The 56305-nt window shown below is 55.1% G+C and carries 58 protein-coding genes and 1 tRNA gene (1 of these 59 cut by a window edge); 18 read left to right on the top strand and 41 right to left on the bottom strand.

Annotated features, from left to right (window positions below):
* Positions 1-667: 667 nt before the first annotated feature.
* From HUO07_RS06205 to HUO07_RS06070, 29 genes are all read right to left on the bottom strand, one after another.
* A complete protein-coding gene (locus HUO07_RS06205; protein WP_176302837.1) occupies positions 668-1591 on the bottom strand; it encodes a hypothetical protein in 924 nt (307 codons plus the stop codon).
* A 52-nt stretch (positions 1592-1643) separates the two neighbouring features.
* Positions 1644-2303: a type VI secretion system-associated protein TagO gene (locus tag HUO07_RS06200; protein ID WP_176302836.1), complete on the bottom strand. Its 660-nt coding sequence runs from the start codon at positions 2301-2303 to the stop codon at positions 1644-1646.
* Positions 2304-2685: 382 nt separating this feature from the next.
* Positions 2686-3012, bottom strand: coding sequence for an HGGxSTG domain-containing protein (locus tag HUO07_RS22185; protein WP_422822682.1), 327 nt, complete (start codon positions 3010-3012; stop codon positions 2686-2688).
* Between the two features lie 78 nt (positions 3013-3090).
* Complete coding sequence (locus HUO07_RS06195) at positions 3091-3267, bottom strand: ribbon-helix-helix domain-containing protein (RefSeq protein ID WP_176302835.1); 177 nt, start codon at positions 3265-3267, stop codon at positions 3091-3093.
* Between the two features lie 20 nt (positions 3268-3287).
* Positions 3288-3758, bottom strand: a complete 471-nt coding sequence (locus HUO07_RS06190) for a hypothetical protein (protein ID WP_176302834.1) — start codon at positions 3756-3758, stop codon at positions 3288-3290.
* Positions 3759-3767: 9 nt separating this feature from the next.
* Positions 3768-4040 (bottom strand): hypothetical protein, encoded by a 273-nt coding sequence (locus HUO07_RS06185; protein ID WP_176302833.1) that lies wholly within the window; start codon positions 4038-4040, stop codon positions 3768-3770.
* Positions 4030-4752 carry a hypothetical protein gene (locus HUO07_RS06180; protein WP_176302832.1) on the bottom strand — a complete coding sequence of 241 codons (723 nt, stop codon included), beginning with the start codon at positions 4750-4752 and terminating at the stop codon, positions 4030-4032. The genes HUO07_RS06185 and HUO07_RS06180 overlap by 11 nt, the downstream gene beginning before the upstream one ends.
* Positions 4749-6776 (bottom strand): DUF927 domain-containing protein, encoded by a 2028-nt coding sequence (locus tag HUO07_RS06175; RefSeq protein ID WP_176302831.1) that lies wholly within the window; start codon positions 6774-6776, stop codon positions 4749-4751. Before HUO07_RS06175 ends, HUO07_RS06180 begins: the two co-directional genes overlap by 4 nt.
* A complete protein-coding gene (locus HUO07_RS06170; protein WP_176302830.1) occupies positions 6773-7711 on the bottom strand; it encodes a toprim domain-containing protein in 939 nt (312 codons plus the stop codon). Before HUO07_RS06170 ends, HUO07_RS06175 begins: the two co-directional genes overlap by 4 nt.
* A complete protein-coding gene (locus tag HUO07_RS21680; RefSeq protein ID WP_246286486.1) occupies positions 7696-7923 on the bottom strand; it encodes a hypothetical protein in 228 nt (75 codons plus the stop codon). The genes HUO07_RS06170 and HUO07_RS21680 overlap by 16 nt, the downstream gene beginning before the upstream one ends.
* Positions 7920-8186 (bottom strand): hypothetical protein, encoded by a 267-nt coding sequence (locus tag HUO07_RS06160; RefSeq protein WP_176302828.1) that lies wholly within the window; start codon positions 8184-8186, stop codon positions 7920-7922. The genes HUO07_RS21680 and HUO07_RS06160 overlap by 4 nt, the downstream gene beginning before the upstream one ends.
* On the bottom strand, positions 8183-8437 hold the full coding sequence (locus HUO07_RS06155; RefSeq protein ID WP_176302827.1) for a hypothetical protein: 255 nt from the start codon (positions 8435-8437) through the stop codon (positions 8183-8185). Before HUO07_RS06155 ends, HUO07_RS06160 begins: the two co-directional genes overlap by 4 nt.
* Positions 8434-8619: a hypothetical protein gene (locus tag HUO07_RS06150; RefSeq protein ID WP_176302826.1), complete on the bottom strand. Its 186-nt coding sequence runs from the start codon at positions 8617-8619 to the stop codon at positions 8434-8436. The genes HUO07_RS06155 and HUO07_RS06150 overlap by 4 nt, the downstream gene beginning before the upstream one ends.
* Before the next feature lie 281 nt (positions 8620-8900).
* Positions 8901-9161 (bottom strand): helix-turn-helix domain-containing protein, encoded by a 261-nt coding sequence (locus HUO07_RS06145; protein WP_176302825.1) that lies wholly within the window; start codon positions 9159-9161, stop codon positions 8901-8903.
* A complete protein-coding gene (locus tag HUO07_RS06140; RefSeq protein ID WP_176302824.1) occupies positions 9158-9817 on the bottom strand; it encodes a KilA-N domain-containing protein in 660 nt (219 codons plus the stop codon). Before HUO07_RS06140 ends, HUO07_RS06145 begins: the two co-directional genes overlap by 4 nt.
* The gene (locus HUO07_RS06135) at positions 9818-10087 is read right to left on the bottom strand and encodes a hypothetical protein (RefSeq protein WP_176302823.1); all 270 of its coding nucleotides are present in this window, start codon (positions 10085-10087) and stop codon (positions 9818-9820) included.
* A complete protein-coding gene (locus HUO07_RS06130; RefSeq protein ID WP_176302822.1) occupies positions 10087-10293 on the bottom strand; it encodes a helix-turn-helix transcriptional regulator in 207 nt (68 codons plus the stop codon). The genes HUO07_RS06135 and HUO07_RS06130 overlap by 1 nt, the downstream gene beginning before the upstream one ends.
* Before the next feature lie 95 nt (positions 10294-10388).
* The gene (locus HUO07_RS06125) at positions 10389-11486 is read right to left on the bottom strand and encodes a hypothetical protein (RefSeq protein ID WP_176302821.1); all 1098 of its coding nucleotides are present in this window, start codon (positions 11484-11486) and stop codon (positions 10389-10391) included.
* A gap of 5 nt (positions 11487-11491) precedes the next feature.
* Complete coding sequence (locus HUO07_RS06120) at positions 11492-12727, bottom strand: tyrosine-type recombinase/integrase (RefSeq protein WP_176302820.1); 1236 nt, start codon at positions 12725-12727, stop codon at positions 11492-11494.
* A gap of 172 nt (positions 12728-12899) precedes the next feature.
* Positions 12900-12976: transfer RNA gene (locus HUO07_RS06115), tRNA-Arg, on the bottom strand.
* 86 nt (positions 12977-13062) lie between these two features.
* Positions 13063-14010 carry an AEC family transporter gene (locus HUO07_RS06110; protein WP_176302819.1) on the bottom strand — a complete coding sequence of 316 codons (948 nt, stop codon included), beginning with the start codon at positions 14008-14010 and terminating at the stop codon, positions 13063-13065.
* Between the two features lie 116 nt (positions 14011-14126).
* Complete coding sequence (locus HUO07_RS06105; protein WP_246286504.1) at positions 14127-16046, bottom strand: sensor domain-containing diguanylate cyclase; 1920 nt, start codon at positions 16044-16046, stop codon at positions 14127-14129.
* Between the two features lie 320 nt (positions 16047-16366).
* Complete coding sequence (gene pgm / locus HUO07_RS06100) at positions 16367-17953, bottom strand: phosphoglucomutase (alpha-D-glucose-1,6-bisphosphate-dependent) (protein ID WP_176302818.1); 1587 nt, start codon at positions 17951-17953, stop codon at positions 16367-16369.
* A gap of 338 nt (positions 17954-18291) precedes the next feature.
* Positions 18292-19383 carry a porin gene (locus HUO07_RS06095; RefSeq protein WP_176302817.1) on the bottom strand — a complete coding sequence of 364 codons (1092 nt, stop codon included), beginning with the start codon at positions 19381-19383 and terminating at the stop codon, positions 18292-18294.
* A gap of 260 nt (positions 19384-19643) precedes the next feature.
* Positions 19644-20432 carry a ProQ/FINO family protein gene (locus HUO07_RS06090; RefSeq protein WP_176302816.1) on the bottom strand — a complete coding sequence of 263 codons (789 nt, stop codon included), beginning with the start codon at positions 20430-20432 and terminating at the stop codon, positions 19644-19646.
* A gap of 20 nt (positions 20433-20452) precedes the next feature.
* Positions 20453-20992, bottom strand: coding sequence for a dihydrofolate reductase (locus HUO07_RS06085; RefSeq protein WP_176302815.1), 540 nt, complete (start codon positions 20990-20992; stop codon positions 20453-20455).
* Positions 20989-21762 carry a thymidylate synthase gene (locus tag HUO07_RS06080; RefSeq protein ID WP_217908805.1) on the bottom strand — a complete coding sequence of 258 codons (774 nt, stop codon included), beginning with the start codon at positions 21760-21762 and terminating at the stop codon, positions 20989-20991. The genes HUO07_RS06085 and HUO07_RS06080 overlap by 4 nt, the downstream gene beginning before the upstream one ends.
* 164 nt (positions 21763-21926) lie before the next feature.
* Entirely contained in the window at positions 21927-22715 is a 789-nt protein-coding gene (lgt, locus tag HUO07_RS06075; protein ID WP_176302813.1) for a prolipoprotein diacylglyceryl transferase, read from the bottom strand.
* A 224-nt stretch (positions 22716-22939) separates the two neighbouring features.
* Positions 22940-24106 carry a response regulator gene (locus tag HUO07_RS06070; RefSeq protein WP_176302812.1) on the bottom strand — a complete coding sequence of 389 codons (1167 nt, stop codon included), beginning with the start codon at positions 24104-24106 and terminating at the stop codon, positions 22940-22942.
* Between the two features lie 209 nt (positions 24107-24315).
* Between HUO07_RS06070 and HUO07_RS06065 the strand changes: the two genes are divergently transcribed.
* On the top strand, positions 24316-25116 hold the full coding sequence (locus HUO07_RS06065; RefSeq protein ID WP_176302811.1) for an NRDE family protein: 801 nt from the start codon (positions 24316-24318) through the stop codon (positions 25114-25116).
* Here HUO07_RS06065 and ptsP read toward each other — a convergent pair.
* Both ptsP and rppH read right to left on the bottom strand, forming a co-directional pair.
* A complete protein-coding gene (gene ptsP / locus HUO07_RS06060) occupies positions 25113-27374 on the bottom strand; it encodes a phosphoenolpyruvate--protein phosphotransferase (protein WP_176302866.1) in 2262 nt (753 codons plus the stop codon). The genes HUO07_RS06065 and ptsP overlap by 4 nt on opposite strands.
* Positions 27375-27462: 88 nt before the next feature.
* Positions 27463-27954, bottom strand: a complete 492-nt coding sequence (gene rppH / locus HUO07_RS06055; protein ID WP_101145336.1) for an RNA pyrophosphohydrolase — start codon at positions 27952-27954, stop codon at positions 27463-27465.
* A gap of 214 nt (positions 27955-28168) precedes the next feature.
* Here rppH and HUO07_RS06050 point away from each other — a divergent pair, with 214 nt between their 5' ends.
* Positions 28169-28825, top strand: coding sequence for a histidinol-phosphatase (locus tag HUO07_RS06050; RefSeq protein ID WP_176302810.1), 657 nt, complete (start codon positions 28169-28171; stop codon positions 28823-28825).
* A gap of 12 nt (positions 28826-28837) precedes the next feature.
* Here HUO07_RS06050 and HUO07_RS06045 read toward each other — a convergent pair whose 3' ends face one another.
* The 3 genes from HUO07_RS06045 to HUO07_RS06035 form a co-directional block, all read right to left on the bottom strand.
* Entirely contained in the window at positions 28838-29206 is a 369-nt protein-coding gene (locus HUO07_RS06045; protein ID WP_176302809.1) for a type II toxin-antitoxin system VapC family toxin, read from the bottom strand.
* Complete coding sequence (locus HUO07_RS06040; protein ID WP_176302808.1) at positions 29196-29426, bottom strand: hypothetical protein; 231 nt, start codon at positions 29424-29426, stop codon at positions 29196-29198. The genes HUO07_RS06045 and HUO07_RS06040 overlap by 11 nt, the downstream gene beginning before the upstream one ends.
* Positions 29427-29599: 173 nt before the next feature.
* Positions 29600-30574 (bottom strand): malate dehydrogenase, encoded by a 975-nt coding sequence (locus HUO07_RS06035; protein WP_101145309.1) that lies wholly within the window; start codon positions 30572-30574, stop codon positions 29600-29602.
* Between the two features lie 243 nt (positions 30575-30817).
* On the opposite strand from HUO07_RS06035, the gene HUO07_RS06030 reads away from it, so the two are divergent.
* Both HUO07_RS06030 and HUO07_RS06025 read left to right on the top strand, forming a co-directional pair.
* Complete coding sequence (locus tag HUO07_RS06030; protein WP_176302806.1) at positions 30818-31936, top strand: efflux RND transporter periplasmic adaptor subunit; 1119 nt, start codon at positions 30818-30820, stop codon at positions 31934-31936.
* Complete coding sequence (locus tag HUO07_RS06025) at positions 31920-35000, top strand: efflux RND transporter permease subunit (RefSeq protein WP_176302805.1); 3081 nt, start codon at positions 31920-31922, stop codon at positions 34998-35000. The genes HUO07_RS06030 and HUO07_RS06025 overlap by 17 nt, the downstream gene beginning before the upstream one ends.
* Before the next feature lie 29 nt (positions 35001-35029).
* Here the strand turns inward: HUO07_RS06025 and rsd are convergent, their stop codons facing one another.
* A complete protein-coding gene (rsd, locus tag HUO07_RS06020; RefSeq protein WP_176302804.1) occupies positions 35030-35518 on the bottom strand; it encodes a sigma D regulator in 489 nt (162 codons plus the stop codon).
* 363 nt (positions 35519-35881) lie between these two features.
* On the opposite strand from rsd, the gene HUO07_RS06015 reads away from it, so the two are divergent.
* The 13 genes from HUO07_RS06015 (at position 35882) to HUO07_RS05955 (ending at position 48658) form a co-directional block, all read left to right on the top strand.
* Positions 35882-38167: a bifunctional salicylyl-CoA 5-hydroxylase/oxidoreductase gene (locus HUO07_RS06015; RefSeq protein WP_176302803.1), complete on the top strand. Its 2286-nt coding sequence runs from the start codon at positions 35882-35884 to the stop codon at positions 38165-38167.
* A complete protein-coding gene (locus tag HUO07_RS06010) occupies positions 38164-38934 on the top strand; it encodes an SDR family NAD(P)-dependent oxidoreductase (protein WP_176302802.1) in 771 nt (256 codons plus the stop codon). The genes HUO07_RS06015 and HUO07_RS06010 overlap by 4 nt, the downstream gene beginning before the upstream one ends.
* Positions 38931-39383, top strand: coding sequence for a MarR family winged helix-turn-helix transcriptional regulator (locus HUO07_RS06005; protein ID WP_176302801.1), 453 nt, complete (start codon positions 38931-38933; stop codon positions 39381-39383). The genes HUO07_RS06010 and HUO07_RS06005 overlap by 4 nt, the downstream gene beginning before the upstream one ends.
* 24 nt (positions 39384-39407) lie before the next feature.
* Positions 39408-40220 carry an enoyl-CoA hydratase family protein gene (locus HUO07_RS06000; RefSeq protein ID WP_176302800.1) on the top strand — a complete coding sequence of 271 codons (813 nt, stop codon included), beginning with the start codon at positions 39408-39410 and terminating at the stop codon, positions 40218-40220.
* Positions 40220-41353, top strand: a complete 1134-nt coding sequence (locus HUO07_RS05995; RefSeq protein WP_176302799.1) for an acyl-CoA dehydrogenase family protein — start codon at positions 40220-40222, stop codon at positions 41351-41353. The genes HUO07_RS06000 and HUO07_RS05995 overlap by 1 nt, the downstream gene beginning before the upstream one ends.
* Positions 41354-41481: 128 nt before the next feature.
* Positions 41482-43155 (top strand): benzoate-CoA ligase family protein, encoded by a 1674-nt coding sequence (locus HUO07_RS05990; protein WP_176302798.1) that lies wholly within the window; start codon positions 41482-41484, stop codon positions 43153-43155.
* Between the two features lie 40 nt (positions 43156-43195).
* Entirely contained in the window at positions 43196-44338 is a 1143-nt protein-coding gene (locus HUO07_RS05985; RefSeq protein WP_176302797.1) for an ABC transporter substrate-binding protein, read from the top strand.
* 63 nt (positions 44339-44401) lie between these two features.
* Positions 44402-45322: an ABC transporter permease subunit gene (locus tag HUO07_RS05980; RefSeq protein WP_176302796.1), complete on the top strand. Its 921-nt coding sequence runs from the start codon at positions 44402-44404 to the stop codon at positions 45320-45322.
* Positions 45315-46370, top strand: coding sequence for a branched-chain amino acid ABC transporter permease (locus tag HUO07_RS05975; protein ID WP_176302795.1), 1056 nt, complete (start codon positions 45315-45317; stop codon positions 46368-46370). The genes HUO07_RS05980 and HUO07_RS05975 overlap by 8 nt, the downstream gene beginning before the upstream one ends.
* Positions 46363-47115, top strand: coding sequence for an ABC transporter ATP-binding protein (locus HUO07_RS05970; protein WP_176302794.1), 753 nt, complete (start codon positions 46363-46365; stop codon positions 47113-47115). Before HUO07_RS05975 ends, HUO07_RS05970 begins: the two co-directional genes overlap by 8 nt.
* Positions 47108-47788, top strand: a complete 681-nt coding sequence (locus tag HUO07_RS05965; protein ID WP_176302793.1) for an ABC transporter ATP-binding protein — start codon at positions 47108-47110, stop codon at positions 47786-47788. Before HUO07_RS05970 ends, HUO07_RS05965 begins: the two co-directional genes overlap by 8 nt.
* Before the next feature lie 37 nt (positions 47789-47825).
* Positions 47826-48233 carry an acyl-CoA thioesterase gene (locus tag HUO07_RS05960; protein WP_176302792.1) on the top strand — a complete coding sequence of 136 codons (408 nt, stop codon included), beginning with the start codon at positions 47826-47828 and terminating at the stop codon, positions 48231-48233.
* An 11-nt stretch (positions 48234-48244) separates the two neighbouring features.
* Entirely contained in the window at positions 48245-48658 is a 414-nt protein-coding gene (locus tag HUO07_RS05955; protein ID WP_176302791.1) for a RidA family protein, read from the top strand.
* A gap of 34 nt (positions 48659-48692) precedes the next feature.
* Here the strand turns inward: HUO07_RS05955 and HUO07_RS05950 are convergent, their stop codons facing one another.
* From HUO07_RS05950 to HUO07_RS05930, 5 genes are all read right to left on the bottom strand, one after another.
* Positions 48693-49571, bottom strand: a complete 879-nt coding sequence (locus HUO07_RS05950; RefSeq protein ID WP_176302790.1) for an alpha/beta hydrolase — start codon at positions 49569-49571, stop codon at positions 48693-48695.
* Positions 49572-49614: 43 nt separating this feature from the next.
* Positions 49615-50115: a disulfide bond formation protein B gene (locus HUO07_RS05945; protein WP_176302789.1), complete on the bottom strand. Its 501-nt coding sequence runs from the start codon at positions 50113-50115 to the stop codon at positions 49615-49617.
* Positions 50112-51752, bottom strand: a complete 1641-nt coding sequence (gshA, locus tag HUO07_RS05940; RefSeq protein WP_176302788.1) for a glutamate--cysteine ligase — start codon at positions 51750-51752, stop codon at positions 50112-50114. Before gshA ends, HUO07_RS05945 begins: the two co-directional genes overlap by 4 nt.
* 180 nt (positions 51753-51932) lie before the next feature.
* Complete coding sequence (locus HUO07_RS05935) at positions 51933-54281, bottom strand: Tex family protein (RefSeq protein WP_176302787.1); 2349 nt, start codon at positions 54279-54281, stop codon at positions 51933-51935.
* 80 nt (positions 54282-54361) lie between these two features.
* Positions 54362-54613 carry a DUF1127 domain-containing protein gene (locus HUO07_RS05930; RefSeq protein ID WP_176302786.1) on the bottom strand — a complete coding sequence of 84 codons (252 nt, stop codon included), beginning with the start codon at positions 54611-54613 and terminating at the stop codon, positions 54362-54364.
* 121 nt (positions 54614-54734) lie between these two features.
* On the opposite strand from HUO07_RS05930, the gene HUO07_RS05925 reads away from it, so the two are divergent.
* Entirely contained in the window at positions 54735-55595 is an 861-nt protein-coding gene (locus HUO07_RS05925) for a LysR substrate-binding domain-containing protein (RefSeq protein WP_176302785.1), read from the top strand.
* Here HUO07_RS05925 and HUO07_RS05920 read toward each other — a convergent pair.
* Positions 55585-56305: the 3' portion of an alpha-hydroxy-acid oxidizing protein gene (locus HUO07_RS05920; RefSeq protein ID WP_176302784.1), read on the bottom strand. Its footprint extends 494 nt past the window's final position; only the last 721 of its 1215 coding nucleotides appear in the window; its start codon lies off the right edge, out of view — the gene reads right to left on this strand; its stop codon occupies positions 55585-55587. The genes HUO07_RS05925 and HUO07_RS05920 overlap by 11 nt on opposite strands.

Genomic DNA, 56305 nt, shown 5'->3' with positions numbered 1-56305 from the left:
TTTCGCTACCAGCAGTAGTCTTATAAATTAATCTTTTCGCAGCTTAGGTGTATCTCTTTCCCAGTTTCCCAGTAATTCATCTAACTCTTTACTCGCTTGAATTGCTGTTCTCTGGAGGCCTGGACAGCTAGAACTGCCCTTTTATGTGGTGACGCACACCTCTCTCCTGATTCTGTAAGCTCATCGCGGCGCGGCCATCTGCTTCAAGAGCTGCGCTGTCAAGCTTCCCAATATATAGAATGCTACCCATTGTCACGCGCCGGCCTTTTCCTTCACCGGTCGCGTTAATCCTTCCTTCGTGCACCATCTGCCTGACAGTCTAGTGCGAAACGCTTAGTAGTTCAGCGGCTTCATGATATGTCACAAGCACTTTCATTTTGCTCTCCTGGAATAAAATAAACGCCTCGCGGGTGGGTGTCAGAAAACACTTGGAAATAGGATGGACTAAGCACTAACATGAACTAAATTCATGTTAACGGCGTAGAGCATGCTTGATTTTAAATTAGAGTGGCGACCAATGACCGAAGCGCCTAGCGATGACGGCGATGACTATCTGCTACTCAACCCTTGTGATGGGTACCATGTAGTCATAGCCTATGATGGGGAATTCTATCCGTTCGCCAGCGATGACCCCTGCCGCAAAGATTACTTTCTATGCTGGGCTAAGCTACCAGAGCTTGATTCTAGCGCCTGGCCCAAGGTGGCGGTTTAGGTGCTCATCATCAGGTGCGTACCGACCTGGGAGGTATTGAAACTTGAGGACATTGGCAGGGGCGGTAAGCTTCCCCATCTCAATAATCATATCTTCTGCTTTAGAAATCCTTACTGATACTTGCTGTATATGCTTGCGCCACTTATCAAGCGATGCGTCGCTCATATCATTAATAGCAGCATCCGTTAAAGCCATGAGGTCGCCTAGGGGCATCTGAAGGCCCACAACAAGCTCTTCATGGAAGTCATAGTTGATCGCAGATAGACCTTCTAAGCGTATCTTTAGATCGGAAACGGTAGGCTTTTCACGATTCAGCCATTTTGAAAAACCCAACTGAACATTTAGCTCCTTATGCAGGGCGCGGGCATCTTCAAGCTTTAGCCTTTCCTCGTTATCGATATAATTCACTCGCCGCTTTGATAGTTTTTTTGCTTCTGACCAAGAGGATGGATATTCACGCATAAGCTGTTTTTTTCTTTTCTGGATAGGCTTTGCGCGCTCAATCACCGAGTCTAGTAGGGCGCGACTCTGTGTAATATCTTCCCTAAATTCAGATATAGCTAAGCGGTTTTTGATCCTGCGCTGCTCTGCTTTAAAGCGATTCCGCTCATAGTCAAAGTCAGCGCCTAGGTGTTTCTTGCCACACCTATTCCCTATATTTGTTTCCAAGCCATCACTGGTAAGAACCAAAAAACCTCTTCCATGCTGTGTCCGGCAAGAGCTAATACCGCAGGCTATTTGCTTATCTTCAGGGAACTGATAGGCCTGCAATATAAGCTTCAGCTTACGACCACTTTGAGAGGAAAAATCGACTTCCTCTTGGAATTTAGAACGGCTATAAAGATCTTCTGGGCTCTCGATTCTTATCTGTTCCTGCATCTTCGCTCCCATTTCTACCCCGCCCTAGGCGTCCTCAGCCACGTAAAAGCTATCACCAGTGACAGGCTTCGCGTAGCGGTTCAATTTGCTCCCGCAAACTATGCGCAGGAAAAGTCACTGTTATTGGGCCCTGGTTATATGGCGTCGCTCTAACGGTAATTTGATCATGGTCAAACATTCGCTTTATTACAGGAATTGATAACCCGCCAGACCATAGGCCGAGCATCTGGTTGTCGGTTGATTCTCTTAAGCTTCGCGTAAAAGCCTGTTCAGAGTCGAGCCTAAAAGTCACATCGCCATAGCTCTGAATATCAGCCATATGGTTATCATTCATATTCAGTATCAAAGAGGTCGTATTTTCCATACAGCGCAATGTGAGAGTCGCGTGTCTACTTGGCTTGCCGAGCCAGTGCGAAATGCGCTCTCTAGATCGGACGGTTAGCCACACGTTCCTACTATCGTCGATCGCGGAAGTCCGTTCGGTAACCTGCCACGAACGAAGCGGTGCACGAGCCACAGGCTGCTTGGGCTCCTCCTCTAAGGGATCTTCCTCTTCCACCTCATCTACAGTAGCTTCCGACTTAGGAGCGCTCTCAGCGCTAGCTGAGGCCGAAGATGCACCTCCATCCTCACCTGCATCTGGATCATCGGCCAGCCACCCAATAATAAAAATACCTGCCACCAAGGCCGCTATAAACTTCCAGCTCCCCATTGCTGTCTCCCTACTAATTATGCGCCGCTTATTTTGCCGACTTTTCGTTAGCGATGGTGCAGATGAAGCTTCCCTCCCCGCTTCGCCTTTTTCGTCTCTGTTTGAATTGCACAAAAAACATGATTCAAGTAATACTTTGTCTTAAACTTACCATAGCCGCCCCACATGACACCACATACCGCCCGACACTAAACAGTCCCAACCTATAGCCAGAGTCTCTTGCTACAGCTGTTTTCTGCTTCGGGGATTGATCGCCCTTGCGCACGTTACTGCTCCGAAAACCTATTTTTATCGCGCGTAATGACAGGAAGAAAATCTTCTCCTGCTCATCAGTAAACACTCTCTCAACCTCTACATTTATCAGCCCTTCATGGGGTTTAGATCAGCCTATCTTAATTCCTACCCTTTTTAGGTGCCTATTCATGACCTCTCTCATCTGGGGATCTTTAGCAGGATCGTAAGGCTCTTCTGGCAGCTCAGGCACTGGCTTCTTTGCCCTTTGCCCTGACTGGGGGCCAGTGGACATTCCGCCATGAAGCTTGCACCGCCCGCTATCCCATAAATCACGACGTTTACAGGGCGTGCCCGCTCGCGTCTTTGCCCCGCAGCGCAGGTCTTGAAAAGCCGGGTCGATTTCTGGCCGTCTGCCTTCTCTTTGCGCCTTGCTCCACGCTTTATAGCGCCTTCTTAGCTCTGCTTGCTCGTCCATCACGTCACCTAATAAAAGGGAGCCTCTTTAAGGCCCCCTGAAATCATCAACGCCCCTTTTTAGGGACTGTAAAAATCATCAATGTTTACACCGCGCCAGCTCTCGCTCGATAGCCTGGCGCACAAACTCGGCTCGGTTTCGGTGCTGGTGGTGCTGGTGCCTTTCCATCAAATCGTCGATCCGCTTCACCGTCTCCTGCTCTACGCTGACGATTAGCCGCACCGGCTGTGTGAATAGACGAGGATTCTTGCTCATGATCGTTCTCCACCGGTGGGTCAGTGCAGGATATGAATCGGCTTGGTTTGAAGCCGACCCTCCATGCCCTTCTCTTTAGCCAGCGCCAGCAGCTCTTCCTCGCTCGCCCCTAGTGCCTTGGCGAGGTTGTCCAGGCGGTATACCGCGTTGCCGTCATCATCCACTGCCGTTGCTTTGAGATCGGGAAAGAATGTCTCCATGCCTTCCTGTAGCGTTTCGAGGATAGGCCCACGCAGGAACATAGGGTGCCGATCGTCATAAGCACGATAAATCATTTCATCCGTGTCACCGTGCTCTACGCCACTAAAGAATGCCTGCCTTGCTTTCTGCTCCACGCTCGCCAGTAGCAATATCATGGAGTGCCGCATCGGCTGGCGCAGGTGCTTGGGCTTAACGCTGGCCTCATGCGCTGCCCATGCTTGCCCGGGTGTGAGGTGATCCAGACCAGTGCCTCTTTCAGCGGCTTGTTTAATCGTGTCGTGGTTAATCATAGTGTTCTCCTATGCCGCTGGCGGTGGGGTGTCAGTATCAATCAGCACGTTCACTATTCCCTGCAAGCGAGCCAGGCGAATGCGTATAAGCCCTGCCAGCGTTCCAGCAGGGAGTGCATCGTTTATCGCTTCCAGAGTTGCAGCGCAGGCCAGCAAGGCGTCGTCATCAGGCGATGATTGCAGCGTATTTCGTACCGCCTCAGCGCTGTGGCTGGCGCTTTGATCGATTGAGCGCAGGCTGGATGCTAGACGCGTGGCTTCCTGAATGGCGTTATCCAGCATAACGACCTCCTGCTAGCTCCCGGTTGGCAGCACGGCGGCCCGCGTTATCCCTCTTATGGCTGACAGGCTCCTGTTCGGCAGCGTGTTGCCACGTGGTGATATACTGCTGGGCGATCTGTAGGGCTTGCTGAGGTGTCCGGCTGTTTGCCACATTGCTGATCAGTCGCTCATCCTCCGGCAGTACGGCGCAGTGCTCACGGACAAGCCGCAACCAGCGTGGCGCATGCTCAACGACAGGGGCGCTTACAGGCGCTTCTAAGGCTGGCGCATGAGGTAGGTTAGGCCAAACCGCTTTAGCGGCTGATAGCGCCTTGGGATCTTTCAACAAGCGACGGCATTGCTTAAGGGCTGTGTAGGTATCGGGCGCTACTTCAAAGGCGTCATCCAACACCACCGCCAGTTCAGCAGCCGATTGCCAGGTGAGGATCGCCATCACCTCACGCACCTCAGTTTCGATAGGCTCCAGCGGCCTACCAACGGCATACAGATTGCCAATGATGGTGTTTATGTCGTGGGCAGTGGCCTGTGTTGATTCCTCTTGCACCGTCTCTTGTTTCACCGCGTCACTAGTATTGGCGCGGGAACAGTGGGAACGGTGGGAACCCCTTTGTTCTTCAAGGTTTTTTTCTGTTCCCACAGCTTGCTCATCTGCGGGAACAGCGGGAACACTCGCCGCTAAGCGTCGTTGCCGTAGAAGATCGCGATAACTCATTGGTCGCCCTCCTTTGGCAAGACGGCATAAAGGCGTTGAAGTCCGTTAGGTGTGCGCTTGTTAAGTGCGAACCTTCCCGACTCCTTTTCATAGAGCCAACCAACCTTATCCAATACGCTGGCTATCATTTTGGGGTCATATCCGCTGGCCGCTTCTTCCAGTGCTGATCGATGGAAGTAAAAGACTCGCCCTTCTGCCATGTCTGCCCAATAGCCAGCGCGGTCCCTGACTCCGGGCTTGTTCTCGCCACTTGGTGCGCCCATCTCGCTAAACCGGCTATCACCGTGGCGCTGAATGAAGTTCGCGATGCCATCCATAATGGCTTGCTCTTCTGGTGGCAGGCTCCCCCTTTCGGATTGCCATAACTGGAAGCACGTACCAATAGCCTCGATAGACGAGCCTGGCGCCCATCCTGTTAACCCTGCATCTGTCGCCAACTCTCCCGCCATGGCAAGTAGTCCAAAGGCACCGGCTGCACGGCTGGAAACGCCATCCTTCGCACCGGTAAAGGCGGGATCTTCCATGGTGTCGCGGTAGAGGGCAGGTAAGTCAGATTGCTTTATCAAGTGCTGGATAAAGGCACTGCCTGCATGCCCGTAATGCTCCGCCGTTGCCGTCTTGATAGCGTTAGCAAAATCACTAGGGGTCATGCCTTGGGTATCGTCGAACGCGCCATAGCGGCGACTGGTGGCGGGTATATCCAGCAAGCGGGCATCTTGCCCGGCCTTGGCCTTCTTGCCAGCTTCGCTCATATGGGAGGCCAGACTACGCTCGCCACTCGAAAGCAGCATCAGGCGCCAGCGCTGAGCCTCACGAATACCACCGGTTCTAGCCGCCCGCTGCTTGCCCACGCCGTTAGCCACCAGATAAACCATGTTGCCTGCTTCATACGGGCTTGCCTGGCTGATCTCATCCAGCACCATGCAGGTATCGTTCTGAGACGCTGCCAGGGCCTCGATACCATTGCCGGTGCCAGACCACTGGCGCATAAATTGAGGGCTTCCCCAGACGCTACTCGCCATTTGCAAGCAGGTGGTCTTGCCCTTGCTGGAGCCTCCGCGCAAGTTGAAACCCAGCCCACCGGACGGCTGCTGCTTGGCGGGCCAAATAAGAGGACCTGCAAGCGCAACGCATATACCCAACATCAAGATAGGGTTATTCATTGCTCGCCCAGCAACGTGCTGCTTCCAGCCTTCAGGGGTGCCGCGGGCATCGAAGTAGCTGGATCGTGAAGAATCAGCGCTAAAGCAGTAGTCCTGATTGCCAATGGTGCGCTCAGGCAGAACAAAAGCACGCGAGTTGTCGTGCCAGCCAGTCGTAGTAGCCGCCACCAATCGTGCCTCAGGCTGGCTTTCCATGATGTAGTCAGCAAGCCGATTGCGATGCTTGAGGCTGTGGGTATGCCCCATATCCAGCAGCTCACGCCTCAGCTCCGCCCCACCTTCGCTAAGCAGGCGCATAGGCAAAACGCGACGACACCATTTACCCTCCGTGTTCATGAAACGAACCTGCCGACCAAAGTTACCACCATGCTCATCGCGGCTAATGGCGATTACTTCAATAGGTCCAGCAATGTATATGTCATCGTTGGCCGCGCCGTCCTGACCATGCCGAATACCGTGCCACCACAGCCCCGGGGGTAGGCGTTTCGACCCGATATAAAACCAATCAGCATGGCTTGTGAAGCTAGGACGCTTAATACTGCCGTCTAATGGTTCGCTCTCTCCAGGTGACGCTTCTTTGCCTAAAGGAGCCTCGACATCAAGCGATGCTAACTCCTTCGCGCTCACTGACTCCTGCTTGCTCTGATCAATAGCGTCTTGGCTGTCTGTTCCCGGCGTTCCCGCACTGTTCTCGCTAGTGGGAACGCCGGTATCATTTCCTAAGCTACTGTTTTTAGGTTTTTTATAACCTCCTGTTCCCGCTGTTCCCACTGTTCCCGCCGCTTTTGTAGTCAGGCGGCTTTGATCTTCTTCTAGTGAGGTATCAAACAGCTCATGATTATCAGTGTGGTTCCAGCTCATGCGGCCCCCTTGCGGCATAGGGCCACGTCGGCAAAGTCGGTGCATAACTCGCAGCGGCCGCAAAAGGTAGGCGTGAGCAGTTTGCCCCCGATAGCCAGCGAGGCTATACGCGCTTTGTTCATGCCGGGATTACCCTCGGTGAAACGATCATCATCCGCTGCTATCGTGAGCGTCACGTCTTCGGGTAATCGCTGGCGCAAGCGTCGAGCAACCGGCTCTAGGTTGGCGGCATTACGCGCAATCACTACAGGGCAGCCAGTAGACGCATAGAGCGCAGCACCCGTTGCCCAGCCTTCAGCCACTAGTACCCTTTCTGCGCCAGCAATACGCCCAACCAGACTAGCGGCACCCTTCACACGGCCACCCGGCAGTGGGCGCTTAGCTCCATCCGGAAAGATGCGCTCAAGGTTAATCAGTTCACCGTCCACAAACAGTGGGACCAGCAGAGCGTTCCCGCGCTGGCGCAACCCATAGGGTCGAAGCTGCTTTTTAACTAGATATGGGTGCAAAGGATCGGCAGGTTTGGCGGACGCCCACCATTGGTGGGCCTGTCTAGCTGTCTCGGCCTGTTTGGCAAGGCGCTCAGCTTCCCATTTGTCACGCTGGCGCTGAGCCTCCATGCGCGCCTGTTGGCGCTTCTCTGAGCGAGTAATGTCATCATCGTCACTATCGACTAGCACAACAAGGCGCTGAGTCTCGCGCCAATCACCGACTACAGCCGTAGAATCGCCCAACAGGCCAATATAACCACTCTGACTGCTGGCGCCTTCTGGTGTGAATCGCCGCCATTGTCCTTTGCCGGTGTAGCGGGAGGCGCCATACAACTCGCGTGCAGCCTGCTCGGCGGCCGCCTCTATGCTAAAGTGGCTCGGCATCTCGATAATGCTTTCGTACTCCGCCTGGCTTCGGTTGGGCGTTTTTATTGTGTTGTACATAGCCCCTCCTCACTCAACCAAGCGGCGCGTTCATCCAATACTTCAGCGGTTAGGCGCAAGGTTTCAATTAGCGCTTCGCGGCGTATGCCGTCGATGGTCGGATCTATTAGAAGCTCGGCCACGCCATCAAGAATGGTTGCGCACCGGGTCATGTGCCGCGCATCACCGCTTAACGCAGCGCGAGCAAGGTAGTTTTGATCGGTAGGAGTCATGGCTGCTTACCCCCTTTCGCCTCAGAGGTTTTGTAGGCGTGCTTAGCTAGCTCGGTGACAATATGAAGCTGAGTCTCAACGTTCCACAAAACACCAGCCAATATGCCTGGATTGAAGTCTGTTCCTTCCCCATTGGCGGCTTCGCAGAGAGCGATCTCTACCATCTTCACGGCGTCTTTGGCCTTTTCGAGCGCTGCATCAATGTCGTCAATCAGAACGCCGTGGGGAGCCTCAGGAGATAGTTTGAAATGCTCCATGCTCATTGCACGCCCTCCTGGCTAAGCTGGGCGTCCAGCACCTCAGCTTGATCCTCAAAATCCAACCTAGCGTTCATCGCTACAGCTCCGGCTAGTCTGGCCAGACTTCTGGCATGATCTGGATGACCGGTTCGTGAGCCATCTGTACTGCCTTCGAGGAGTGTGGAGATAGCAAAGGAAAGAGCTTCCAAATGCTCCAGGTGCTCACAGGTAAGCTGTAAGTTGTCGTAGTGGTCGTTTATGCGAAGGGAGCTCATGACCGCACCTCCTGGCCAACAACAGCGGCTTCCAGGCGGCAAGCTTTCTCAATATGGTGGTTGTAACGCTTAAGACGGGCGCTGGCGCTGGCATTAGCAAACAAGGCAGCTTTAGCCATTGCTCGATGGGCAGCAGCACGTTTAGAAGGGATTAGGGTAAGGAATAGGCGTGACTTAGCCATGGGTCTGACTCCGCGTATTGAAGATGGAGCCGTCAACCACTGTCGCCAAACAGATTGGAGGACGGACTGAGCAGGGTTGGCGAACCGGCATACACGGAAACCGGCAGACACGAAGGTCTCCCCACACAGCCCGTCCATAACATACCGTATGGACGCAAAAAAAGCGCCTATTCGGTATCGGAGGGCGCCTGTGCGCCGCGTATAATACAGGTCGCCAAACCTGGCTGACGATTTTGCGCCAGCAAGATCAGCATAGCGGTTAGGCATTAGAATGGTCAACATCAAACACCACCCTTAGTACTATTGGCACCAGTAGGCAGGTAGTAGAGCGCTACACGACTATGCTTGCGGCCCCATGGGTCAATCACATCCTGGAGGTGGGTTCGTATATCGTGGCCTTTCTCACGCAGCTCACAGATACGGGCGCCGGGGCGAAGGATGTTCTCGTCTAGTATTAGCTCAAGGGTGGTAACCGGACCACGCTTTAAACGGGCCAGAATGCGTACGCGTTGGCTAGCGGAGTCAGTAGCATTGATAGTCACGCAGCACCGCCTTGCAGCTTGGGTAGTAGCTGCTCCTGTGCGTAGCGTGTCAGCTCTTGCTTGCGCTGCTGATAATTTAGGCCGCGTCCTAATAGGAAGGTGTCGCGCTGCTCGATAAGCGCCAGCAGGCGAAGCTCGGCAGGGCTTAGGCTGTCACGATCTACGCCCTTGGCTTGGCCAAAGACAGCGATGTTGATCAACCGAGCTTCATTGATGAAGTGATGGCGGGCGGCTGGCTTACCTTGGGCTTCGCGGGTGAGCTGAAGAGCATCGCACATGCCGCGGTATCCGATAGCGGCTGAGTCGCGTAGCTGCTTCCAGTCTTCAGCGCCGCCATGAATTAATCGATCAATCTGCTCGTCACACCAGATTTCAAAGTCAATTGATAGCCAACGGGCGAACGGTACGGCTAGCTTCGGATGCAACCAAGTACCACCGCCACGATCCATTCGTGCACGACTTGTTTTTACATATGTGATTTTCCCATATCTACGCTCAAGACCAAGCAAGTAAGCCTTAGTCTCGGGTAGCCGTAGCCACTGCGCAGGCTCTTTACCAAAGCGTTTTGCTGCCTCAGTAGCATTGATCCAGCCAGCAGAGTTAAAGCTATAAGCTTGACCTTCGTACTGCAGAGGGAGGACATTGGTAGCAGACATTTAAGCCACCTCCCCATCATTGCGGTAATCAGCAATAAGACGCGCGGAATACTCGTAGATTTCAGCCAAAACAAACCTTAGCGGCGCGTTCTTGCTGGTGCCTTGTTGAATAGGCTTGGGAAAACGAGCGTCCTCTTTACGGGCACGATCAAAAGAAGTGGAAGGCATCCCCAGGATGGCGCATGCCTGCCGCTTATCTATCTGAACAAACTGAGGGTCAAAGTTGTCGAGCGGGATTTTGCCTTTGGCTTTTTCGCGATTAGTTTGCATCAGGCAACTCCTTCTTGCAGGCGGCTAGCCTCAATGCGCTGCTCAATCCAAGTTTCAACCTCATTTTCTAACCACGCTACGGCGCGACCATTTGGGTTAAGCTGAATTGGGCGAGGGAATTCACCGTTTTCAATCAGTCGATAAAGCGAGCTATCGCTTAGCGTGGTACGTTTGCGTACTTCAGGACGTTTGAGAAGAATAGCCATATCATTAGCACTCATGGTTGCTTATGGGACATGGCTAATGGTGAAAGGAGGTCTTATAGAAGTAATTGTCAATTTTCGTCGTTTTTTGACAATTTTTAAGATTGTCTTTTCAAAATCTCCCGAAATTCTGGATCAGAGTCATAAAGTTCTCGCAAGGATTTTTCAAAATCCTCAGGTGTAATACTTAATTGCTCAACGAAAGGCTGCCTTATTTCATCTAAAGTTAAACCGAGCTCACCTAAAGCCTTGCTTGTTTCATTCATGAACTCATCTAAAGACACACCATGCCTATCAAAAAGTTCTGATAGCTTCTTTTTTCTTCTCTCATCATCCAAGATAGGGTCAGAAGCTATAGCGACCATTTCCTCTTTAATATCAGCCGCATACTCTAATAGACCAAGGTTATTTAAAACCTTAGAATCAATATTTTCAAAAGAATCTTGTGAAAGATTCAAGTCATCAAAAGCATTCTTTAAAATTCTTTCAGCTTCACTTTCATCAAGGAGCATATGGCCGCTAACTTTAGAATATATTTCACGACACTCTTTAAACTCTTTCGAATAATAAAATCTTTTTACTACTGATGAAGACATCCCATACGGCTTACCGGAAATTTCGAACAAATTTTCGTCAACAGGATATTTTTTAGGATCAGCCAGATGAAGATTTACAGCATCCCATGCAGCCTTAGTACGATCAGTTATTTTTCTATCTATATTCCGTTTAGGTGTTAGTTGAAGCCCTTCATTTTCACCAATAAATTGACCTTCTTTATCAGACCAAGCAGAAATCACTTTATACAAAACTTGCATATGAGCCCTTTCTAAAGGCCAATACATCCCCTCTCCCCAGTCATAAATTGCTCTTAATGCACTCATTAACCCAATTAAAGAAGGAGAGGCACCCTCGGGCAATCTCTCGCAAAGCCTTGAGCCATCTGGGTATTGGCCCGAGTAAAGGGTTAACATATCAATTCTCATACTATGAGCTGCTTCAATACATTCAAATAACTCAGAAGCATCGTGGGATGTTTTCGACTCGGCATACATCAATATAACTCTTGCCGCATCTTCTACAAAGCACTCTCGGGGATGGCCAACTTGAGATGTTGTTTCATCGCTATTCATATATTCTGTTAATCTATCAATCACAGAATTCAAATCATTGGTAATAGCAGTAAGGTTGTCATCCATATTAATTACGCCTCCTTCTGAATTGAAAGAATGTTATTTGCAGCACCAATCATCCCATATATTTCATCTGCCCACGTTTGCACCATGGCTCGCCGCGGTTCCAAATATAGGGCCTTGTTATAGGTGCTACGAATATTGCCTGTTACATGAGCTAACTGCGCCTCTATGTGATCAGCGTTATAGCCACGTTCATTCAATGCAGTGGAAAGAATATGGCGAAAACCATGCCCGGTTTGGCGACCGGCATAACCGATATGCTCCAGCGCCTTACTCACGGCCATATTGCTCATGGGTTTACGTGGATCGTTGCGATTGGGGAAGACCAGACTGAATGAACCACTACGCTGATACTGATCTCTGAGTAATGCCACGCTTTGAGGAGCTAGAGGCATTAAAATAGCTCGCCGCTTCTTAGTCCGCTCTGCTGGCAGATCCCATAGCCCGTTTTCAAGATCAAACTCTGACCATGCTGCTTGTCGCAACTCTCCAGGCCGACAGCCATTCAGCGCCAGCAGGAGCATAACAACTCTGACTTGGGGGCTGCGTGGATACTGGTCAATAGCACGCATGAGTGCAGGCACTTCTTGCTGCGTGACGTGAGCGTAGTTACTCCCCTTCCCTGATTCGATGAAACGTTCAACACCTCGTACAGGGTTGGAAGATACCCGCCCAGCAAAAGCCGCCATATCAAACGCCTCGGCTAGAGCGCGCCTGATTTTGGCACTAGTAGCGTGAATCCCCAACGCTTCCAACTTGCGGAAGAACTCAAGAATGTATGCGGGCTGTATGCGAGAGATGGGCTCATGCCCCATGGCAGGAATCAAGTGGCGTTGTATAGAGAGCCACACCTTGCGCAAAGAGTTTGCATCAACGCTCTTGGCCTTCATGCCGTGCCACTCATCCATAAGTGCAGCCACTGTTTCACGGCTGGCAGTTTGAGCTTGCTGCTCCTGAGCCTTCTTATGCTGGCGCGGCGTAGTTCCCTTGGCTATTAGCTCCTTAGTATCAGTAGCGCGCTGACGGGCTTCTTTGGGCTTAACGTCGGGATAGCTACCCAGCCCCAGCCAACTGTACTTACCATCAGGCTTGCGATAGCGCAGTTCCCAGCTTTTAGTTGCATCCGCTCTGACATACAGATACAGGCCAGCGCCATCACTAACACGGTACGCCTTATCTTCAGGCTCCAGTGCAGCTACCACCCTTTCGGCCATCGGTTTGCTGCGTATATCGGAACGTTTCATGTCCGCCTCGATGTATGCGAAGAAAGTTATTACCTAGCAGCATACACCCTCGCATACATAAAAGCATGGTGTAAGAGGGGTTAACGTGGAGTGGCTATGGGCAAGAAAAAAGCTTAACACGGCATGGTTGCTGGTTTTATGGGGTTAAGTGGGGAGACTAGAAGAAGTGATATGGCGTCCCTGGCAGGAGTCGAACCTGCGACCTGCCGCTTAGGAGGCGGCTGCTCTATCCTACTGAGCTACAGGGACTTAAGCGGAGTACAAACTTGAGGGCGCGTAGTATAACGCGTCCGGTTAGGCAGGGCCAACCGAGTTGGCCCGCTTCAACCTAATTGCTAAATCCAACCAAGCAAACGCAGGGCAAACACGCCCAGCGTGACGGTAATGCTCGCCATCAGTGTGGTAATGGCGATGATATTGGCCGCTAATGCTACATTCCCACCGATCGCTTTTACCATCACAAAGCTTGCCGCGGCCGAAGGGCTGGCAAAAAACAGGAACAGCAAACCCAGCTGTGCTCCAGAAAAGCCCACTAGCCAAGCGGCTGCCGTTGAAACAATGGGCAATATCACCATTTTCATCCAGCTAGCGCTTAGCGCCACCTGACTACTGTCACGCATGCTTGATACAGAGAGCGTAGCGCCGATACAAATCAGCGCCAACGGCAGGGTTAAGGAAGCAAAGTAATCCCCTGAAGTAATCAACCAACTGGGCAGAGGGATAGAGAGCGCTGTAAATGGCAATGCGGCAAAGACTGAAATAATCAGCGGGTTAGTAACAACATGCTTTAGCAAACTGCGCCAGTCAGTGGACTGCCCAGGCTGATAGAACGCCAGCACCACCACCGAAAGCGCGTTGTACAACACAATAACCACGCCTAATAGCAGGCTACCTGCTGAAAGGCCGTAGTTACCGTACATACCCGCTGCCAGTGCTAGCCCCACTACACCGCAATTGCCACGAAAAGCACCTTGCACGTATATACCCCGATCTTCACGCGCGACACGGTAATGCGCCCATACCCAGCTCAGCAGAAACTGCCCCAGAGTCGCCACTGCAAAAAACACCATCAGCGAAACATCTAGCGCAACGCTTAGGTCGGCTTTTATCAAGCTAAGAAAAATCAGGGTGGGCAGCGTCGCTTTAAAAACTAAGGCTGAGGCAGTTGAGACGAAAGCACTGTCGATCCATTTCAATCGCTTAAGACCCAGGCCTATAAACACCATTGCAAAAACAGGCAGCGTGATATCCAGCGTGCGAGCAAACAGTTCAATTAGGTTCACAACAGTATCTCGATCAGCCTTGATTTTAAAAACTGGCTTTTAGAATAAGTTCAGTACTTACTTATATTCTACTGTTTGGCAAGTTTTGTCGACTGGCAAGCACGTCACGGGCATAACTATTCAAACTGATCGAAAAGCTCCGTGACTTCATCATCATGACTTTGGGGCATATTGACGACCACCCCATCTCGGCCCTGATCTTTAGCCTTGTAACTCCCGGCATCGGCTCTCTCTAAAACGCTGCTTACACTGGCGTCAACTTCATCAAAGGTGGTGACGCCAATACTGAGCGTCACCATGTACTCTTTCCCTTGGTGAGTCACGGATATCTCCCCCACTGCTTGCCGCAAAGATTCCGCCACCGTCTTCGCCCGAGAAAGGGTACAACTAGGTAGCAGTACGCCAAACTCGTCACCGCCCTGACGCGCGACATGGTCGCTACGACGTACTTCCCAGGCGACCACCTGAGCAATACGACGCAGCATTTCATCGCCCAGAGCATGCCCGCCTTCATCGTTGATAGGCTTAAAATGATCTAAATCGAACAGCAACAGGGCCGAAGGCGTGCTGGTTTTTTGAAAATCGGCAAAGGCTTCTTCAAGGCGGCGCTCAAAACCTCGACGATTCAGCAAACCTGTTAGCGGGTCATGCTCCGCCTCCCAACGCTGAATAGCTTCCTGCTCCCGGCGCTCAGTTATATCTTTTACAACTCCCACCAAACCAAGGGTATGGCCATCTTGGGAAAGCATAACCACGCGAGCATGAATATCCAGCCACAGCAGCTCTTGATCGCTGCGTAAAAAGCGTAACTGACGCACAAAGTCACTGCCGGTACGTAGGCTATGGACCCACATATCCTTGGTACCGGTGATATCGTCAACGTGAATTTGAGTGAGCCATGACTCCATAGCCAGGTCAGGAGAAATATTCAGCATCTCCAGCAATGCTGGATTCATGTAAGTGATGTCACCTTTAATATTGGCGACAAACATGCCCTGCGGTGCGGCATTGAGCACTGAGTCAAGAAAGGCCTCACGCTCCTGAAGATTGCCGAGCAGCAGTTGTCGTTCCTCTTCCACCCGGTTAAAGGTGGATGCGACTTGCTGCAACTCCTGCATATTAGTGGCCAGGCTGACGTGTTCTCGGTGGCCTAGCCCTACCTCGCCGATCTGCTTTTCCAGGTGCTTAAGCGGCGAAAGCTCGCGACCTAACATCCACCACAACAGGGGCAACATCAATACTGCTAGCGACAGCCATAGCCACCAAAGTTTCTGGATGAAATTAGCCAGCGGCAATTGCGCTTGCTCAATCGGCAAATAGAAGCCAACGACCCAACCGGCAGGCCACACTTGAGCATAAGACTGTAGCGCTGTTTGGCCATCTAATAATTCGTCAACAACATCACCTTCCCAGCCATCCAAAGCAAGATCCAGTCCAGGATTAAATTCCCTGTCAGGTACGCTGGCAGTAATCAAGCTGCTATTAGGGTGATACAAAATTTTCCCGGATGCAGTAGCAACAGCCGCGTAGCCACTCTCGCCCAAGCGAACCTTGGCCAAGCGACCGAACATACCGCCTGAATCCAGGCTAAGAATGCCGCCCACGAAACCATCGAACTCACCCTGTTCAGTAAGGCGTGGGACACTGACTAACACCATAGGCATACCACTAGCTCGCCCTTGAAATGGCTCGCTAACGTAAGGCCGAAGAGTACCGCGCAGCATACGGAAGTATTCAAGCTCGGCCGTGTGGAGTCCTACTCGGCCCACAATAGCTGGCCAGTCAGCCACGACCTCTCCTTCACGATTAGCAACCACAATTCCCTCAAACCAAGCCAACAGACCATCATTCTGACGCAGCTGGTAGCTGATCCAACTCGCATCATCGGTGGCACCAATCATGTCGCTTAAGCGTTCTAATGCCTGAAAACGTTGTTCAATCTGCTGGGTCACTTCGTCGGCAAGCAGCGTAGCTTCATAACGCAGATGAGACATATTGGCCTCATGCACCATGGTTTTACCCAACTGCCACGACATGCCGAGCACCAGTGATACCACCAAAAACCAAGTAAGCGCGAGCCCCAGCAGAAGCCGGCTTTTTAATGAGCGAGAGGTGAGTGTTAGTTTCAGTGGGTTAGCCAGAGGCACTGGATAGCCTTAAATTATAAAATAACGGCAGCATTTATACCCATTTGCGGTGGTAAGTGGAGCAGTATCGCTCAATCCAATTCAACCACCAACTTAACAAAATCCCGACCCGCGCATACGTTGATACGTATCAACTATAAGCCACTTTTAAAATTAATTTAATTGTGGAGCCCTCTATTTCATGGGTAATAAAACTGGTTTCACATTAGCTACTGCAACACACCTGCTAGTAGTGCGGAGGCATTTTCGACTAGCTCGTCCAGATGCTGCTCTCCTTTGAAGCTTTCGGCATATACCTTGTAAAGTGATTCCGTGCCGCTGGGGCGAGCGGCAAACCAACCGTTTTCGGTGGTGACTTTAATACCGCCAATAGCAGCGCCGTTGCCGGGTGCGTTGACTAGCACCGCAGTAATCGGATCGCCAGCAAGCTGCTTCTCCGTTACGCTTTCTGCAGTCAGGTTTTTAAACGCAGCCTTCTCTTCTGGGGAACAGGGAGTATCCACGCGTTTATAGAAAGGCTCGCCAAAGCGCTCGGTGAGCGTGCGGTAATACTCGCTGGGCGTTTTGCCAGTAACCGACATGATTTCCGCTGCCAACAAACAGAGTACAATGCCGTCTTTATCGGTAGACCACGCTCTGCCTTCACGGGTCAGCAAGCTGGCGCCTGCGCTCTCTTCGCCGCCAAAGGCCAGCCAGCCTTCGTGCAAACCATCCACAAACCACTTAAAGCCTACCGGCACTTCATAAAGCTCGCGCTGGTGGGAAGCCACTACACGATCGATCATCGAAGACGACACCAGCGTCTTGCCAATCTTCAAGCTAGCGGCCCACTCTGGGCGATGAGTGATCAGGTAATCGATACACACGGCTAAAAAGTGATTAGGGTTCATCAAGCCATTAGCGTCAACAATTCCATGTCGGTCAGCATCCGGGTCGTTACCAAACGCTATATCGAAGCGGCCTTTAATCTTGAGCAAATTGGCCATTGCTGCAGAGCTTGAGCAATCCATACGAATTTTGCCGTCGTGATCCGGCGGCATAAACGCAAAATCAGCATCAATCGTAGTATTCGCTACTTCAAGATTGAGATGGTAGTGCGCCGCTATCGCCTGCCAGACTGGCAATGCTGTGCCCCCCATCGGGTCGACACCAAGCGCTAGGTTTGCCTTCTGAATTGCGGCTATATCCACCACCGCGCCTAATTGAGCCACATAATGAGCGGTGAAATCGTACTCCTGGGCATGGGCGATCGCCTCATCAACCGGCACGGTGGGCACATCTTCTAGCTGACGCAGAAGGTAAGCATTCGCACGCAGCTCAATCCAGCCGGTGGCGTCAGTATCCGCTGGGCCGCCGTGGTGTGGGTTGTACTTAATGCCACCATCTTCCGGCGGGTTATGCGAAGGCGTGATGATTAGGCCATCCGCGAGCGCCGGCACCGTCTGATCCTGTGGGTGATTATGATGCAAAATCGCCTGACTGATCAGCGGTGTTGCGGTGTAGCCCTGATCTTTCTCAACAAACACCGACACCCTGTTGGCGGCCAGCACCTGCAGCGCGCACTCCCAGGCGGGGCGAGAAAGCGCGTGGGTATCGAAACCCAGGAACAGCGGTCCCTGATAGCCCGCATCAATACGATAATCGACCACTGCCTGGGTGATTGCATAAATATGTGCGGCATTAAATGTACGCTCGTTGGAGCGGCCACGGTGGCCGGAGGTACCAAACGTTATGCACTCCTTAGGAACGCTAGCACTCGGCTGTTGTTCGTAGAATTCTTTTAAAATAGTTTCCATTCTTCTGATCTCCTTTTACGTAAACGAACTATCCCATCATATTTACTAGACGCTTGCACGCGCGTATGGATATCTATTATCCCTGTTATACAAGTATTACTGGTATTTAAAACAAGATCATTGACATCACAAAAAGCCAAGCACAGAAAAATGGTTGGCTTTTTTGTAAATTTTAAGTAACTGAAAAGTTATATACTTATGGAAACAGTACCGCACCCCAGGCAATTAATAGGCGAGCTGCGCTCTAATTTACACATAAAAAAACCGACCTCTAAAGAGGCCGGTTCTATTGGTTCTGCTAGGCAGTTTACCCTTTAAGTATGGTATTTAAACCAAGCTTAGAAGTGGTAACGTGCGCCAGTCAGCCAGTAAACGTCTTCTTTAAGTGCATCGATATTGTCGTCAACGCTGGATTCATCGCTGCTGAAGCTTGAATCGCCATCGGCGACTTCAACGAACACGTCAAAGTTGCTGGATACTTTGTAGTAAGAGCCTGCGGCCCATGCGTGGCGGGTCTCGTCACTATCACTGTCTACATTGTAGTAATCAGCAGTAAACGCCCAAGGGCCAGTGGTGAAGGTGCCACCCAGACCTACTTTATCATAACCGTTTTCGCCAGTAGCGCTCGGTGTATAATCGGCATTTTCATCACGAGTCTCGTAACCAAGACGCATAGAGAACTGGTCGGTAAAGTCGTATGAACCGATCAAGCCGTACAGCACTTCGTCGTTGCCGCCGCCTTCTTCAATGTCGTCTACAAAACCTAGACCAAGAGTAACGGGGCCTTGCGCGTAACGAACACCACCTTGTGCAGCTACTTCAGTACCTTGACCTGGCTCTTCAGTTACACCGGGTGCCGCTTCAACACCACGGTCGCTATAGTGCTTGCCCTGCAAGAAGACGGTGAAACCGCTCAGGTCAGGCGTGTAGTAACCGATCGAGTCACCACGTGACTGTTTCGGGTGACCAGCGAATTCTAAACCACGGTCGATGTAAACATAGAACGGCAGAGAAACGAACTGGTTGTAGAAGGAGTCAAAGTTACCACCCTGGAAAGTACCGAACTGGTCGCTTTGCAGACCGAGGTAGCTCTGACGAACTTCTTTAAAGCCGGTGTTGCCGTTGCCGCTAGGACCGGTACGCTCATCACCGTCGAAACGCCACTCTAAACGACCGAAAGCAGTCAAGTCGCGAGAAACTTCGTGGCTCATGCGTAGACCAAGGCGAGAATAAACATCAACAAAGTCAGCATCGGTATTAATACGATTACCGTCGCTATTATACTCAGGGCCGCCACCGGCGATACCCATAGCGATACGGCCATAGACGTCCAGCTTGGTGCCGTCTTGGTCATAAACAGTTGCAGCTTGGGCTGCAGCTGAGGCGCCCAGGGCGCCAACGATAGCAGTCGCTAAAAGTGTTTTTTTCATGATGTAAGTTCCTTAACTCGTATACTGTTTCGATCGTTGCTGCTCGGCTCTTGATGAGACGGCAGATGGCTTGCGGGCCATGCTCTTTTCCCATCCTCCGTTTTTCCGGAGGTATGCGGCATGTCCTCAACTAAGCCTTGTTATAGTCCAATGCTCGCAGGACAAACTCTATACCGGGATTCCAGGGAACGCAATAGAAAAAAACAGTGTTTTCTTACTATTTATGCTTTTTTATGGAACCCTAGCCTTTCGGCTTGGTCTCAGCGGCCTTTGAATTTCTGCTGCAAGCCGAGCAATTTGTCTTCTAGGCTAAGCGGCTTATGCGATTCGCTTTTTTCCCTCTCGGCCTGCTCTACCAACACTTCACGCGGCTTTGTGGCCACAGCCTTCGGTTTGGTTTGCGCTTTTTTAGGCGATTCGCTCTCTTTCTTTTCGCCGCGTTTTTCTGATGCATGCTGCGCTGCCTCTTTATCAACCTTACCGGCAGGCTGGCCGTCTAAATCTACCCGCTCAGCTCCCGTGCGCACTGCTTTTATATAGCGGGGAAGGTTTACGTAGTTGGCCAGTGCACGCCGAATAAGCTTATTGGGCCACTCTTCGCGCTCCGCCAGGTCTTGGTGAATACCTACTTTGAGCGGTTTGGTATGGCCCTTAAAGAACGCGTTCGGATAGCGTTCATACCATTGATTGAGCAGTGTATGCGGCGAAGGTGTTGGGGCGGATTCAGCTGTTTGAACTGTTTGTGCTATTTCGGCAGGCCCATCTTGTTCGTTATGCTCTGGTACAGCTTGTGGAGCGGACGCTGCTGGTTCAGAGATTGCCTGGTCAGACGCTTCGCTCTTAGTGACCATTGGTTCAGGAGCACCTTCGCTGTGGGATTCAGCGGTGGCCGCCCTCTCCTGGCCTGGCTCGCTTGGCTCTGGAGCATTTTGCAGCGCCAACTGCTGCTTTAGCCGCTGGTTTTCTTCGCGCAGGGCTTGCAGCTCAGCTTGTGTGCGTTCAAGACGCGCTTCTAAGTCATCTAAAATATTCATTAAGCTGGCGGCCATAACCTTCTCCTTTGACCTTTTCAGTCGGCGATGCGCTCGTAGACCACAAAATCGTAGTTTGGCTGCCCTTCTGCTGGCTGCCCCGCTACGCGCTGTACTTCTTGCCACTCGCTGGGTTCGAAGTCAGGAAACGTGGCGTCGCCCTCTACCTCTACATCGACTTCCGTTATGTAAAGCCGCTGAGCGAAGGGTAATGCCTGGCGGTAAATTTCTCCGCCCCCCATGACCATAATTTCTTCCGCCGCTTCTATGGTGGCGTGTTGGTCAGCTAGCGCCAATGCTGCCGGCAGGTCGTGGCAAACGCGCACGCCTTCCTCGCTGAACTCGGGATTTCGAGTAACGACGACGTTCAGCCGATTCGGCAGCGGCTTGCCAATAGAGGCATAGGTTTTCCGGCCCATGACCAAGGGCTTGGCCTGGGTAATACGTTTGAAGAACTTGAGATCTTCCGGCAGGTACCAGGGTAGCTTGCCCTCGACACCAATCACTCGGTTTTTTGCCATGGCCACGATCATTGCTACTGGCACCAGGGAATCGAAGCTATCGCTTGCGTGACTCATACCGCGACCTCGGCTTTGATGTGTGGGTGCGCTTCGTATCCTTCGATCTGAATGTCTTCAAAGCGGAACGCGAACAGGTCATCAACGTCTGGGTTGAGCACGAGCGTTGGCGCAGCGTTGGGCGTACGCGTGAGCTGCTCTTTGGCCTGCTCTAAATGGTTACTGTATAAGTGCGCATCGCCGAGGGTGTGGATAAACTCACCCGGCTGCAGCCCCGTCACCTGTGCCACCATGGTCAGCAGTAGTGCGTAACTGGCAATATTGAACGGCACGCCGAGGAAGATATCGGCACTGCGCTGATAGAGCTGGCACGACAGCTTTCCATTGGCAACGTAAAACTGAAACAGGCAGTGGCACGGCGGCAACTGCATTTCATCGACCTGAGCCGGATTCCAGGCAGACACGATCAGGCGGCGCGACTGCGGCGAGGTACGAATTTGGTTCAGCACCTTGGCAATTTGGTCAACGCTGCCGCCTTTAGGATCAGGCCAACTACGCCACTGATAGCCATAAACGGGGCCTAGATCACCGTTTTCATCTGCCCAATCGTCCCAAATCCGCACGCCGTTCTCTTTTAGATAGGCGATGTTGGTGTCGCCTTTGAGAAACCATAAGAGCTCATGAATGATCGAGCGCAGGTGCAGCTTTTTGGTCGTCAGCAGCGGAAAGCCACGAGAGAGGTCAAAGCGCATTTGGTGGCCAAACACGGAGCGAGTGCCCACACCTGTGCGGTCATGGCGATCGATGCCATGCTCCAGAACGGTTTGCATCAAATCTAAATAGGGTTGCTCGAGCGCGGGCGTTGGTGCAGTCACAGAATTTCCAAATTAACAGGCGGTGTAGCGTTTTATTCTAGGGGGTGAGGTGAAGAGGGGCAATGCGAAGATTGCCCCTCTTTTTATCACGCTGGTTGAATGCTGGATGCTGACGTGCTTTATGACCTCACGTCCACCGGCTTAGAGCGCGACCAGGCGATGATGATAAGGCCCAGCGCGATCATGGGAAGAGTGAGCAGCATCCCCATCGTGACCCAACCAAAAGCAATAAAACCTATATGTGCATCAGGCATGCGGACGAACTCGACCATAAAGCGGAATACGCCGTAACAGACTAAGAACAGCCCGGATAAAAAGCCGCGCGATGTGGGCTTGGCGGAGACCCACCAGAGAATGGCGAACAACACGACACCTTCTAACAACGCCTCATAGAGCGCTGATGGGTGGCGTGGTTCAGGCCCCATACCGGGGAACGGCATGCCCCAAGGCAGCGAGGTCACGCGGCCCGGTAGCTCATGATTAATAAAGTTACCGATGCGCCCGGCTCCTAAGCCAATCGGCACTAACGGGGCGATAAAATCGGTGAGTGTTAGAAATGCCAGCTGTTTACGCCGTGCAAATATCCAGGCGGCCAGCAACACACCGAGTAGACCGCCGTGAAAGCTCATGCCGCCATCCCATACGCGGAATATCCAGAGTGGATCGGCGGTCCACTGCCCTAGCCCGTAGAATAGCGCATAACCTAGGCGCCCACCGGCGACCACGCCAATGGCACAGTAGAAGAGCAAATCGCCAATATCGTCATTATTGAGGCCAATCCGCGATGCCCGACGGCAACCCAGCCACCATGCTGCGACAAAACCTACGACATACATCAGGCCATACCAATGAACTTGTAGCGGCCCTAAGGAGATCGCCACCGGGTCAATCGTCGGGTAATTAATCATTTACACTCTCTACTCTGACCAAAGGGAATTTTCACTCACGAATCACTAAAGCGCCTACACCATTAGCTAGCGAGCAAGTTTAACTCCTAAGCGGGCAAATGGAACGCTGGTGACAACAATACTGAAAAACGCAAACCATATCTCAACGCCAGCTCCTTACTCCGAGCGACCGCTGCTAGTGTTCATTGATCGAACGCGACGACGAAGGTCATTCAGGACGATGGTCATGCAGGAGGTGTCGGTTTAAGCGTGCCAGGAAACCAATGGCTAATCATGCTGAGAAGAGTTTCAGGTTGGTACGGTTTGGCAAGCAGGTCATCCATACCGGCGGTTAGGCAGGCATCACGCCCAGCGTTGTCAACGTTGGCTGTCAGCGCAACCAGCACGCTTTGGCTACCGCTATGGGTGCGCTCATATTCACGCCAGCGCCGGGTGGTCTCAAGCCCATCCAAGGTGGGCATAAAAATGTCCATAAACACCAGGTCGAAAAAGGCGCCTTGCTGGCGCTCAAGCGCCTGTTCACCGCTACTCACACCTTCTACTTGAAGACCCTGGGTTTCCAGCATTTGCCGTGCCAGCATCAAATTCACCGGCCCATCATCAACCACCAGCACACGTAAATTATCACTTCCCTTCGCCATGCCTTCTTCAGCAGTGTGCTGAACAAGGTTAGCTAATAGCGCGCGAATATCTGACAGCCGCTCGCGCACATCCATAATATTTTGCCGACAACTATCGGTAATATCGTTTTCGGCCATTGCATTTAAGTGTTCAAACAGACTGTCAGTTTCACGCTGGAGCAGTATTAGATAACCTGACTTTAAACGTGACTCTTCCCGCGCCCTGTCACGCCCCGCCATTAAGTGTTTGAGCTGCCGCTGCTGATGTTGAAGGTCGTCCAGTAGCGTTTGTTCATGCTCATGCTGTGTGTTTTTAGTGGCGGCATTAGCTACTTGCGAGTAGTGGATGCGGCGTTTAAGCCCGGCTAGCATTTCGTTAACATTGGCCAGGCGCTGCAGGGGAAGATGAGTTTCGTCGGACGCATCCGACGGGGAGCATTGTTGCTCGAGCTGCGAACGTTCAGCGGTGGCGCACAGTATCTGACTGTGCCGTTCAAGCTCGCCGAGCTCTTGCATGAAACGAATGTCATTACGTCGACCACGCGCTTTGAGCAGCATTAAAAAGGCGCCGACATTCAAACTGCTACCGATGAGCAGGGCGGCCATTAACCATAGCAGAGTGCTCCAGGAGGCGTAACTTGGCGACACCCACCAGACCATTGCACCAACTACTAGGCAGAGCACAATCAGTGCCGCTTGCAAAAGCAGCAGCGGCCACAACAGCGGCCACACAATGGCGTTCCAAAAGTGCTCCCTTTGATAGCGCTGCATGATCTCGCCTTCCTCTTGGCCGAATGGCCGCTGATAACGTGACCGCTGTTTAACCGCTGAGACACCTGCCACTATGACGGCACTCACACCCTTTGGGTGATGATTTATACTACGAACATGATACTGATAGCAGTGTACGTCTACGCTTCGTTACTGTCATGCTGCTCTTGCGTTGAACGTATTTCACCCTTTTCGCCTATGAGTTTGTTATGTGCTTGATATCGTTTGCTTGGCAACCCGGTACGCCGACACCTTTGCGGCTGATGGGCAACCGCGATGAGTTCCATGTACGCCCTACCGCGCCACTTGCGCAGTGGAAAGATAACCCTGCCATTATCGGTGGTCGTGATTTGGAGGCTGGTGGTTCGTGGCTGGCTGCCAAGCGTGGCGGTGTCGTAGCAGCCTTGACCAATGTACGCGATTTACAACTGAGCGTGCCCCCCGGCGCACCTAGCCGTGGCGAACTGGTCGCAAACGCTCTGAAGTGTGACGATATTAACGCGTGGCTCACCGAGCTTGGTCAAGGCGGGGCATTACGCTATGCAGGCTTTAACTTGTTAGTTGCCACGCCACAGCGAATGTGGCATTTGCACCGTGGTCGTGACCGCCTAGCCTTAAGCGAGGTAGCCCCCGGCGTACATGGCCTCTCCAATGCCGACCTAAACTCCCCCTGGCCAAAGCTTTTACATGTGCGTAGTGCACTCGAACATACGCTTTTCCAAGAAGGCCCAGTTCAAGCCTGGACTCACATCGTGCAGCGCGCGATGCAAAATCCTCAGGAGGCTGCGGTGGAGGAGTTACCGGATACCGGTGTGGGGCTTGAATTGGAGCGTCAGCTATCGGCGGCGTTTATTGTTGGCGAGCGCTATGGCACCCGTGCCACTTCGTGGCTGACGTTAGACGCCCAAGGGAATATCGACATTAGCGAGCAGCGCTTCGGGCCGCTGGGGCGCTTTGAGGGTGAAACCACCTTGGCGCTTCCCAGCGATTCATTGGTATCTGCGCCCTAGTCGCGCGGAGGCATCAAATGCGCCAACTGCCACTCATCTAAACGCTGATCTAAATGCGCATGTACTTGGGCAGGTGTATCCAGCCCCATCACTTCTTTGAGCAGCTGCTGGGCATCGGTAAACGGTACTCGGCGGATTGCCGCGCGTACTTTGGGTAGGCTGGGCGCGTTCATGGATAGACTGGTAAAGCCCATTGCCATCAGCAGCAGCGCCCCAGCCGGGTCACCGGCTAATTCACCGCATAAAGAAATGGGTTTATTAAGCCGCGTAGCGTCGTTGGCAAGTTCCAGCAGCGCACCAAGCAGCGCTGGGTGCAGGGCATCGTACAGACTCGATACCCGTGGGTTATTGCGGTCCACCGCCAGCAAGTACTGGGTAAGATCGTTGCTGCCTACGGAGAAAAAGTCGACTCGCTTTGCCAGCGCATCCATTTGATAGATAGTAGCAGGCACTTCAATCATCACGCCGACCTGAGGCCGAATGACGGTAATACCCTCTTCCCCTAGCTCTAAAATGGCGCGATCCAACAGACGCAGCGCCTCATCGACCTCTTCGACATTAGTGATCATCGGGAACAGCACGTAGAGATTATCGAGATCAATGGAGGCTTTAAGCATGGCGCGCAGTTGCACCATTAGCACTTCGGGGTGATCTAGCGTTACCCGCATGCCGCGCCAGCCAAGGAATGGATTGGCCTCTTCGATAGGGAAATAGGGCAGGTCTTTGTCGCCACCAATATCCAGCGTACGCATCACGACCGGTAGCGGCGCAAAGCCTTCTAACTGATCGCGATAGAGCCGGGTTTGCTCTTTTTCGCCTGGGAAACGCTCGGTAATCATAAACGGCACTTCGGTACGGTAAAGCCCCACCCCTCCGATGCGGCTTTTCAGCAGCGCAGTGGCATCGACTGCCAACCCGGTGTTCACCATGAGCGGCATGATATGACCATCGGGCGTGGCGCTGGGCAAATCCTGTTCGTGCTCAAGCAGTTCGCTGAGCGCCTCTTCTTCGGCGATCAGACTGGCGTAGCGGGCTGTAAGTTCAGGCGCTGGGCGTACAAACAGTCGGCCACGGTGGCCATCCAACACCACCGCTGCACCGCCCAGGCGCGGCAGCGGCAAATCCACCATGCCGAGCACCGACGGAATACCCATGGCGCGGGCGACAATTGCCACGTGGGACGTGCTGGAGCCACGCACCGAGACGAGCCCTTTAAGCTTGTCACGAGGAACTTCACCCAGCATGGCCACGCTAATTTCATCGCCGACCAGAATGGCGTTATCGGGGTAGGTTTCCGGCGTAGAGGGGGTGTCTTCCTGCAGATGCGCCAGCACTCGTCGACCCAGGTCACGAATATCAGCTGCCCGCTCACGCAGGTAGTTATCGTCAACCCGCTCTAAATACTGCACGTGGCGTCGCACTACATCGGCGAGTGCGCCTGGTGCCCATTGTCCCTCACGAATACGCTTTTCGACTTCATCGGCCAGCGCCGCTTCACCCAGCATCTGCTGATACACATCAAACAGCGCCAGCTCCTGGGCGGAGATACGGCTGGCCAACCGTTCGGCCGCCGCACGAATTTCGCTGCGGGTTTTGCCAATCGCTTCCTTTAAGCGTGCAACTTCATAGTCCAGGTCTCTGGGTACCAAATCAGGCACGCTGTTTAAGTCAGCAGGCGGAGTAATCACCACCGCCTCGCCCATCGCCATACCTGGCGAGGCGGCAACGCCTTTAAACATTGCTTGGCCGCCCGCAAGCGCCGGTCGCATTAGGTTGCCGGTCGCCAATGCATGGGCCAATACACCCGCCAACTGAGCGGCCATGGTGACCAGAAAGGCTTCGTCTTCATCGTCGTAGCGACGCTTTTCGGCTTGCTGGACCACCAGCACGCCTAGCATATGGCGCTGATGAATAATCGGCACACCCAAAAAGCTGGAGTAGCGCTCTTCACCGGTGGCTTCAAAATAGCGGAATTGCGGGTGAGTCTGGGCGTCTTCGAGGTTAAGCGGCTCACTGCGCTTGGCCACTAAGCCCACTAGGCCCTCACCTAATGGCAGTACGACGCGCCCAACGGCCTGGGTGCGAAGACCAATGGTCTCCATCAATACCAGCGACTCAAGCTCTTTGTCGTAGAGGTAGAAAGAGCACACATCGGTCTGCATCGCCTTACGAATTCGACGTACCATGGTAGACAGCGCGGCATCGAGGTTGCGCGCGCCGTTCACTTCCTGAATCACCCGGCGCAACACCTCAAGCATGGACGTTTTACTTTTCACTGTTATTTGCCTCGCTGAGGAATTTCTTGGCAAACTGCCGCTGCCCTAACTTGGGCAGCGGCGTGTCGCCCTAATCATCATCCTGTGCCAGACGCTGAACGCGGGGAGACAATTCTCGCAACGCGCGCCGATATACCTCTCTTTTAAAAGGTACTACCTGCCCTAGCGGGTACCAATAGCTCACCCACCGCCACCCATCAAATTCGGGTGTTGGGGTTGCCGTCATACAGATTTGGCTTTCCTGGCAACGAATTTTAAGTAAAAACCACTTTTGCTTCTGGCCTATGCAGACCGGACGCGAATGTGTGCGAATCATGCGTCGTGGCAGACGGTAGCGTAGCCAGCCCCGGGTGCAGGCAACAATATCAACATCACCGGCGGTTAAGCCGATCTCTTCGTAAAGCTCACGAAAAAGTGCTTGTTGTGGCGTCTCGCTTGCATTGATGCCCCCCTGGGGAAATTGCCACGCATTTTGTCCTACCCGACGCGCCCAAAGCAGCTGCCCCTGGCTATTGGCGATGATAATGCCAACATTGGGGCGAAAGCCGTCAGCGTCGATCACGGACATCACCTTCATAAATTTTCAGTTGTCCCCATTTTTCCACAAGGGAGACAAGCGTATCAATACAATATAACGCTAAGTGATGAATGGTTGCGGCGTGTTGGTGGGAATGAGGTGGCGACTCTGCGATAATCCGCCTCCGCTATTTGCCTAATTAGCGCCTATTTCACCACTACTATTCGCCTACTATCACTGACTAAAAAAGGGGAGCGCCGTGAGTCTGGCCATATTCGATTTGGATAATACGCTGCTATCCATCGACAGCGATCACGCCTGGGGCGAGTTTTTACTCGAACAAGGGGCTGTCGACCCGGTCGCTTACCGGGAAGCCAATGAGCGTTTTATGGCCGATTACAACGCGGGCACGCTGGATATGGCCGCCTTTTTAGAAATGGCGCTTAAGCCGCTAGCCGATAACACCCCTGAGCAGCTCGCTGCCTGGCATCAGCAGTTCATGGTCAGCAAAATCGAGCCCAGCATCCTACCCAAAGCGGAAGAGCTGCTGGCCCGTCACCGCACTAAAGGCGACACGCTGCTGATTATTACCGCCACTAACCGCTTTATTACCGCGCCGATTGCTGAGCGCTTGGGTGTCGATCACTTGATTGCGGTGAATCCGGAAGTGGAACAGGGCCGTTACACCGGCCGTGTTTCCGGCACGCTGAGCTACCGCGAAGGCAAAGTCACCCGCCTAGAGCAGTGGCTGAAAGACCAAGACCTGAGCATGGAAGGCGCCTGGTTCTACAGCGACTCGCACAATGATTTACCGCTACTAGAAATAGTCGAGCATCCTGTCGCTGTTGACCCCGATGACACTCTGCGCAATGTCGCCGAAGAGCGCCAGTGGCGTATTATGACTTTGCGGGATTGAGGTGGTAAATATTTAACGGCTCAGAAGCGTATCAAGCGAGATCACGTTGCCAGCATGTTTTTCTGCTAACTTGACGTCGTCAGTAACCAACGTAGATGCTGCCACCATTGCGGAGGCAGAGATAATACTATCCGGCAGTTTCATCTGAGTACTACGTCGCACCTTGATGGTTTCAGTTTTGACCTGATAATCCAGCTCTACTCTTGTCAACTGTCCTAATATCGCCTTAATTGCATGCTCTTCCTCTGCTAGCAAACCAGGAAAAGCCAGAAGCTCAAGCTCAGTGATGACAGAGTAGGCGTAATGGGCTGAAGGCAGGAGCAACTGACGCTTAATGGCGTTAATGAAGACATTTGTGTCGAGAAGATAGCTACCACTCATCCCGCAGATTCCTTTGGTATTCGACTCCATCCTGAGCGACCAAGGAAGGGGCTTTTACAGACGTAAAGTCTATCCCATGCTGTTTAACAGAAGCCTTTTCCTCCAGTGTATTTTCATACAGCACCACAATTCTGGCATGCTGGTTCATTAAATACCCATATTCATCGGGAATTTTGACCACTCCATCCTTAATATCAGTCTCAAATTCTATCGCATGCATCGTAAACTCCTTGCACCCAATTTATTCATCTAGCCATTTGACACTCTTTCTGCCAAAAATTCGAGTAACTAAAAGAGTAGGTCTCACAACTAGCCCCAACAAAAAACCCCGCAAGTTTATGCTTGCGGGGTTTGCGTTGACTGGCGCTCATATAAAAGCGTCAGCAGGCGCGTTTAGCCGAGCAGGTGCTCGACGGCTGCACGCTCTTCGCGTAGTTCTTTCTCAGTGGCTTTCATCTTCTCTTCGCTGAAGGCATCAATTTCGAAGCCTTGAACGATTTCATACTTGCCACCCTGACAGCGAACCGGGTAGGAGTAGATGATGCCTTCTTCAATGCCATAGCTGCCGTCAGACGGAATCGCCATGCTGACGATGCCTTTGGAACCCAGCGCCCAGTCGTGCATATGGTCGATGGCTGAAGAAGCAGCAGAAGCGGCTGAAGAGGCGCCACGTGCTTTGATGATTGCCGCGCCGCGCTGCTGCACGGTGGGGATGAAGTCGTTTTCGTACCAGTCGCGCTCAACCAGATCGAACGCTGCTTTGCCGTCGACTTTGCACTGGGCCAGATCCGGATACTGGGTGGCACTGTGGTTGCCCCAGATGATCATGTTTTCGACGTCAGTGACGTGCTTGCCGGTTTTCTGTGCCAGCTGGGTTAGGGCGCGGTTGTGGTCCAGGCGCGTCATCGCGGTGAACTGACCAGCGTCCAGATCCGGCGCGTTGCAGGAAGCAATCAGCGCGTTGGTGTTAGCCGGGTTACCCACGACCAGCACTTTCACATCGCGACTAGCGTGGTCGTTCAGCGCTTTACCTTGAACGGAGAAGATCGCGGCGTTGGCTTCCAGCAGATCTTTACGCTCCATGCCTGGACCACGCGGACGCGCACCTACCAACAGGGCGAAGTCAGCGTCTTTAAACGCGACGTTCGGGTCATCAGTCGCGACGATGTCTTGAACCAGCGGGAAAGCACAGTCGTTAACTTCCATTACCACGCCGTTCAGGGCGTCCATTGCCTGGGGAATTTCCAGCAGCTGGAGAATGACTGGCTGATCCGGCCCCAACATGTCGCCTGCGGCGATGCGGAAAATAAGTGAGTAGCTGATCTGACCGGCGCCGCCGGTAATCGCAATACGTACTGGATCTTTCATCATTGCTCCTTGATAGGTTCGCCTAGGGATGGTTCTCGCCTGAGGGGTGGCTCAACAGAACTCAAGACGCAAAGATGGTATGCCCAGTTGGGCAAAAACTCAATCAGACAAGAGACGACTACCCATTTACCGTACTTACCATTCTCCTCGCGGCCTGCCACTCGCTGAAAAGGCCGAGTTGCGCTATGGTGTCTTCGGCTTAATGCCCTCCTTTCTTGTAATGCTAAGGACATGGACGCCCCCATGCGACGAATTCCCTTCTCTTATGCCTTGGCTAGCCTATTGGTGCTGGCGCTGGTGATATGGCTCGCTTTTGGTAATTTCCAGCGTTTTCAGACCACTGCACCGGAAGCCTCTCCCCGTAACGAGTCGGGACCACGGGTCGAAGTGGTAGAGCAACAGAGCACGCCATTTATTCCCCAACAGATCATTCAGGGCCAGTTGACCGCTGAACGCGAAACCACTCTGCGTGCCAACGTCGCAGGCTTTGTGGTCGAAAAGCCGGTGGCCCAAGGCAGCCGCGTTGAGGCGGGTGATACACTGCTGGTCCTGGATAACGACGCCCTGCCTGAACAACTGCAGCAGGCCCGTGACGAACTGGCGGTCGCTGAAGCGGAGTATGCAGGGGCGCGCAACCTGCGCCAGCGGGAGCTGATTTCGCAGCCCGAGCTTTTGCGCCTGCAGAGTTCGCTCAGCGCCAGTGCCGCTTCGGTGGCTCAACTGCAGAAGCAATTGGATGACAGCCGCCCCACTGCGCCTTTCGATGGTGTGATCGATCGCGTGCAGGTAGAGGTAGGTGACCTATTACAGCCCGGAGAAGAGTGGGCCCAGTTGGTGGACGACCGCCGCTTGAAGGGTGCCGCCTGGGTGTCTCAGCAGCAGGTAGGCGATTTGAGCGAGGGATTGCCGGTCACCGCACGATTACTCAATGGCGACCACCTGGAAGGCGAGCTGACTTTTATCAGCCACCGCGCAGAAGAGGCCACGCGCACTTTTTACATCGAAGCTACGCTGGATAACCCTGCCGGTAAACGTCTTGCCGGTAGTAGCGCGGAACTGACAATTACGCTACCTCCCCGCCAGGTGCACACCCTGTCGCCTGCCTTGCTCAGCTTGAACAGTGAGGGCCAACTGGCCATCAAACATCTGGATGAAAACGATCAGGTGCAGCAGACCACTGTGGAGCTGGTGAGTGCCGATACGCAGCGCGCCTACGTGACCGGCCTACCCGACCCGCTACGCCTCATTACGCTAGGCGCGGGCATGGTGGATACCGGCGAAACGGTGACACCTGTGCCTGCTGAAGAGGCAATTATTTCACAGCCGGCGGAACAGGATAGCGTTCATGCGCCAGTTGATTAATGCAGCGCTAGCCCACTCCCGTACGACATTACTGCTGCTGGTGAGCCTGCTGCTGGCGGGCATCGCTGCTTGGCTGATGATCCCTAAAGAAGCCAATCCCGACGTCACCATCCCGATGATTTACGTTTCGCTGTCGTTGGAGGGTGTCAGCCCCGAGGATGGCGAGCGGCTGCTGATACGCCCCATGGAGCAGGAACTGCGCGGGATTGAAGGCCTGCGTAAGTTCACCGCCCAATCCAGCGAAGGGCAAGGCTCGATCACCCTGGAGTTCGACCCCGGCTTTGACCCCGATACCGCGCTGACCGACGTGCGTGATCACGTGGATATCGCCCGTAGCGAGCTGCCTGACGAGGCCGATGAGCCACGAGTCATGGAAGTCAACGTCTCGGAGTTTCCGGTATTGACTATCGGCCTCTCCGGGCAACTGGATACCCGCGAACGCATGACGATTGCCCGGCGACTGCAGGAGGAGATCGAAGGCATCGCCGATGTGCTGGAAGTGGACATAGCCGGTGAGCGGGAAGACCTGCTGGAAATCGTCGTAGATCCGCTGGTGCTCGAGAGCTATGGGGTCGATTTCGACACGCTGTTCAACCAGGTGTCGCGCAATAACCGCTTGGTGGCAGCAGGCAGTTTGGACACTGGCGCGGGGCGCTTGGCCTTAAAAGTCCCCGGCATTATTGAGTCCCTTGACGATGTCATGAAAATGCCGGTCAAGGTGGATGAGGATCGCGTCGTCACCTTTGGTGATGTGGCGTGGATCAACCCTACCTACAAAGACCCCGAAGGCTTTGCCCGTATTGATGATCAGCCTGCGGTGGTACTGGAAGTTTCCAAACGTGCCGGGGCCAATATCATCGCCACCATTGGCGCGGTGCGTGAGCGCCTGGCGGAAGCCGATGATTTATTGCCTGAGCAGCTTCGCTTCACGACCATTCTCGATGAGTCGACCACCGTTGAAAATATGCTCTCCGAGCTGCTCAACAACGTACTCACCGCCGTGGTACTGGTACTGATTGTGGTGGTCGCGGTGATGGGCTGGCGCATGGCGCTGTTGGTAGGCCTGACCATTCCCGGCGCCTTCTTAACCGGCATTCTGCTGGTGTGGGCATTTGGATTTACGCTCAATATCGTGGTGCTGTTTGCGCTCATTCTGGTGGCTGGCATGTTAGTCGACGGTGCGATTGTGGTGAGTGAGCTTGCCGACCGCTATCTCCACGATGGTCAAACGCCCCATCAAGCGTGGCTCAATGCTGCCTCGCGAATGAGCTGGCCGGTGATTGCCTCGACGGCCACGACGCTGGCGGTGTTTATTCCCCTGCTGTTCTGGCCTGGCGTGGTGGGACAGTTTATGAAGTACCTGCCCGCCACGGTGATTCTATGCCTGTTGGCATCGCTGGCCATGGCGCTGGTGTTCTTGCCTACCCTAGGTCGCTTGTTTACCCGCACCGACACGAAGCAATCAACGACTAACAATGATGAGGCTACAACGTCCTTTGGGCGCGGCTATCGCCACCTGCTGACCAGGCTGCTTAAGCACCCTGCCTGGGTGCTGCTGGTCACCGTGCTATTGATGGTGTTGCTGTATACCGGCTACGCGCGTTTCAACCACGGTGTCGACTTTTTCCCCAACGTAGAGCCGGATAGTGCCCAGGTATTGGTACGCGCCCGCGGCGACTTCTCCGCCGTGGAGACCGATGCCATTGTACAGCGGGTAGAGGCGAAGCTATCCGGCATGAGCGAAGTGAGAGCACTTTATGCGCGCTCGTTTGCAGTGCCTAACGAGCAGATGGGTAGTGATGTGATTGGCATGCTGCAGTTCCAGTTTATCGACTGGCATGAGCGGCGCCCTGCCCAGGCGATTCTGGACGACATGGCTGAGCGCGCCCAGGATATTCCCGGCATTACGCTGGAGTTCCAGGAGCAGGAAATGGGCCCTGGCGGCGGAAAACCCATCGTACTGGAGGTGAGCGCTACGAATCCTGACGTCGCTGATGCAGGCGTTAACCAGTTAGCCCAATTAATGCGTGAACTGGGTGGTTTTACCGACATTCAGGATAACCGCAGCCTACCCGGCGTGGAGTGGCAGGTGAATGTGGACCGCGAAGCCGCGGCGCGCATGGGCACCGATGTCACGACCATCGGTAGCGCGGTGCAGCTACTGACCACGGGCCTGCAGGTGGCGAGCTATCGCCCGCCCGAAGTCAGTGACGAAGTGGATATCCGCGTTCGCCTGCCGCAAAACTGGCGTTCGCTGGATCAGTTAGAACGCTTGACCATCAATACCCAGCGGGGTCAGGTGCCTATCTCGCACTTTGTGACCCTTGAACCGGCACCCAAGGTGGGCACCCTTAACCGTATCGACGGCCGCCGGGCGATTACCATTGATGCGGATCTCGCTCCCGGCTATCTTGCCGATGAGCGCCTGCGGGCGCTGCTAGAGGCGGGTCGCGATAGCCTGCCTGATGGCTTAATGGTCAATGTGGCAGGCGAGCAAGAGGATCAGCAGGAGTCGATGCAGTTCCTGGCCAGCGCGTTCATGATCGCTATTGGCCTGATGGCGCTGATTCTGGTCACTCAGTTCAACAGTTTCTATCAGGCGGGATTGGTGCTTTCGGCAATTGTATTCTCCACCGCGGGTGTGCTGATGGGCCTGCTGATTACCGGCCAAGCTTTCGGCATTGTCATGGTGGGGATGGGCGTGATTGCCCTGGCGGGTATCGTGGTTAATAACAATATCGTGTTGATCGACACCTACAACGAGCTGCGCGGCCAAGGCATGACGCCCGGCGAGGCCGCCCTGGAAGCAGGCTGCTTACGCCTTCGCCCGGTGCTGTTAACGGCGATTACCACGGTTTTAGGTCTGATGCCGATGGTGCTGGGGATCAATGTCGATCTGTTTACCCCTGCCCTTGGCTTTAATGCGCCCTCCGCCCAGTGGTGGACGCAAATGTCGAGCGCCATCGCCGGTGGCCTCACCTTCGGCACCGCACTAACGCTGCTGCTTACCCCCTGCATGCTGGTGATTGGGGGTAAGTTGCGGCGTGAGAGAACCGCGAGCTAAAGCTGTCCTTCCCCAGCCAAATGAGAATATTAAGCGGGGGCTTTGGCGTGCTCGGGGCTATGGGCGGCGTGCAAGCGCGCGATCAGCTGGTCTTCCAGCGCGAAGCGTTCAGTAAGGCCACGCGCTAGACGGTCGATCCAGGCAGGCAAACGGGCAATATTTTGCTCGCAGCGAAGGGTAGAGCCGAAATCGGTATCAAACTCCAGAACCATCTCGGTTGACATTTCCAGACGCTCAAGCAGCTTCTCTGCGATAACCAGCGCAGCATCATCGCCAAAGGCCTGCGCCTCTTCCGACAGCTGAGGATAGATTTCGAAGTGCCCAGCGCTGATGTAATCCATCAATAGCTCACTGAAGGTATCAATAGGTGATTTGCTCACCGCTTCCAGTTCAGCGTCACATGCCTCTTTCAGCTCAATGAAGCTGACTAACAACTGACGACGCTGATCCAGCCAGCGGTCGATCAGGGTATGTACGCCTCCCCAGCGCTCCAGGGCATTTTTGCAATCTTCGAGCATGGGGTTTCTCCTTAAACTCACCGATTTAACGACCATTAGCCGGTCTAAATAACGAATAGGCTTAGAGTCGCGCCTCCACCTACCTCTGTCAATCCCAGCGGGTGCGGTTTCCTTGGTACGAAAGGCTCATTAATAATAACCCTTTCTTCTATGCCTAATAACTAGCATTTTCATGCTAATCGTCATGACTTAACCCTGACTGAAATGATGCTCTCACTTTAGCGCCAGCATTGCGAGCAAAGCCGTATACAACATGTACAGCGCCTTTAAACATATATTTTAAACTTAAACAATTTAAGCTTGAATTTTATTATTCCCCCCCCTATCTTCAGAAAAGAGTGAGCTTTCCCATGGAGAACAAAAATGAGAATCGCCTGCCTGGGCGGAGGGCCTGCCGGCCTCTACTTCGCCATCAGCATGAAACTGCAGGACCCTTCCCATGAGATCGTGGTGTTTGAGCGCAACCGGGCAGACGATACCTTCGGCTGGGGCGTGGTACTGTCCGACGAGACCCTGGACAATCTGGCGGCCAACGACCCGGTCAGCGCAGAGCGCATTCGTGAGCATTTCGCTTACTGGGACGACATTGCCGTCGTGCATAACGGCGTCAAAACTGTGTCGACTGGCCACGGCTTTTGCGGCATTGGCCGCCGCCAACTGTTGATTCTGCTTCAAGAGCGCGCCCGGGAACTGGGCGTGGAAATGCGCTTTGAAACAGATATTACGGAGACCAGTGTTGATGAGTACCGGCGCGAGTTCGACATGGTGCTCGCCGCCGATGGCTTGAACTCCCGCACCCGCCAAACCTACGCCGAACATTTCAAACCCGATATCGATGTACGCGCCTGCAAGTTTGTCTGGCTGGGTACGCACCAGACCTTTAACGACGCTTTCACCTTTATTTTCGAGAAGACCGAGCATGGCTGGGTATGGGCTCATGCCTATCAGTTCGACAAGGACACCGCGACCTTTATTGTCGAGTGCAGCGAGGCGACCTGGCAGGCGTTCGGTTTCGGCGAAATGAACCAGCAGGAGTCAATTGCCGTCTGCGAACGCATCTTTGCCAAGCACCTGGGCGGCCATGCGCTGATGACCAACGCCAACCACATACGCGGTTCGGCGTGGATCAACTTCCCCCGGGTACTCTGCGAGCGCTGGAGTTTCGATAACGTGGTGCTGATGGGTGACGCTGCCGCTACGGCACACTTCTCGATTGGCTCGGGTTCCAAGCTGGCCTTGGAGAGTGCCATAGCGCTGGCCAACGTCTTGCACAGTGAACCTACCATGGCGGAGGCCTTCGCCCGCTACGAAGAGGAGCGCCGCTTCGAGGTGCTTCGCCTGCAGTCCGCCGCGCGCAACTCCACCGAGTGGTTCGAGCAGGTGGAGCGCTACCTGGACCTCGACCCGGTGCAGTTCAACTACTCTCTATTGACCCGCTCCCAGCGCATTAGCCATGAGAATCTGCGGGTACGCGACCCTCAATGGCTCGAAAGCGCAGAGCGCTGGTTTCAGACCCAGGCAGGCAACTCTGGCAGCGCCCGCGCGCCAATGTTCGCCCCTTACCAACTGCGCGATATGACGTTGACCAACCGCGTCGTGGTTTCCCCCATGGCGCAGTACAAGGCCGTTGACGGCTGCCCTACCGATTGGCACTTCAGTCACTACGCCGAGCGCGCCAAGGGCGGTGCAGGGCTGGTGTACACTGAAATGACCTGCGTCAGCCCCAGCGGGCGCATTACCCCTGGATGCCCCGGCCTGTACCTGCCGGAACATGAAGTGGCGTGGAAACGCCTGTGTGACTTTGTACACGCGGAAACCCAGGCCAAGCTATGTGCCCAGATTGGCCATTCCGGCCCCAAGGGATCTACCCAGCTTGGCTGGCAGGAGATGGATGCCCCGTTGGCCGAGGGCAACTGGCCGATAATGGCTGCCTCGGCCCAACCCTGGTCAGCGCGCAACCAGTTGCCCAAGGCAATGGATCGCGTTGATATGGACCGGGTGCGCGACGAGTTTGTCAGTGCTGCTCAGATGGCTGATCGCGCGGGTTTCGACATGATCGAGGTTCACGCCGCCCACGGCTATCTGCTCTCTTCGTTTATTACTCCGCTGACCAACCACCGTGATGATGAGTATGGTGGCTCACTGGATAACCGGCTGCGCTACCCGCTGGAAGTGATCAACGCCGTGCGCAGCGTCTGGCCTGCCCACAAGCCGCTTTCGGTGCGTATTTCTGCTAACGACTGGTGTGGCGATGAAGGCATCACCCCGGACGATGCGGTGGAAATCGCCAAGCGGCTGCGTGACGCAGAAGTGGATATCGTCGATGTCTCTGCCGGACAGACCTCGACTCAGGCCAAGCCCGTTTATGGGCGTATGTTCCAGACACCCTTCTCTGACCGGATTCGTAACGAAGCATCGATTGCCACCATGGCGGTGGGCAACATCTATCAGGCCGACCATGTGAACTCGATTCTGATAGCGGGGCGCGCCGACTTGGTGTGTATCGCCCGCCCGCACCTTGCCGACCCTTACTGGCTGCTGCATGTAGCCGCCGGGCTGGGGGATCGCGAGGTGGCGTGGCCCGCGCCCTACCGGGCGGGGGCCGATCAATTGCAGCGCTTGGCTGAACGTGGCGAGGGCTGGGTATGAGCCAATCAACCGATGACTTGACCGCTAACCACCTGGCAGGCAAACGCGTCGTCATTACCGGTGGCGGCAGTGGCATTGGCGCCGATATGGCCCTGGCCTTTGCCCAGGCGGGCGCCGAGGTCATCATTACCGGCCGCCGGGAGACTGCCCTGCAAGCGGTTGCCCAGCAGCACGGCGGCATCCATGTCGCCGTGGTAGATGTCACCGACGAAGCCGCCATGGTGGCGTTCTTCAATCAGTTGGGCAGCGTCGATATCGTGATCGCCAACGCCGGGGCAGCGGAAAGCGCCCCTTTCGCCAAGACCTCTTTCGAGCAGTGGCAGCACATGCTGAACGTCAACCTCAGTGGGGTGTTTCTGACCCTGCGCGAAGGGCTGAAACAGCTGAACGACGGCGGCCGACTGATTGCCGTGGCTTCCACGGCTGGCCTCAAGGGCTACGCCTACGTGGGCGCTTACTGCGCGGCCAAACACGGCGTGGTGGGTCTGGTGCGCTCACTGGCGGCTGAAACCGCCACCCGCAATCTGACCGTCAATGCGCTCTGTCCCGGCTTTACCGATACGCCATTATTGGCCGGCAGTGTCGAGAACATTGTGACCAAAACCGGCCAGTCCGCCGAACAGGCCACCGCGCACTTTCAATCTACCAACCCCACCGGACGCTTAGTCACTCCCGCAGAAGTCACCGCGACGGCCCTATGGCTATGCGGCCCAAACAGCGGCGCGATCAACGGTCAAGCGATCTCCATTTCAGGGGGCGAAGTATGACAGCAGAAAGCTTAAGCAAGGAGCGCCTGCGCTTATGGCTGCGCATGCTGCGGGTTACCCGTCAGGTGGAATCCGAGCTGCGTGAGCGACTGCGTACCGAGCATGACTCCACGCTCCCACGCTTTGATGTCATGGCTGCCCTGTACGCCAGTGAGGAGGGCCTGAAGATGAACGAGCTCTCCAAGCGGCTGCGGGTTTCCAACGGCAATGTCACCGGCATCATCGATCGCTTGGTGGAGGATGGCGCTGTGGAGCGCATTGCCATTGAAGGCGACCGACGCGCCACGCGGGTCTGCCTGACCGGCGCTGGCCGCGAAAGCTTTAGTGCCATGGCCGTTGAGCATGAGCGCTGGATCAACGCGCTGTTCGAAGGGGTGACCGAAGAGGATGCCCATCATATCGGCGAGCTGCTCCACCGCTTACCGGCTTCTCTTGACGATACCCACTAATCACTGACAGGCGAGAACAACAATATGAAGAGCATGGCTGATCTGGCCCCCGAGCACTTTATCTGGGAAATGCGTGGTGACGTCGCCGTCATCCGGTTGAATCGCCCAGAGCGCAAGAACCCGCTGACGTTCGAGAGCTATGCCGAGCTGCGCGATACCTTTCGTGACCTGGCGTATGCCTCGGATGTGCATGCGGTGGTGTTTGCCTCCAACGGCGAGAACTTCTGCTCTGGCGGCGACGTACACGAAATCATCGGCCCGCTTGTGGGTAAGGATATGAAGGGCCTGCTCGAATTCACCCGCATGACCGGAGATTTGGTCAAGGCGATGCTGAACTGCGGCAAACCGATCATTGCTGCTGTGGACGGCATTTGCGTGGGTGCGGGAGCGATCATCGCCATGTCGTCGGATATCCGCTTCGCCACCCCGCGTGCCAGCACGGCCTTCCTGTTCACCCGCGTGGGCCTGGCGGGCTGCGATATGGGCGCCTGTGCAATTCTACCGCGCATCATTGGCCAGGGCCGCGCCGCCGACCTGCTCTACAGCGGGCGCAGCATGAGTGCCGAAGAGGGTTACCAATGGGGCTTCTACAATCGCGTGGTGGAGCCGGATGCCCTTGAGCAAGATGCCATCGCCTACGCCACCCGCCTGGCTCAGGGCCCGACCTTTGGCCACAGCATTACCAAAACCCAGCTCAACCAGGAGTGGTCGATGAGCCTGGAGCAGGCGATCGAATCCGAAGCCCAGGCCCAGGCGATCTGCATGCAGACCAACGATTTCGAGCGCGCCTACCACGCCTTCGTAGCCAAACAAAAACCTGAGTTCAAGGGGGACTGATGAGCGACAAGAGCTATCTAGCGTGGCCCTTTTTCGAGGCCAGACACCGCGAACTTTCCGAGCAGCTCGAAGCGTGGTGCCGTACTGAACTTCCCCGCGACCACAGCGATGTGGATGCAACCTGCATTCAGCTGGTACGCGATTTAGGCAAGGCCGGGTTTCTGGAAGGCACTGCGGGTGAGCATATCGATGTGCGCAGCCTCTGCCTGATCCGTGAAACCCTGGCCCGCCATGATGGACTGGCCGACTTTTCGTTTGCCATGCAGGGGCTGGGCACCGGCGCCATCAGTCTTTATGGCAGCGATGAACAGAAGCAGTGGCTGGACAAAACCCGCCGTGGTGAAGCGCTTTCAGCTTTTGCCCTGAGCGAGCCGCGCTCCGGTTCCGACGTAGCCCAACTGGATACGACCGCTGAGCGCGATGGCGACAGCTACCGTTTGAATGGTGAAAAGACCTGGATCTCCAACGGGGGGATTGCCGATATCTACACCGTCTTTGCCCGCACCGGTGAAGGCCCAGGAGCCAAGGGACTTTCGGCCTTTTTAGTGCCCGCCGACACGCCAGGATTGGAAATTCGCGAACGCCTAGAGTCGGTGGCACCTCACCCGCTGGCGCGGCTGGGCTTCAACGACATAGTGCTGCCTGCCAGCGCCCTAATCGGCAAGCCAGGGCAAGGCTTTCGGATTGCCATGTCGGTGCTGGACGTTTTTCGCTCCACGGTCGGGGCGGCAGCCCTTGGCTTCGCCCGCCGGGCGCTGGAGGAGTCGCTCTCCCGCAGCCGCTCTCGCGAACTGTTCGGCGCCACTCTATCCGATCTACAAATGGTGCAGGGCCACCTGGCCGATATGGCGCTCAATGTGGATGCCGCCGCCCTGCTGGTCTACCGCGCCGCCTGGACGAAAGATCAAGGCGCTGAGCGAGTGACCCGTGAAGCGGCAATGGCCAAGCTGTTTGCCACCGACCAAGCCCAGTTAGTGATTGACCAGGCGGTACAGCTGCACGGCGGCGACGGCGTTCTCAAGGGCCATATTATCGAAAGCCTCTACCGGGAAATCCGCGCACTGCGTATTTACGAAGGGGCTTCCGACGTACAGAAAGTGGTGATTGCCCGCAGTATGCTCGCGGAAGAGTAAATAGCCAAAAATAGCCGTACAACAATAACTAGAACAATAAAACACTACGCCAGACACCGTATCCCTGCCGATGCTTCTTTTGAGACGTTGGTAGGAATAAACAACGACACCAAATACGGAGGTTGGTCATGTATACCCAGTCGGCTCATGCTGATACTTTTACGCGGGATAACCTGCCACCCATCGATCGTCAGCCTGAGTACCTGCTTTCAGGCTGCGATTATCCCCAACGTCTCAACGCAGGCGTTGAACTTTGCGATCGGCTGGTCTCGCTCGGACACGGCCAGCGGATTGCCCTGGCGGGCAATGGCCGACGTCGTACCTATCAGGAACTCACCGAGTGGACCAACCGCCTTGCCCATGTGCTGGTCGAAGACCTGGGCGTGGTTCCCGGCCAACGGGTACTGATTCGCTCGGCGAACAACCCAGCCATGGTGGCCTGCTGGCTGGCCGCCACCAAGGCGGGCGCCGTGGTGGTCAACACCATGCCCATGCTGCGCACCAAAGAGCTGTGCCAGGTAATCGACAAGGCGGATATCAGCCTCGCCCTGTGCGATACCCGACTGCTCGATGAACTCAACGCCTGCCAGGAGCAGAGCCCCGCCCTCAAACGTATCGTCGGCTTTGATGGCACCGCCAACCACGACGCCGAACTTGACCGGCTGGCGCTCGGCAAGCCCGCCACCTTCGAGGCGGTGGATACCGCCGCCGACGATGTGGCACTGCTGGGCTTTACCTCGGGCACAACTGGCTCCCCCAAGGCCACCATGCACTTTCACCGTGACCTGCTGGTGATTGCCGACGGCTACGCCAAGGAAGTCTTGCAGGTAACGCCGGAGGATATCTTCGTGGGGTCGCCACCGCTGGCCTTCACCTTTGGCCTGGGAGGATTGGCTATCTTCCCACTGCGCTTCGGCGCCACCGCCGTACTGCTCGAACACGCCTCGCCGCCCAACATGATGGATATCATCCGCGAGTATCAGGCCACAGTGGTGTTTACTGCGCCAACAGCCTATCGGGCGATGCTTGCCGCGCCCACGCGACACGAGGATTTGAGTAGTCTGCGCGTTGCCGTCTCCGCTGGCGAAACCCTGCCCGCGCCGATCTATCATGACTGGATCAAGCAAACTGGCACGCCGATTCTCGATGGCATCGGCGCCACGGAAATGCTGCACATCTTCATCACCAATCGCCTGGATGACCATCGTCCCAACTGTACCGGCAAGCCGGTGGCAGGCTATGAAGCGCGTATCGTTGATGAAGACATGCAGGATGTCGCGCCTGGTACGGTCGGCAAACTGGCCGTGCGCGGCCCTACCGGCTGCCGCTACCTGGCCGACAAGCGCCAGCAAAACTATGTAAAAGCGGGCTGGAACATCACCGGCGATGCGTTTTATCAGGATGAAGAGGGTTACTTCCACTTCGCCGCCCGTAACGACGATATGATTGTCTCGGCGGGCTATAACATCGCAGGCCCTGAGGTGGAAGCCGCCCTGCTGGCCCATCCCGCCGTGAAAGAGTGCGCGGTGATAGGTGCCCCCAACCAGGAGCGTGGCCAAATTGTCGAGGCTTTTGTTGTTCTAAACGATGGTTTTCAGCAAGATGAAGAATGTCAGCAAATGTTGCAGGACTTCGTGAAGCAGACCATCGCGCCGTATAAGTACCCTCGCTCCCTACGATTTATCGAGGCGCTACCTAAAACATCAACGGGTAAGGTTCAGCGTTTTCGGCTGAGCCAGGAACATTACCCGAGCGCTGGCGCTCCTGGCACCAACATGAATAGCACCGACACCAACGTATGACCCTCTAAGCAATAAACGATTAAAAAATGAGGAATGATCCATGAAAATGATATCCCGCTTTGGCCTTGGCTTACTGCTCTCTTCAAGCGTGCTGACCGCGCAAGCTGAAGACGTCAAAATTGGCATGATCACCACCCTTTCAGGCGGCGGCTCGCATCTGGGCGTGGACGTTCGCGATGGTTTCATGCTGGCGCTGGAGCAGTCTGGCCGCGACGATGTGGAAGTGTTGATTCAGGATGATGCTAGACGCCCTGACTTGGCGCGCAGTTTATCCAATGAATTTATACAGCGTGATGATGTTGATATTCTCACCGGCATCATCTGGTCCAACCTGGCGATGGCGGTGGTGCCCTCCGTTACCCGCCAAGGCACCTTCTACCTCTCCCCCAATGCGGGCCCTTCCGACCTGGCTGGTCGTATGTGCCACGAGAACTACTTCAACGTGGCCTATCAGAACGACAACCTGCATGGCGCCATGGGTGCCTACATGCGCGAAGAAGGTTATGAGCGCCCGATCATCATGGCCCCCAACTACCCGGCGGGTACTGATGCTCTGGCGGGCTTCAAGCACCTGTATGAAGGTGAGGTCGTTGGCGAGCTTTACACCCAGATGGGCCAGACCGACTATGCCGCCGAAATCGCTCAGATTCGTGACAGCGATGCCGACAGCTTGTTCTTCTTCCTGCCTGGCGGTATGGGCATTTCGTTCATGAAGCAGTGGGAAAGCTCCGGTGTCGATATGCCGATCTTTGGCGCGGCGTTCTCGTTTGATGAAATTCTTATCAAAGCGGTAGGCAGTGCAGCGATTGGCGCTCGTAATACCTCGCTATGGGCCTACGATCTGGAGAATGAAGCCAACGCAAGCTTTGTAGAGGGTTTCCAGGCGGCCTATGACCGCTTGCCAACACTTTATGCGGCACAGGGTTATGACACTGCCAACCTGATTCTCAGTGCGCTTGAAACTGCCCACCCTGATGACAAAGATGCTTTCCGCGAAGCACTGCGGGCCGCCGACTTCGACAGCGTGCGCGGTGAGTTCCGCTTTGGCCCCAACCAGCACCCCATCCAGGACATTTATGTACGTGAAGTGGTGGAAGGTGATGATGGCGAGCCCACCAATCGCCTGATCGGTGTGGCGATTGAAGATATCCAGGATGTCTACTACGAGCAGTGCGAAATGTAAGCTGGCCTCGGCTGGGTGCGTGCACCCAGCCATTTCTCTTCACCTTCGTCAAGGTTAACCAACGTGTCCGTTACCCTGCTAATCGAGCAACTACTTAACGGCGTTCAGCTAGGCACGATGCTGTTTTTGATGGCCAGCGGCCTCACCCTGGTATTCGGGGTAATGGGGCTGATCAATCTTGCCCACGGCTCTTTTTACATGGTGGGCGCCTATGCCACGGCCGCGGTCACAGCCTCAACGGGCTCTTTTCTGATCGGCCTGGCGGCAGGCATGACGGCCGCGGCCCTGGTCGGCGCACTGGTCGAGCTGATAGTCATACGCCGTCTTTATCACCGCCCTCACCTCGACCAGGTGTTGGCGACCTTTGCACTGATACTGATCTTCTCAGAAGGCACACGCTGGATCTTCGGCTCTTCGCCGCTATGGCTGAGTCCGCCCTCCTGGCTTACGGGGTTTGTTACTCTGCCGGGGGATACCCGCTACCCGGTCTACCGGCTAGTGCTGATCGGGGTGGGGGTCGCTATCGCGATTGCCCTTTATTTGCTGATTTCCCGCACACGGCTAGGCATGCGCATTCGGGCGGGCGAAAGCGACCGCGAGATGATTGGCGCACTGGGAGTCAACATTGCCAAGCTTTATACGGTGGTATTTGCCTTGGGGGCTGCGCTGGCGGGCTTGGCCGGTGCGCTGGTGGGGGCGTTGCAGTCCGTGCAGGTCGGTATGGGCGAGCCGGTGCTGATCCTGGCCTTCGTGGTCATCGTGATCGGCGGGATCGGTTCGATCAAGGGCGCGCTACTCGGTGCGCTGCTGGTGGGGGTTGTCGATACGTTGGGGCGAGTCTACCTCCCGCTTTTTTTCCAAACATTCATGCCGCCTTCCGAGGCCACCGGGGTCGGTTCTTCACTGGCTGCGATGCTGATCTATATCCTCATGGCCGTCATCCTCGCGTTCAAGCCCAAGGGACTGTTTGCTGCCAATGATTAATACCACTCCCCTTTCCAAGAACGCTGCGCCAGCCACCCATGCGGAGAGCCACTTCGACCGCAAAGGGTTGGTTCAGATGATCCTGCTCGGCCTGCTGCTGTTACTGCCTGTGGCGGCCTATTTTTTGGGTCACACCTATTACGTCAATCTGGCCTCGCGAGTCACCATCATTGCCATGGCGGCCGTCGGGCTCAACCTGGCAATTGGCTATGGCGGCATGGTGAGCTTCGGTCATGCGGCCTATTTTGGCCTGGGTGGCTATGTGGCGGGAATCAGCGCCTACCATGCCTTCGACATGACGCCCTTCATGAGCTGGCCCTTCAGCGTGCCGGGCAGCGATAGCCTACTGGTAGTGTGGCTGGCCGCTGTCGTGCTGTGCGCCCTGCTGGCACTGGCCATCGGCGCCATTTCGCTGCGCACCACCGGGGTCTACTTCATTATGATCACGCTCGCCTTTGCGCAGATGATCTACTACTTTGCCAACTCCTGGCCCACCTACGGTGGTCAGGATGGGCTGCCTATCTATATCCGCAACACGCTGCCCCAGGTCGGTAACAACCTGTTGGACAGCAGTGATGCGTTGACCTATTTCCTGATCTGCTTCACCGGGCTGATGCTGGCGATGGCGCTGACTTCGCGACTGATGAAATCCCGCTTTGGCGCCGCGCTGACCATGGCACGTCTGAATGACGTACGACTGGCAACGGCGGGGGTCAGCCCGTATCCCATTCGTCTGGTGGCGTTCGTTATCTCTGCGGCGATCACCGGGCTTGCCGGGGCGCTCTACGCGGACCTGAACGGGTTCGTCAGCCCGTCGATGCTCAGTTGGCACTTCTCCGGTGAACTGATGGTCATTGTCATTTTGGGCGGCGTAGGACGTCTTTATGGCCCGCTAGCCGGTGCGGTGCTGTTTGTGATGATGGAGACCTTCCTGGGTGGCATCACCGAGTACTGGCAGCTTTTCCTGGGGTTGGTGCTGCTTGGCGTTGTGCTATTTGCTAAGCACGGTGTCATGGGTTGGCTAGCAGGGAGTGAGCGCAATGAGTGAGATTGTCCTTTCACTGCAAAAGCTGCACAAGCGTTTTGGCGCGTTGCAGGCGACCAACGATGTCTCGCTGAATCTTAGGCCGGGTGAAATCCATGCGCTGATTGGCCCCAACGGCGCGGGTAAATCGACGCTGATCGGGCAGATTGCCGGTAGCCTGCGCCCCGACGAGGGCCGCGTCTATCTGGCTGACACTGACATTACCCATATGAGCATTGCTGAGCGCGCACGTCTTGGGCTGGGGCGGAGCTTTCAGGTGTCATCGCTGGCTGAGCCGCTTTCAGTGATGCGCAATGTGATGATGGGTGTACAAGCGCTACAGAGTCACAGTTTTCGGTTCTGGAAGCCCGTCGCCAGGGACCAACAACTGCTAAAGCCAGCTTATGAGGCGCTGGAACGGATGCAGCTCAGCCACCGCGCCTGGACACCGGTATTCGAGCTTTCCCACGGTGAGCGTCGTCAGGTGGAAGTCGCCTGTGCCCTGGCGCTCAAGCCCCGCGCCCTGCTGCTGGATGAGCCAATGGCTGGTTTGGGTCCGGAGGGCTCGGCAAAACTGACTGAGCTGCTCGAGGCGCTGAAGCTGGAAGTACCCATTCTGCTGATTGAGCACGATATGGAAGCGGTCTTTCGTTTGGCAGATCGTATCTCGGTGCTGGTTGCCGGCAGCGTGATCGCCCATGGCGATAGCCACGCGATCAAGCAGGACCCGCGCGTCCGTGAAGCCTACCTGGGAGATTCTGATGCTTAAGGTTGCTGATATTGAGACGTTCTATGGCCCTTCTCAGGCGCTGTTCGGCGTGACGCTCGAGGTCGCTGCCGGTGAAATGGTTGCCCTGATGGGTCGCAACGGCATGGGCAAGACCACCACGATCCGCTCAATCTTTGGGCTGACCCCGGCCAGCCGCGGCACGATTGAGTTCGAGTCCCAGAACATACGCCGTCTAGCCGCTTACCGCATTGCCAAGGCGGGCCTGGGCCTGGTGCCCGAGGGTCGTCGCTGCTTTCCCAACTTATCAGTACGCGAAAACCTGTTGGTCACGGCCCGCCCCGGCGGGTGGACGCTGGAGAAAGTGGAAACGCTATTTCCCCGCCTGGAAGAACGTCGCGCACAAATGGCTAAAACGCTCTCCGGCGGCGAACAGCAGATGCTGGCTATTGGACGGGCGTTGATGACCAATCCGCGCCTGCTGGTGCTGGATGAGGCCACCGAGGGTCTGGCACCGGTGATTCGCCAGGAGATCTGGCGGGCGATTCGTCTGCTCAAGGAGCAGGGGCAAGCTACCCTGCTGGTCGATAAATCGCTGAGTGAAATCCTGCCCATTGCTGACCGCTGCACCATCCTGGAAAAAGGCTGCACGGTGTGGGACGGCAAGCCCGCCGCGCTGGACAGCACGGTGCGTGACCGTTATCTGGGCGTGTAATTGAGAAGAAAGCCAAGAATAGAACAGGAAGATAACAATGGCGTTTACCACCCAGCGGAAAGTTCGCTTTCAGCACTGTGATCCGGCGGGAATCGTTTTTTACCCCCGCTATTTCGAGATGATTAACTCCGTGGTTGAGGACTGGTTTGAGGAGGTCTTGCAGCACGACTTTAATAAGTTGCACGTGGAAAGCGGCACCGGCGTACCCACGGCCGCGATCGACACCCAGTTTCATGCCCCTAGTTGGTTGGGCGAGCTGTTGACGTTCGAGTTATTGGTGCAGTCACTGGGACGTAGCAGCCTGACCTTGCAGATCACCGCTTACTGCAACGAACAGAAGCGCTTAACGAGTTGTTCCACCCTGGTTTTTATGGATTTAAATAGCGGTAAGTCGATGCCATGGACCGAGGCAATACGCCAGCGCATTACCGTCGATAACCTATAAGGATAGCCATCATGAGTGACGCCACCTTTCATCAACTTCTTCACCCTTCCCATTGGAAGCCTGCCATCGGCTACGCCAATGGTGTGCTGGCTTCTGGCCAGACGGTTTTCGTGGGCGGCCAGATTGGCTGGAATGCTGGCCAGGTGTTCGAAAGCGACGACTTTGTCGTGCAGGTCAACCAGGCGCTACAGAATATCGTGGCGATCTTGAAAGAGGCGGATGCAGGCCCAGAGCATATCGTGCGGTTAACCTGGTATGTGACGGATAAGAAGGAGTATTTGGCACGGCTTAAAGAGGTAGGAGCCGCCTATCGCGAGGTGTTGGGCAAGCATTTTCCGGCCATGACGATGGTGCAGGTGGCTGGGCTGGTTGAGGATGAGGCCAAGGTGGAGATTGAAGCGACGGCGGTGATTCCTGAAGCGTAACAGCTATAACAGCGTCTCTAGCGAGGCGCTGTTATTAACCGTGAAACGCTTTAATCCACTCAACGAAACAGCCATCGTTTAGATAGTGCTCAAGAATCGAGAAGTGGTCTACGTCAGGAAGTAGCTGCTGAGTCACTGTTTGGCCTTGCTGGCTCAAATGCTCAGCGTAGCTACTCATCTGCCTTTCAAACTCTTCAGACTCCCCTGTTCCAGCCACCAGCTTTATAGGCGCAGGCACCCGGCACGGCAGCCATAATGGGCTGAACTCCTGCACATCGCGACCGCTCAGCTGAAGCTTGGGCTGTAGCCACGACCATGGAAATGGCCGTAGGTCGTATAACCCGCTGATACAGAGCGCGCCGCGAATCAGTTGATTTGGCAACCCAAAGGCACCTTCCCAATCCGTCGACATCAGCATGGCGCATAGATGCCCGCCCGCCGAATGGCCTGAAACACTCAGCTGTTCCGGATCGACACCCACTTCAGCGGCATGGTTGTAGAGGTAGGCAATCGCAGCCTGACTCTGCCGTACCAGCTCGCTAAAGCGTACCTGCGGACAGAGCGCGTAGTTGACCACCGCGACAGTGATACCGGCGTTCACCAGATCATCGACAATAAAGCTGAATTCACGATGGCTCAGCGAGCGCCAATAGCCGCCGTGGAAGAACACATGCACCGGGGCTTTTGGATGCTCGTCATGAGATGTATCAGCATGAGGTGCATCGGCATGAAAGATATCCATGCGCTCAGCAAGCGTTGGACCATAAGGCAGATCGAGCGTTGTGCGATGGTTGGCTCTTGATGCTGCGCTGCGCTCACGCCACGCCTTTACCAACACCAACGGGTCTCGCCCCATCATCGGGTCGTAGGCGCGGTCGATCTCTTCCTGAGTCGTGAAATGTCGATAAAGCATGCCGATCTCCTTATAGCTGGCGCTTCTTATCCCTGTCGCATGGCTAACCCCGGCTTTTAAAAAACAGCATCCGTAATGGGGCGATTGCCAGAATGGCAAAACCGATCAGCGTCCAGGCGGGTAGCGAGAGGCCTAACAGCGAGAAATCGATATTAGCGCACTCCCCCGAGCCGGTCAGCACCATGGCCACCACCTCCTGCATGGGCAGGATGTCCATCATGTAATCAAGCCCAGGGCCGCAGGAAGGCACCTCGTCGGCAGGCAAGCCTTGCAGCCACACATGACGCCCGGCGATAAAGGCACCGGTGCCTACGGCAGCCAGCGCCAGCACTCCGTAAATTACTTTACCGACCCGCCCGGCCGGGCTATGGATGGCGGCAATGGCAAACACAATGCCCGCCGCGATCACCGCGACACGCTGGAAAATGCATAGCGGGCAAGGCTCAAAGCCACCGATATGCTCCAGGCCAAGCGCCACCGCCATCATTAAAACGCAGAAGGCCAGCCCGGCCAGGGCAACCGAACGATATGTATGCAGGATCATTGATGAGCCTCAGACGGCAACGCGGACAAGGCTCGGGACTCGCGAGCCTTAGCGAAATAGGCCTCTAGAAACGCTTCAAAGGTTTCATTATCAGCGGCTTCAATATCGCGCTGCTGCTGGTGCGAGGTTTCAATCAGTTGAGCAAGTAGCGCTTCACGGCTGCGCTGCATAGGTTCTGCTTTCAGCTGCTCCGCCTGCTCCTGGGCCAGGCTAAGCATTAAATCACTTAGCGAGCCGCCGTTCGCTTTGAGCCGTTCGAGCACCTGTGCTGATGGCGTTAGCGAAGGGTCTGCTAGGCGTGGAGCGAGTTCTGCCAGTGCGTCAGCATGAGGGCTTCCCTCTTCGACGGCATCTAATAGGCGGGCGACTTCACCCATCTCGGCAAATATTTGTTCGCCCCATTCACGCACCGACGTCGCTTCACCATGATTAAACAGCTTAAGCGCAGGGTCGCGGCCACGCTCGACTACCCAGCGACGGTTGTCGTCCAAGCGGTCACACTCTTCATCGGAGATCCAGGGGCTGTCGCTGAGCAGGCACCACATTAGGAAGGTGTCCACAAAGCGCATCTGGGTTTCGGTCACGCCGAGAGGGTCGAAAGGATTGAGATCGAGACAGCGCACTTCGATGTACTCCACGCCACGGGCTTCGAGGGCTTGGCTGGGGGTTTCGTTGTGCTTGGCGACACGCTTGGGGCGAATATCGCTGTAGTACTCGTTTTCGATCTGCAGAATATTGGCGTTCAGCTGACGCCATTCGCCATCGACGTTAACGCCCATTTTCTCATAGTCCGGCCATGGCGATGAGATGGCATGACGCAGGGTGTTGACGTAGTTAGATAGCGAGTTAAAACAGATTTTGAGCTGCGACTGCACCTTGTTCTGGTACCCCAGGTCGGACATACGTAGCGTCGTCGCGTAGGGCGCAAAATAGGTGTCGTCGCTGAGTGCCTGCAGCTTTTCAGGCACTTTTCCTTCCGGCAAGAAGCTCTTGTCGATAGCCGGTGAGGCGCCAAACAGATAGAGCAGTAGCCAGCTGTGGCGGCGAAAGTGGCGGATCATGCCGAAATAGCGGGTAGAGCGGTAATCGTTGAACGGGATGTTGGTGGCTTTATCCAGTTCACGCAGGGCATGCCACATGTCATCGGGCAACGATACGTTGTAGTGAACGCCCGCAATCGCCTGCATGATGCGGCCGTAGCGCATGTCCAGCCCCTTGCGGTAAACATGCTTCATGGTGCCGACATTGGAGCAGCCGTAATCGGCAATCGGCACGCTGTCATTACCTGAGAGCCGTGATGGCATACTGCCAGGCCAGATCCATTCATCCTGCAGGTGGTGATAAGTAAAGGTATGCAGGTCAGACAGAAACGACAGCGCTTCACTCGGGTCGGAGTAAACCGGCGTGATGTACTCAAGCAGCGACTCTGAGTAGTCGGTAGTGATATGCGGATGCGTTAATTTAGAGCCTAACGCGTGCGGGTGCGGCGTTTGGGCAATGTGTCCATTGGCATCAACCCGCAGCCCCTCTTTTTCAAGCCCACGACGCAGGCGGCCCAACCGACCAAGGCGCGCACTGGGGATCAGGCGCTCGACTTGCGCGGTCAGCGCAGATGGCACAGTGAGTGGTTCAGGCAAGGTGAACACTCCTTGTCAGTAAAGCCCGCTGTGAGCGGGCCTTGGTGTAGTCAGGTGGCATCGCCATCATCGCTGTTTCAAAAATAGAAACCAGGATATGGCGGCAACCATGTTTTTTTCAAGACACGACGCTATTCAAGACTCGACGCTTTTCCAAACATTAGCTTTCAAAGCGCGCGACTATTTGCCACCACGCGCTTTTAACAGCGCGGCGCCTAACGCGCCCATTGACGCCGGTGCTTCAGTTGTCCTTGCACTGCTGCGCGCAGGTTTACGCGAGCCGCTATGCTGTTGTGTTGGCGAGCCATTGCTCTTATTAGCCGCGTTTTCGGTTTCCGGCTGGTCATCCAACCGCATCGATAGCCCTACCCGCTTACGCGGAATATCCACACTCATTACTTTGACGGTGACGATGTCCCCGGCTTTCACCACGCTGCGTGGGTCGTCGATAAAGCGGTCCGACAGTGCTGAGATATGCACCAAGCCATCCTGATGGACACCGATATCCACAAAAGCACCAAAGTGTGTCACGTTGGTGACCGTGCCTTCGAGCACCATCGAGAGTTTAAGATCGTTAAGTGTTTCGACCCCTTCGCGGAACTCGGCGGCTTTAAATTCCGGGCGCGGATCGCGGCCAGGCTTATCCAGCTCTTTCAAGATATCGCTCACCGTGGGCACACCAAAGCGATCATCGGCGAAGTCGGCAGGCTTTAACGCTTTTAACGCGGCACTGTCGCCAATCAAGCCGCGTACTTCACGACCGCTCTGCTTGGCGATACGCTCGACCAGCGGATAGGCTTCCGGGTGAACGGCGCTGGCATCCAGGGGATTATCGGCATTGTGAATGCGCAGGAAACCGGCGCACTGTTCAAAGGTTTTAGCGCCCAGTCGGCTAACTTCTAATAGCTCTTTACGGCTCTTGAAGGCGCCCTTAACGTTGCGCTGAGCAACGATATTTTCAGCCAGCGCAGCACTTAACCCCGCCACCCGTGAAAGCAGTGCACTGGAGGCGGTGTTGAGATCGACGCCCACAGCGTTAACACAGTCTTCAATCACGACTTCCAAGCTACGCGATAGCTGCACCTGGGAAACATCGTGCTGATACTGGCCCACCCCAATCGATTTGGGTTCGATTTTAACCAGCTCGGCCAGCGGGTCTTGGAGACGACGGCCGATGGAGACAGCACCACGAACGGTAACGTCGAGATCGGGCATTTCTCGTGAAGCATACTCAGAAGCTGAGTAGACCGACGCCCCCGCCTCCGAGACCATCACTTTGCTCAACCGATACTCAGGCGCCAGGGCTTTAAGCAGCTCGCCCGCCAGCTTATCGGTTTCGCGGCTGGCGGTGCCATTACCCACGGCAATTAATTGCACGCCATGCTGTTTCGCTAATTTAGCGAGCACGCTGAGGGACTCGTCCCAGCGGTTTTGTGGCGCGTGCGGGTAGATGGTGGTGTGGTCGACAAACTGCCCGGTGGCATCGATCACTGCGACCTTACAGCCGGTGCGCTGACCGGGGTCGATGGCAAGCGTCACTTTCTGCCCCGCCGGTGCGGCTAGCAGCAGGTCTTTTAGATTTGCCGCGAACACTTCAATGGCGGTGAGCTCTGCCTGTTCACGTAAGCGGCCCAATAGCTCGGTTTCAAGCGCAGTGTAGAGCTTAACGCGCCAAGTCCAGCGCACCACTTCAGAGAGCCATTTATCCGCCGCACGGCCCTGGTCGCTGATACCGAAGTGCCTGGCAATCGTGACCTGGGCGGGATGCACTGGGGCTTCCTCTTCACCGGGCAGACGAATCGACAGGCTCAACACGCCTTCATTACGCGCCCGGAACATCGCCAGGGCACGGTGTGACGGCGCTTTGGCGAGTTTTTCGTCGTGCTCGAAATAATCGGAGAATTTGGCGCCCTCCTGCTGCTTACCCTCCAGCACGCGGGCGCTGAGTTCGCCCTCTTGCCAAAGTCGTTCACGCAGCAGGCCGATCAGTTCGGGGTCTTCCGCGAAGCGCTCCATCAATATCTGCTTGGCGCCATCCAGCGCGGCCTTGGCATCCTCGATGGCAGGGATATCGTCCTCTGCCGGTCGCAGGTAGTTGCCAGCTTCGCTTTCGGGGTCGAGTGTCGGGTCGGCCAACAGCGAATCGGCCAGTGGTTCGAGCCCCGCCTCGCGGGCAATCTGCGCTTTGGTACGGCGCTTCTTCTTGAAGGGTAGGTATAAATCTTCCAGCCGCTGCTTGGTCTCTGCGCCCTCGATACTTGCTTTCAGCGGGCCATCCAGCTTGCCCTGCTCATCAATGGCGGCGATCACCGCGGCGCGGCGCTCTTCCAGCTCGCGCAGGTAGCGCAGGCGCTCATCCAGTTGGCGCAGTTGAATATCGTCCAGCGCACCGGTGACTTCTTTACGGTAACGGGCAATAAACGGCACGGTGGCGCCGCCATCCAGCAGCTCCACCGTGGCGGCGACTTGTTCGGGTCTTACGCTTAGCTCGGTGGCTAGGCGGGAAATAATACGCTGATTGACATCCATAAATTGCAACTAACTCATGCAGCATTTTTAAGTGCCAACAAGGTATCACAAACGTGCCATGGCTGGCATGACTTGCGGCATCAGCGCCGCCAGCCATGATCATCCCAAAAGGGGCGTCGTGCTTCACGCTGAACGGCTTCGCGGCTGAGGCCAATATCTTTCAACATATCGTCGCTCAAATGGCGCAAGGTATCCCGCTCGCGACGCAATTGGCGCCAGCGATAGAACTTTTCTCCCCAGGTAGTTCTGGGTTGTTCCTGCTTAATGGACTGGCAGTGTTCGTTCTGTAAAGGACACTGGCTGTGCTGTAAACAGGCTAACGAGCGCTCCATTTCAACCTCCCTTCGCCGCCAACAACGGCGTAGTGAATAAGTGTTGAAGGAAGTATTGAACAGTGCCTAAAATCAATCCAACGAATACTTCTTATACCCAACATCAAAAAGATTGATAACCATGGCGACACTACCCACCATAGATCATGAGCTGCTGCGTACCTTTGTGGCGATAGTCGACCAGGGCGGATTTACCCGCGCCGCTCAGACGGTAAACCGCACTCAATCGGCCGTCAGTATGCAGATGAAACGCCTGGAAGAGGACGTTATCGAACGCCCACTTTTCGTGCGCCAGAATCGCCAACTGTTGTTGACCAGCGAGGGCCATACGCTGCTTGGCTATGCACGCAAGATTTTATCGCTGCAGGGCGAAGCACTGACGCTGCTGCGCCAGCCGGACATGGTGGGCCGTGTACGCCTGGGCGTGCCGGATGACTATGTGATGCGCTTCCTACCCGGCATTCTGAGAACTTTCTCTCAGGCCTGGCCGTTGGTGGACGTCGATGTACATTGCGCGCCCTCTTCGGTGCTCTCCCAGCAGCCGCAAGAGAGCCTGGATCTGATCATTATGACCCGGGAAATAGGCGATGAGATTGGCACCATATTAAGACGCGAACCCATGGTATGGGTCTCCGCAGAGAGCCACAGCACCCATTTACAGACACCGGTACCGCTTGCCATGTTCGAGGCACCCTGCTTTTGCCGTCGCCACGCTTGTAATGCGCTAGACCGCGCAGGACGAACCTATCGAATTGCTTACAGCAGCCCCAGTTTGGCTACCCTGCAAGCCGTTGTTGGCGCGGGTTTGGCCGTGTCTGCCTGGATGCGAAGCCTGGTCACTGCCGATATGCAGATATTGGGTGTAAAGGAGGGCTTCCCCGAATTGCCAGAAGCGTCCATCGTTTTACAACGCACCTCTTCTACCCAATCACCAATTATCGACAGCCTGGCCGAGCATATTGTTGAAGGGTTTAGGTTGTGATGGTTGATGTTACTTTACCGAATGAGGGTTGATAGAGGCATGAACGGTCCAACTGGGAAAGCGTGGTCAGCCCTAATAGCGCCATATTGCGCTCGATTTCACGCTCTAAAAGAGTGGCAACATGCTCTACGCCTTCCTGTCCTGCGCAAGCAGCAGCGTAATTAAAGGGGCGCCCCACGAATACAAAATCAGCGCCCAGCGCCAAGGCCTTGATGATATCGGTGCCACGGCGAAACCCGCTGTCGATCATAATGGGGATATCGCTAATGCGACGCTTGATCTCAGGCAGCACCTGAAGCGGAGAGATAGTGCTATCCAACTGACGGGCGCCGTGGTTGGAGAGGATAATGCCATCTACCCCGGCTTGGCGGGCACGTACCGCATCCTCGGGGTTTAGCACCCCTTTGACGATCAGCGTGTCGGGCCATAACCGCCGCACCAGATCGAGATAGCCCCAGTCAAAATGGCGACGTCCTGAGAAGTCCCGCGCTGCTTGGCGAGAAATCACGGGTGCTCCCCGTTCCGCATGGTTGTTTTCGAAATGCGGCATGCCCTGTTTCCAGAGCGTACGAAGAAAGGTATTACACAACCAGCCTGGCCGCATCAACCCATCAATTGCCAAGCGAAGCGTTGGCTCCAAGGGGGAGGAAAAACCTGAACGCCGGAAATTATCCGGATTGGGCGGCACTGGGTAATCCAGCGTGACCACC

The organism is Vreelandella maris, assembly GCF_013371085.1.
Classification (GTDB): Bacteria; Pseudomonadota; Gammaproteobacteria; order Pseudomonadales; family Halomonadaceae; genus Vreelandella; species Vreelandella maris.
The sequence above is the reverse complement of the archived record's forward strand: the minus strand, read 5'-3'. Positions and strand labels throughout refer to the sequence as shown.

Excerpts from the sequence above, each read along its gene's own strand:
- HUO07_RS06205 (WP_176302837.1), bottom strand. The coding sequence starts at position 1,591 with ATGCAGGAACAGATAAGAATCGAGAGCCCAGAAGATCTTTATAGCCGT.
- HUO07_RS06200 (WP_176302836.1), bottom strand. The coding sequence starts at position 2,303 with ATGGGGAGCTGGAAGTTTATAGCGGCCTTGGTGGCAGGTATTTTTATT.
- HUO07_RS22185 (WP_422822682.1), bottom strand. The coding sequence starts at position 3,012 with ATGGACGAGCAAGCAGAGCTAAGAAGGCGCTATAAAGCGTGGAGCAAG.
- HUO07_RS06195 (WP_176302835.1), bottom strand. The coding sequence starts at position 3,267 with ATGAGCAAGAATCCTCGTCTATTCACACAGCCGGTGCGGCTAATCGTC.
- HUO07_RS06190 (WP_176302834.1), bottom strand. The coding sequence starts at position 3,758 with ATGATTAACCACGACACGATTAAACAAGCCGCTGAAAGAGGCACTGGT.
- HUO07_RS06185 (WP_176302833.1), bottom strand. The coding sequence starts at position 4,040 with ATGCTGGATAACGCCATTCAGGAAGCCACGCGTCTAGCATCCAGCCTG.
- HUO07_RS06180 (WP_176302832.1), bottom strand. The coding sequence starts at position 4,752 with ATGAGTTATCGCGATCTTCTACGGCAACGACGCTTAGCGGCGAGTGTT.
- HUO07_RS06175 (WP_176302831.1), bottom strand. The coding sequence starts at position 6,776 with ATGAGCTGGAACCACACTGATAATCATGAGCTGTTTGATACCTCACTA.
- HUO07_RS06170 (WP_176302830.1), bottom strand. The coding sequence starts at position 7,711 with ATGTACAACACAATAAAAACGCCCAACCGAAGCCAGGCGGAGTACGAA.
- HUO07_RS21680 (WP_246286486.1), bottom strand. The coding sequence starts at position 7,923 with ATGACTCCTACCGATCAAAACTACCTTGCTCGCGCTGCGTTAAGCGGT.
- HUO07_RS06160 (WP_176302828.1), bottom strand. The coding sequence starts at position 8,186 with ATGAGCATGGAGCATTTCAAACTATCTCCTGAGGCTCCCCACGGCGTT.
- HUO07_RS06155 (WP_176302827.1), bottom strand. The coding sequence starts at position 8,437 with ATGAGCTCCCTTCGCATAAACGACCACTACGACAACTTACAGCTTACC.
- HUO07_RS06150 (WP_176302826.1), bottom strand. The coding sequence starts at position 8,619 with ATGGCTAAGTCACGCCTATTCCTTACCCTAATCCCTTCTAAACGTGCT.
- HUO07_RS06140 (WP_176302824.1), bottom strand. The coding sequence starts at position 9,817 with ATGTCTGCTACCAATGTCCTCCCTCTGCAGTACGAAGGTCAAGCTTAT.
- HUO07_RS06135 (WP_176302823.1), bottom strand. The coding sequence starts at position 10,087 with ATGCAAACTAATCGCGAAAAAGCCAAAGGCAAAATCCCGCTCGACAAC.
- HUO07_RS06130 (WP_176302822.1), bottom strand. The coding sequence starts at position 10,293 with ATGGCTATTCTTCTCAAACGTCCTGAAGTACGCAAACGTACCACGCTA.
- HUO07_RS06125 (WP_176302821.1), bottom strand. The coding sequence starts at position 11,486 with ATGGATGACAACCTTACTGCTATTACCAATGATTTGAATTCTGTGATT.
- HUO07_RS06120 (WP_176302820.1), bottom strand. The coding sequence starts at position 12,727 with ATGAAACGTTCCGATATACGCAGCAAACCGATGGCCGAAAGGGTGGTA.
- HUO07_RS06105 (WP_246286504.1), bottom strand. The coding sequence starts at position 16,046 with ATGTCGTGGCAGTTGGGTAAAACCATGGTGCATGAGGCCAATATGTCT.
- pgm (WP_176302818.1), bottom strand. The coding sequence starts at position 17,953 with ATGGAAACTATTTTAAAAGAATTCTACGAACAACAGCCGAGTGCTAGC.
- HUO07_RS06095 (WP_176302817.1), bottom strand. The coding sequence starts at position 19,383 with ATGAAAAAAACACTTTTAGCGACTGCTATCGTTGGCGCCCTGGGCGCC.
- HUO07_RS06090 (WP_176302816.1), bottom strand. The coding sequence starts at position 20,432 with ATGGCCGCCAGCTTAATGAATATTTTAGATGACTTAGAAGCGCGTCTT.
- HUO07_RS06085 (WP_176302815.1), bottom strand. The coding sequence starts at position 20,992 with ATGAGTCACGCAAGCGATAGCTTCGATTCCCTGGTGCCAGTAGCAATG.
- HUO07_RS06080 (WP_217908805.1), bottom strand. The coding sequence starts at position 21,762 with ATGCAAACCGTTCTGGAGCATGGCATCGATCGCCATGACCGCACAGGT.
- lgt (WP_176302813.1), bottom strand. The coding sequence starts at position 22,715 with ATGATTAATTACCCGACGATTGACCCGGTGGCGATCTCCTTAGGGCCG.
- HUO07_RS06070 (WP_176302812.1), bottom strand. The coding sequence starts at position 24,106 with ATGCAGCGCTATCAAAGGGAGCACTTTTGGAACGCCATTGTGTGGCCG.
- HUO07_RS06065 (WP_176302811.1), top strand. The coding sequence starts at position 24,316 with ATGTGCTTGATATCGTTTGCTTGGCAACCCGGTACGCCGACACCTTTG.
- ptsP (WP_176302866.1), bottom strand. The coding sequence starts at position 27,374 with ATGCTTGAGGTGTTGCGCCGGGTGATTCAGGAAGTGAACGGCGCGCGC.
- HUO07_RS06045 (WP_176302809.1), bottom strand. The coding sequence starts at position 29,206 with ATGAGTGGTAGCTATCTTCTCGACACAAATGTCTTCATTAACGCCATT.
- HUO07_RS06040 (WP_176302808.1), bottom strand. The coding sequence starts at position 29,426 with ATGCATGCGATAGAATTTGAGACTGATATTAAGGATGGAGTGGTCAAA.
- HUO07_RS06035 (WP_101145309.1), bottom strand. The coding sequence starts at position 30,574 with ATGAAAGATCCAGTACGTATTGCGATTACCGGCGGCGCCGGTCAGATC.
- HUO07_RS06030 (WP_176302806.1), top strand. The coding sequence starts at position 30,818 with ATGCGACGAATTCCCTTCTCTTATGCCTTGGCTAGCCTATTGGTGCTG.
- HUO07_RS06025 (WP_176302805.1), top strand. The coding sequence starts at position 31,920 with ATGCGCCAGTTGATTAATGCAGCGCTAGCCCACTCCCGTACGACATTA.
- rsd (WP_176302804.1), bottom strand. The coding sequence starts at position 35,518 with ATGCTCGAAGATTGCAAAAATGCCCTGGAGCGCTGGGGAGGCGTACAT.
- HUO07_RS06015 (WP_176302803.1), top strand. The coding sequence starts at position 35,882 with ATGAGAATCGCCTGCCTGGGCGGAGGGCCTGCCGGCCTCTACTTCGCC.
- HUO07_RS06010 (WP_176302802.1), top strand. The coding sequence starts at position 38,164 with ATGAGCCAATCAACCGATGACTTGACCGCTAACCACCTGGCAGGCAAA.
- HUO07_RS06005 (WP_176302801.1), top strand. The coding sequence starts at position 38,931 with ATGACAGCAGAAAGCTTAAGCAAGGAGCGCCTGCGCTTATGGCTGCGC.
- HUO07_RS06000 (WP_176302800.1), top strand. The coding sequence starts at position 39,408 with ATGAAGAGCATGGCTGATCTGGCCCCCGAGCACTTTATCTGGGAAATG.
- HUO07_RS05995 (WP_176302799.1), top strand. The coding sequence starts at position 40,220 with ATGAGCGACAAGAGCTATCTAGCGTGGCCCTTTTTCGAGGCCAGACAC.
- HUO07_RS05990 (WP_176302798.1), top strand. The coding sequence starts at position 41,482 with ATGTATACCCAGTCGGCTCATGCTGATACTTTTACGCGGGATAACCTG.
- HUO07_RS05985 (WP_176302797.1), top strand. The coding sequence starts at position 43,196 with ATGAAAATGATATCCCGCTTTGGCCTTGGCTTACTGCTCTCTTCAAGC.
- HUO07_RS05975 (WP_176302795.1), top strand. The coding sequence starts at position 45,315 with ATGATTAATACCACTCCCCTTTCCAAGAACGCTGCGCCAGCCACCCAT.
- HUO07_RS05970 (WP_176302794.1), top strand. The coding sequence starts at position 46,363 with ATGAGTGAGATTGTCCTTTCACTGCAAAAGCTGCACAAGCGTTTTGGC.
- HUO07_RS05965 (WP_176302793.1), top strand. The coding sequence starts at position 47,108 with ATGCTTAAGGTTGCTGATATTGAGACGTTCTATGGCCCTTCTCAGGCG.
- HUO07_RS05960 (WP_176302792.1), top strand. The coding sequence starts at position 47,826 with ATGGCGTTTACCACCCAGCGGAAAGTTCGCTTTCAGCACTGTGATCCG.
- HUO07_RS05955 (WP_176302791.1), top strand. The coding sequence starts at position 48,245 with ATGAGTGACGCCACCTTTCATCAACTTCTTCACCCTTCCCATTGGAAG.
- HUO07_RS05950 (WP_176302790.1), bottom strand. The coding sequence starts at position 49,571 with ATGCTTTATCGACATTTCACGACTCAGGAAGAGATCGACCGCGCCTAC.
- HUO07_RS05945 (WP_176302789.1), bottom strand. The coding sequence starts at position 50,115 with ATGATCCTGCATACATATCGTTCGGTTGCCCTGGCCGGGCTGGCCTTC.
- HUO07_RS05935 (WP_176302787.1), bottom strand. The coding sequence starts at position 54,281 with ATGGATGTCAATCAGCGTATTATTTCCCGCCTAGCCACCGAGCTAAGC.
- HUO07_RS05930 (WP_176302786.1), bottom strand. The coding sequence starts at position 54,613 with ATGGAGCGCTCGTTAGCCTGTTTACAGCACAGCCAGTGTCCTTTACAG.
- HUO07_RS05925 (WP_176302785.1), top strand. The coding sequence starts at position 54,735 with ATGGCGACACTACCCACCATAGATCATGAGCTGCTGCGTACCTTTGTG.